Source organism: Idiomarina solivarensis, from assembly GCF_033052755.1.
Lineage (GTDB): Bacteria > Pseudomonadota > Gammaproteobacteria > Enterobacterales > Alteromonadaceae > Idiomarina.
In genome coordinates this window covers 115,344-173,014 of the sequence record NZ_JAVFHZ010000003.1, presented here as the reverse complement: position 1 = coordinate 173,014, position 57,671 = coordinate 115,344, and the positions used below count along the sequence as shown (strand labels likewise).

52 protein-coding genes (2 of these 52 cut by a window edge) are annotated in these 57,671 nt (G+C 49.4%); 24 read left to right on the top strand and 28 right to left on the bottom strand.

The annotated features are described in order from the left end of the window. The 5 genes from RBK99_RS06705 to arcA all read left to right on the top strand — a co-directional run. On the top strand, nucleotides 1–231 hold the 3' portion of the coding sequence (locus RBK99_RS06705; protein ID WP_317503861.1) for an Hpt domain-containing protein. It extends 126 nt beyond the left edge of the window; 231 of the gene's 357 nt are visible here — the last part of the coding sequence; its start codon lies off the left edge, out of view; it ends in the stop codon at nucleotides 229–231. A gap of 77 nt (nucleotides 232–308) precedes the next feature. Further along, the gene (locus RBK99_RS06700) at nucleotides 309–2,015 is read left to right on the top strand and encodes a flagellar assembly protein A (protein ID WP_317503860.1); all 1,707 of its coding nucleotides are present in this window, start codon (nucleotides 309–311) and stop codon (nucleotides 2,013–2,015) included. Nucleotides 2,016–2,031: 16 nt separating this feature from the next. After that, the gene (locus tag RBK99_RS06695) at nucleotides 2,032–3,036 is read left to right on the top strand and encodes a class I SAM-dependent methyltransferase (RefSeq protein ID WP_317503859.1); all 1,005 of its coding nucleotides are present in this window, start codon (nucleotides 2,032–2,034) and stop codon (nucleotides 3,034–3,036) included. A 94-nt stretch (nucleotides 3,037–3,130) separates the two neighbouring features. Then, nucleotides 3,131–4,750 carry an ATP-binding protein gene (locus RBK99_RS06690; RefSeq protein WP_317503858.1) on the top strand — a complete coding sequence of 540 codons (1,620 nt, stop codon included), beginning with the start codon at nucleotides 3,131–3,133 and terminating at the stop codon, nucleotides 4,748–4,750. A 100-nt stretch (nucleotides 4,751–4,850) separates the two neighbouring features. Next, nucleotides 4,851–5,573: a two-component system response regulator ArcA gene (arcA, locus tag RBK99_RS06685; protein ID WP_054491171.1), complete on the top strand. Its 723-nt coding sequence runs from the start codon at nucleotides 4,851–4,853 to the stop codon at nucleotides 5,571–5,573. On the opposite strand, the gene RBK99_RS06680 is transcribed toward arcA, so the two are convergent. Further along, nucleotides 5,567–5,917 (bottom strand): Hpt domain-containing protein, encoded by a 351-nt coding sequence (locus RBK99_RS06680; protein ID WP_317503857.1) that lies wholly within the window; start codon nucleotides 5,915–5,917, stop codon nucleotides 5,567–5,569. The two genes, arcA and RBK99_RS06680, sit on opposite strands and share 7 nt — an antisense overlap. 198 nt (nucleotides 5,918–6,115) lie before the next feature. Here RBK99_RS06680 and folE2 point away from each other — a divergent pair, with 198 nt between their 5' ends. The 7 genes from folE2 (at nucleotide 6,116) to RBK99_RS06645 (ending at nucleotide 13,439) form a co-directional block, all read left to right on the top strand. Beyond that, on the top strand, nucleotides 6,116–7,042 hold the full coding sequence (folE2, locus tag RBK99_RS06675; protein WP_317503856.1) for a GTP cyclohydrolase FolE2: 927 nt from the start codon (nucleotides 6,116–6,118) through the stop codon (nucleotides 7,040–7,042). Between the two features lie 91 nt (nucleotides 7,043–7,133). Beyond that, nucleotides 7,134–7,685, top strand: a complete 552-nt coding sequence (locus RBK99_RS06670) for a DUF2726 domain-containing protein (RefSeq protein WP_317503855.1) — start codon at nucleotides 7,134–7,136, stop codon at nucleotides 7,683–7,685. A 46-nt stretch (nucleotides 7,686–7,731) separates the two neighbouring features. Continuing rightward, nucleotides 7,732–8,688 (top strand): cobalamin biosynthesis protein CobD/CbiB, encoded by a 957-nt coding sequence (locus RBK99_RS06665; RefSeq protein WP_317503854.1) that lies wholly within the window; start codon nucleotides 7,732–7,734, stop codon nucleotides 8,686–8,688. Between the two features lie 50 nt (nucleotides 8,689–8,738). Then, nucleotides 8,739–9,749, top strand: a complete 1,011-nt coding sequence (locus RBK99_RS06660; RefSeq protein WP_317503853.1) for an adenosine kinase — start codon at nucleotides 8,739–8,741, stop codon at nucleotides 9,747–9,749. A 48-nt stretch (nucleotides 9,750–9,797) separates the two neighbouring features. Continuing rightward, on the top strand, nucleotides 9,798–11,177 hold the full coding sequence (gene ahcY, locus RBK99_RS06655; RefSeq protein ID WP_317503852.1) for an adenosylhomocysteinase: 1,380 nt from the start codon (nucleotides 9,798–9,800) through the stop codon (nucleotides 11,175–11,177). Beyond that, complete coding sequence (locus tag RBK99_RS06650) at nucleotides 11,177–11,746, top strand: GNAT family N-acetyltransferase (RefSeq protein WP_317503851.1); 570 nt, start codon at nucleotides 11,177–11,179, stop codon at nucleotides 11,744–11,746. Before ahcY ends, RBK99_RS06650 begins: the two co-directional genes overlap by 1 nt. A gap of 373 nt (nucleotides 11,747–12,119) precedes the next feature. Continuing rightward, the gene (locus RBK99_RS06645; protein WP_317503850.1) at nucleotides 12,120–13,439 is read left to right on the top strand and encodes an NAD(P)/FAD-dependent oxidoreductase; all 1,320 of its coding nucleotides are present in this window, start codon (nucleotides 12,120–12,122) and stop codon (nucleotides 13,437–13,439) included. Nucleotides 13,440–13,804: 365 nt separating this feature from the next. Here RBK99_RS06645 and RBK99_RS06640 read toward each other — a convergent pair whose 3' ends face one another. The 8 genes from RBK99_RS06640 to rplU form a co-directional block, all read right to left on the bottom strand. Continuing rightward, nucleotides 13,805–14,950 (bottom strand): ABC transporter permease, encoded by a 1,146-nt coding sequence (locus RBK99_RS06640; protein WP_317503849.1) that lies wholly within the window; start codon nucleotides 14,948–14,950, stop codon nucleotides 13,805–13,807. Beyond that, nucleotides 14,950–15,684, bottom strand: a complete 735-nt coding sequence (locus RBK99_RS06635) for an ATP-binding cassette domain-containing protein (RefSeq protein WP_317503848.1) — start codon at nucleotides 15,682–15,684, stop codon at nucleotides 14,950–14,952. The genes RBK99_RS06640 and RBK99_RS06635 overlap by 1 nt, the downstream gene beginning before the upstream one ends. A 3-nt stretch (nucleotides 15,685–15,687) precedes the next feature. Further along, on the bottom strand, nucleotides 15,688–17,139 hold the full coding sequence (locus tag RBK99_RS06630) for an alpha/beta hydrolase (RefSeq protein WP_317503847.1): 1,452 nt from the start codon (nucleotides 17,137–17,139) through the stop codon (nucleotides 15,688–15,690). 147 nt (nucleotides 17,140–17,286) lie between these two features. Next, nucleotides 17,287–17,661: a DUF3718 domain-containing protein gene (locus RBK99_RS06625; protein WP_317503846.1), complete on the bottom strand. Its 375-nt coding sequence runs from the start codon at nucleotides 17,659–17,661 to the stop codon at nucleotides 17,287–17,289. Between the two features lie 110 nt (nucleotides 17,662–17,771). Then, complete coding sequence (gene folA, locus RBK99_RS06620) at nucleotides 17,772–18,272, bottom strand: type 3 dihydrofolate reductase (RefSeq protein ID WP_317503845.1); 501 nt, start codon at nucleotides 18,270–18,272, stop codon at nucleotides 17,772–17,774. Between the two features lie 71 nt (nucleotides 18,273–18,343). Then, on the bottom strand, nucleotides 18,344–19,504 hold the full coding sequence (gene cgtA, locus RBK99_RS06615) for an Obg family GTPase CgtA (protein ID WP_317503844.1): 1,161 nt from the start codon (nucleotides 19,502–19,504) through the stop codon (nucleotides 18,344–18,346). A gap of 116 nt (nucleotides 19,505–19,620) precedes the next feature. Further along, complete coding sequence (gene rpmA, locus RBK99_RS06610; RefSeq protein WP_011233737.1) at nucleotides 19,621–19,878, bottom strand: 50S ribosomal protein L27; 258 nt, start codon at nucleotides 19,876–19,878, stop codon at nucleotides 19,621–19,623. Between the two features lie 15 nt (nucleotides 19,879–19,893). Beyond that, nucleotides 19,894–20,205, bottom strand: a complete 312-nt coding sequence (gene rplU, locus RBK99_RS06605) for a 50S ribosomal protein L21 (RefSeq protein ID WP_253617821.1) — start codon at nucleotides 20,203–20,205, stop codon at nucleotides 19,894–19,896. Nucleotides 20,206–20,397: 192 nt separating this feature from the next. Here rplU and ispB point away from each other — a divergent pair, with 192 nt between their 5' ends. Next, nucleotides 20,398–21,369, top strand: coding sequence for an octaprenyl diphosphate synthase (gene ispB, locus RBK99_RS06600; RefSeq protein WP_317503989.1), 972 nt, complete (start codon nucleotides 20,398–20,400; stop codon nucleotides 21,367–21,369). A gap of 514 nt (nucleotides 21,370–21,883) precedes the next feature. On the opposite strand, the gene mdh is transcribed toward ispB, so the two are convergent. Beyond that, the gene (mdh, locus tag RBK99_RS06595; RefSeq protein WP_317503843.1) at nucleotides 21,884–22,816 is read right to left on the bottom strand and encodes a malate dehydrogenase; all 933 of its coding nucleotides are present in this window, start codon (nucleotides 22,814–22,816) and stop codon (nucleotides 21,884–21,886) included. Between the two features lie 187 nt (nucleotides 22,817–23,003). On the opposite strand from mdh, the gene argR reads away from it, so the two are divergent. After that, nucleotides 23,004–23,477 (top strand): transcriptional regulator ArgR, encoded by a 474-nt coding sequence (argR, locus tag RBK99_RS06590; RefSeq protein ID WP_317503842.1) that lies wholly within the window; start codon nucleotides 23,004–23,006, stop codon nucleotides 23,475–23,477. Here the strand turns inward: argR and RBK99_RS06585 are convergent. Beyond that, a complete protein-coding gene (locus RBK99_RS06585; protein WP_317503841.1) occupies nucleotides 23,453–24,406 on the bottom strand; it encodes a Dyp-type peroxidase in 954 nt (317 codons plus the stop codon). The two genes, argR and RBK99_RS06585, sit on opposite strands and share 25 nt — an antisense overlap. Nucleotides 24,407–24,522: 116 nt before the next feature. On the opposite strand from RBK99_RS06585, the gene RBK99_RS06580 reads away from it, so the two are divergent. Beyond that, the gene (locus tag RBK99_RS06580) at nucleotides 24,523–26,271 is read left to right on the top strand and encodes a DUF885 domain-containing protein (RefSeq protein ID WP_317503840.1); all 1,749 of its coding nucleotides are present in this window, start codon (nucleotides 24,523–24,525) and stop codon (nucleotides 26,269–26,271) included. Between the two features lie 213 nt (nucleotides 26,272–26,484). Here RBK99_RS06580 and RBK99_RS06575 read toward each other — a convergent pair whose 3' ends face one another. The 5 genes from RBK99_RS06575 to RBK99_RS06555 all read right to left on the bottom strand — a co-directional run bounded on the left by RBK99_RS06575 (nucleotide 26,485) and on the right by RBK99_RS06555 (nucleotide 34,165). Next, nucleotides 26,485–26,817, bottom strand: coding sequence for a hypothetical protein (locus RBK99_RS06575; protein ID WP_317503839.1), 333 nt, complete (start codon nucleotides 26,815–26,817; stop codon nucleotides 26,485–26,487). Nucleotides 26,818–26,826: 9 nt separating this feature from the next. After that, nucleotides 26,827–27,087: a type II toxin-antitoxin system Phd/YefM family antitoxin gene (locus RBK99_RS06570; protein WP_317503838.1), complete on the bottom strand. Its 261-nt coding sequence runs from the start codon at nucleotides 27,085–27,087 to the stop codon at nucleotides 26,827–26,829. A 233-nt stretch (nucleotides 27,088–27,320) separates the two neighbouring features. Then, a complete protein-coding gene (gene acnB / locus RBK99_RS06565) occupies nucleotides 27,321–29,909 on the bottom strand; it encodes a bifunctional aconitate hydratase 2/2-methylisocitrate dehydratase (RefSeq protein WP_317503837.1) in 2,589 nt (862 codons plus the stop codon). 141 nt (nucleotides 29,910–30,050) lie between these two features. Then, nucleotides 30,051–33,098, bottom strand: a complete 3,048-nt coding sequence (locus RBK99_RS06560; protein WP_317503988.1) for an efflux RND transporter permease subunit — start codon at nucleotides 33,096–33,098, stop codon at nucleotides 30,051–30,053. Continuing rightward, nucleotides 33,098–34,165 carry an efflux RND transporter periplasmic adaptor subunit gene (locus RBK99_RS06555; protein ID WP_317503836.1) on the bottom strand — a complete coding sequence of 356 codons (1,068 nt, stop codon included), beginning with the start codon at nucleotides 34,163–34,165 and terminating at the stop codon, nucleotides 33,098–33,100. Before RBK99_RS06555 ends, RBK99_RS06560 begins: the two co-directional genes overlap by 1 nt. Before the next feature lie 106 nt (nucleotides 34,166–34,271). Between RBK99_RS06555 and RBK99_RS06550 the strand changes: the two genes are divergently transcribed. Further along, nucleotides 34,272–35,150, top strand: coding sequence for a LysR family transcriptional regulator (locus tag RBK99_RS06550; protein ID WP_317503835.1), 879 nt, complete (start codon nucleotides 34,272–34,274; stop codon nucleotides 35,148–35,150). Nucleotides 35,151–35,173: 23 nt separating this feature from the next. Here the strand turns inward: RBK99_RS06550 and RBK99_RS06545 are convergent, their stop codons facing one another. From RBK99_RS06545 to ampD, 10 genes are all read right to left on the bottom strand, one after another. Continuing rightward, complete coding sequence (locus RBK99_RS06545) at nucleotides 35,174–38,275, bottom strand: efflux RND transporter permease subunit (protein WP_317503834.1); 3,102 nt, start codon at nucleotides 38,273–38,275, stop codon at nucleotides 35,174–35,176. A gap of 8 nt (nucleotides 38,276–38,283) precedes the next feature. Then, the gene (locus RBK99_RS06540) at nucleotides 38,284–39,516 is read right to left on the bottom strand and encodes an efflux RND transporter periplasmic adaptor subunit (protein ID WP_317503833.1); all 1,233 of its coding nucleotides are present in this window, start codon (nucleotides 39,514–39,516) and stop codon (nucleotides 38,284–38,286) included. 45 nt (nucleotides 39,517–39,561) lie between these two features. Continuing rightward, nucleotides 39,562–39,825, bottom strand: coding sequence for a hypothetical protein (locus RBK99_RS06535; protein ID WP_317503832.1), 264 nt, complete (start codon nucleotides 39,823–39,825; stop codon nucleotides 39,562–39,564). An 87-nt stretch (nucleotides 39,826–39,912) separates the two neighbouring features. Continuing rightward, entirely contained in the window at nucleotides 39,913–41,982 is a 2,070-nt protein-coding gene (locus RBK99_RS06530) for a M13 family metallopeptidase (protein ID WP_317503831.1), read from the bottom strand. Between the two features lie 134 nt (nucleotides 41,983–42,116). Then, a complete protein-coding gene (gene lpdA / locus RBK99_RS06525) occupies nucleotides 42,117–43,544 on the bottom strand; it encodes a dihydrolipoyl dehydrogenase (RefSeq protein WP_317503830.1) in 1,428 nt (475 codons plus the stop codon). A 111-nt stretch (nucleotides 43,545–43,655) separates the two neighbouring features. After that, nucleotides 43,656–45,434 carry a dihydrolipoyllysine-residue acetyltransferase gene (aceF, locus tag RBK99_RS06520; RefSeq protein ID WP_317503829.1) on the bottom strand — a complete coding sequence of 593 codons (1,779 nt, stop codon included), beginning with the start codon at nucleotides 45,432–45,434 and terminating at the stop codon, nucleotides 43,656–43,658. A 12-nt stretch (nucleotides 45,435–45,446) separates the two neighbouring features. Continuing rightward, complete coding sequence (gene aceE, locus RBK99_RS06515; RefSeq protein WP_317503828.1) at nucleotides 45,447–48,119, bottom strand: pyruvate dehydrogenase (acetyl-transferring), homodimeric type; 2,673 nt, start codon at nucleotides 48,117–48,119, stop codon at nucleotides 45,447–45,449. Nucleotides 48,120–48,144: 25 nt separating this feature from the next. After that, nucleotides 48,145–48,891, bottom strand: coding sequence for a pyruvate dehydrogenase complex transcriptional repressor PdhR (gene pdhR, locus RBK99_RS06510; RefSeq protein WP_317503827.1), 747 nt, complete (start codon nucleotides 48,889–48,891; stop codon nucleotides 48,145–48,147). A gap of 85 nt (nucleotides 48,892–48,976) precedes the next feature. Continuing rightward, nucleotides 48,977–49,783: a beta-lactamase regulator AmpE gene (gene ampE / locus RBK99_RS06505; RefSeq protein ID WP_317503826.1), complete on the bottom strand. Its 807-nt coding sequence runs from the start codon at nucleotides 49,781–49,783 to the stop codon at nucleotides 48,977–48,979. Nucleotides 49,784–49,793: 10 nt separating this feature from the next. Further along, nucleotides 49,794–50,342 carry a 1,6-anhydro-N-acetylmuramyl-L-alanine amidase AmpD gene (ampD, locus tag RBK99_RS06500; protein WP_317503825.1) on the bottom strand — a complete coding sequence of 183 codons (549 nt, stop codon included), beginning with the start codon at nucleotides 50,340–50,342 and terminating at the stop codon, nucleotides 49,794–49,796. A 67-nt stretch (nucleotides 50,343–50,409) separates the two neighbouring features. Between ampD and nadC the strand changes: the two genes are divergently transcribed. From nadC to yacG, 8 genes are all read left to right on the top strand, one after another. Further along, on the top strand, nucleotides 50,410–51,282 hold the full coding sequence (gene nadC, locus RBK99_RS06495) for a carboxylating nicotinate-nucleotide diphosphorylase (RefSeq protein WP_317503824.1): 873 nt from the start codon (nucleotides 50,410–50,412) through the stop codon (nucleotides 51,280–51,282). A gap of 75 nt (nucleotides 51,283–51,357) precedes the next feature. Beyond that, nucleotides 51,358–51,825, top strand: a complete 468-nt coding sequence (locus RBK99_RS06490; RefSeq protein ID WP_317503823.1) for a pilin — start codon at nucleotides 51,358–51,360, stop codon at nucleotides 51,823–51,825. After that, on the top strand, nucleotides 51,825–53,126 hold the full coding sequence (locus RBK99_RS06485) for a GspE/PulE family protein (protein WP_317503822.1): 1,302 nt from the start codon (nucleotides 51,825–51,827) through the stop codon (nucleotides 53,124–53,126). Before RBK99_RS06490 ends, RBK99_RS06485 begins: the two co-directional genes overlap by 1 nt. Then, on the top strand, nucleotides 53,113–54,291 hold the full coding sequence (locus tag RBK99_RS06480; RefSeq protein WP_317503821.1) for a type II secretion system F family protein: 1,179 nt from the start codon (nucleotides 53,113–53,115) through the stop codon (nucleotides 54,289–54,291). Before RBK99_RS06485 ends, RBK99_RS06480 begins: the two co-directional genes overlap by 14 nt. Before the next feature lie 15 nt (nucleotides 54,292–54,306). Continuing rightward, nucleotides 54,307–55,167 (top strand): prepilin peptidase, encoded by an 861-nt coding sequence (locus RBK99_RS06475; protein WP_317503820.1) that lies wholly within the window; start codon nucleotides 54,307–54,309, stop codon nucleotides 55,165–55,167. Between the two features lie 2 nt (nucleotides 55,168–55,169). Next, a complete protein-coding gene (coaE, locus tag RBK99_RS06470) occupies nucleotides 55,170–55,778 on the top strand; it encodes a dephospho-CoA kinase (RefSeq protein ID WP_317503819.1) in 609 nt (202 codons plus the stop codon). 40 nt (nucleotides 55,779–55,818) lie between these two features. After that, on the top strand, nucleotides 55,819–56,583 hold the full coding sequence (gene zapD, locus RBK99_RS06465; protein ID WP_317503818.1) for a cell division protein ZapD: 765 nt from the start codon (nucleotides 55,819–55,821) through the stop codon (nucleotides 56,581–56,583). Beyond that, nucleotides 56,580–56,774 carry a DNA gyrase inhibitor YacG gene (gene yacG, locus RBK99_RS06460; protein WP_317503817.1) on the top strand — a complete coding sequence of 65 codons (195 nt, stop codon included), beginning with the start codon at nucleotides 56,580–56,582 and terminating at the stop codon, nucleotides 56,772–56,774. The genes zapD and yacG overlap by 4 nt, the downstream gene beginning before the upstream one ends. Here the strand turns inward: yacG and mutT are convergent, their stop codons facing one another. After that, nucleotides 56,775–57,191 carry an 8-oxo-dGTP diphosphatase MutT gene (gene mutT, locus RBK99_RS06455; protein WP_317503816.1) on the bottom strand — a complete coding sequence of 139 codons (417 nt, stop codon included), beginning with the start codon at nucleotides 57,189–57,191 and terminating at the stop codon, nucleotides 56,775–56,777. Nucleotides 57,192–57,197: 6 nt separating this feature from the next. Then, nucleotides 57,198–57,671, bottom strand: the 3' portion of a protein-coding gene (gene secA, locus RBK99_RS06450) for a preprotein translocase subunit SecA (RefSeq protein ID WP_317503815.1). 2,244 nt of this gene lie beyond the right edge of the window; 474 of the gene's 2,718 nt are visible here — the last part of the coding sequence; its start codon lies beyond the right edge, outside the window; the stop codon is at nucleotides 57,198–57,200.

Sequence of the window (57,671 nt, the reverse complement as noted above, 5' to 3'; positions counted from 1 at the left end):
ACCTTACTGGACAATTACGATTCAGCCCGACTGGAATTGCATACATTAAAAAGTTTAAGCGCGACTGTTGGTGCTGCAGGCTTGAGCGATTTAGCTGCACAACTGTTTAAAGACTGGCAACAAAAAGACCCACAACAGCGCAGTGAGGCGATTAGACAAGTTAACTCGCACTTGACCATTATCAATAACAAAATAGAGGCGTATTGCAAACAATCCGCTTTGGGCGATTAAAATTAGTACAAAAAATAGTTAATATTCGTTAAAATCGCCCGATAAAAATTATAACAACAGTTAAAAACAGGCGCCCTATGTCCAGTCCGGTCAGTTTTCGGGTTTCTGAAAGAGACGTTTATATTAGCATCGACGCAGGGACGTCTCCCTCAGAGGTCAAAGCAGAGCAGTTGCAGAAAGCATGGCAAGCTTCTGAGTTTTCGGCTGCGAAATTGTTAGACCCTCAAATGTTAGCGCAGACGGCCACCAAGTACGCCCAACACCACAGCAAGGACTCCAACAGCAGCATCCCTTTTCAGGTCATTATTGCTGAAATTTTTGATGCTGACCTCGCATTACAAGTCAGTGACGATGATATGCGGGCAACCGCCAGTGCGATTGTTGGCTATGGCGGCAAAGCGTTAACTCAAGAAGCCATTATTGCCAAGCTAAAAGAGAAAAAAGTAACCTCGGGTATTCAGCGAAAAGCCATTGACGCTTTGGTTGAACACACCAGCGAGGCACCACCGGGCGCTGAGCTTTCGGTTACCGTCGCTAAAGGTAAATACCCCATTAACGGCAGTAACGCCAAATTTAAACCTCTGACCGATGATGCCCGCAAACGTGTTTTGCGACCCCAGTCACGCGAAGACGGAACCGTTGATATGCGTGATTTAGGGGCCGAAGTGACCGTCGACCCCGAGCAACCCTTACTGCAAAAAATTCCGCCCAGCAAAGGACGTCCCGGTTTTACCGTATTTGGTCAGGAACTGCCGGCAAATGATGGTGAAGATCGCGACTTTAAACCCGGCGAAGGCACCCGCATTAGCGATACTGACGCAAATATGATTATTGCTGAGCGCACCGGCATGCCCAGTTTTAATGATAACAGCGTGCAGGTTGATGACGTGATGCAGTTAAACAACGTGGATGTGTCCACCGGGCACGTTAAGTTTAAAGGCAGCGTTATTGTCAGCGGCAATGTAAGCGAAGGCATGAAAGTGACCTGCTCTGGTGACATTACCGTCGGCGGGTATGTCGATTCAGCCGAACTTCACGCCGAGGGCAACATTACGGTACGCAAGGGCTGCATTGGTCGCTTACTGAATTCCGGCGAAACAGCCGAGCACGACGAAGATGCGGATGACTGGATACCGGATGTCTCTACCAAGTTGGTTGCCGGTGGCTCTATCTGGTGTGCCTACGCCCAGTATTCCTGCTTTGATGCACAAAACGGTGTGCATACCGACAAACAGTTAACTCACTGTCATGTGATAACCCGGGGGCCATTAGCCATTGGCGGCGAAGGCCGCGCGGCCCGCGGTAAACTCATTGGTGGCACCATTGAAACCTGTGATCATATTTACTGTGGTCAGTTGGGAGCGCCCGCCGGAACCAAAACGAGAATTTACTGGTCACTGCCGCCGGTGGATCCGCAGTCTCTCGAACACTTAAAGAATATGCGCGGAGTTCTGGCCAAAACTCTGGCTCGGGTAAAGGTCGTGCAACAAGGGCTTGACCGCTGCGATAAGCTGGAAGACGGAGCTAAAAAGCGGGAGTACGAAACTAAGCTGAAAAACGAACTGCGCAAGTTAAAAGCGCGTATTGTCACGACCCGGACCAGCATCGACTCCGTACTGGAAGCCTTTGAAAACCACCCGGTACTGCGCACTATGGCCAGTAAAGAAGTATTCCCGGGCATTTTGTTTTTATTCAAAGAGAAAAGTCTGCGCATTAAAGAGCATCGAAATGGTACAATGTTCTTACTTCAGGACAAACAACTACGAGTAGACAGCTTAACCTAAGCCGTTAACCATCACTATGTCATCAGCAATTTTATCTCTGTTGGGCAGGCAGTCTGCCCAGCCCTGGAATAATGGTTCATTATTGATTATTCATCCTGGCGGCGCAGAGCTGGCAGCCTTGAGTAACGCCTCAGCCTGGTGTTTTCATGCGGGGCATGCAGCCCAATGGGAACTGGCCGGGCGCGACGTATTTTGCCAGGCGCAGGCGCCTGACCTGGAAAAGTACGACGGCATTTTACTGTTAGTAGCGAAAGAAAAAGAGCTGAACCACTATTTGTTGGAGCAGTTGGCCGCGCTGCCGTCGAGTACACCAATCTGGTTTGCTGGTGAAAAACGCTCTGGCATTAAGCCGCTCATGAATAAGCTGCCTGACTGGCTGCGCCCTGCACAAAAACTGGCATCGGCTAACCATTGCCTGTTGTTTTCCAGTGCACGCAATGAGCAGCCACACCAGCCTCAGCCCTTAGTCAACTATGCGCGCACACTGTCTTATGAGCTTAATAGCAAAACGCTGTCGTTTGTGACCTTGCCCGGCGTGTTCAGCCGCGACCATATTGATCCGGCGACTCAGCTACTGTTGCAGTACACCAGTAATTTACCGGCAGGCCGCGGGCTTGATTTTGCTTGCGGCGCAGGCGTTATTGCAAAACATATACACGCATCAGCAACGGAACTTATGGCCTGCGATGTGAGTCCTATTGCCATTGCCGCAAGCCAGATGACGCTAGCAGCAGAGCAGGAAAATGTGCAATTGTGTTTAGCTGACGGCATTCCCGAAGAGGCAGGAAAATTTGATTTTATACTGAGTAACCCCCCATTTCATACCGGACAAAAAATTGACTATGAAATAGCCAGGGCATTTATTCAAAGTGCAAAGCAACACCTTAATAAGAAAGGGATTTTGAGAATAGTGGCGAACCGTTTTCTGCCCTGGCCTGAGGTCATTGAAACGTTTTTTGGCCACTGCGATACACTTGCTGACGATGGTCGCTATCGCGTTTACCATGCCACTTATCGATAAATAACTAATTTTTTTGTTTAAGCGATGCCTTTTTTGTTAACGCTTTGCTAACATATATAAACAAACTTTTTTCAGAGACTGAGCTGTAGACTGAATGCATACCATTTCATTGAAGCGCATACTGATTTATATCGTGTTGTTGGTTACCAGCTTCGCGCTTCTTGTCGGCTTTACCATTAACATTGTCAGTCAGGTTGCCCAATACGAAGAGTCGTTGCGGGATCAAGCGCTGTCTTACACTCGCATTGTGGCCGGTAACGCCGCCAGCAGTCTGGTTTTTGATGATAACGCCACCGAAAAACAACGCTTAAACTCTTTAGAAAATACCGACTTTATACAGCACGTTCACGTGTATAAAATGGATGAAACCAGTAACGAGCTCACGTTCTTTTCCAGTTACAATAAACAGGGCCTGGCGCCTATTCCGGCCCGATTCTCAAAACTGGATAAACTGATTACGCCCCAAGTTAACGACGGTTACATTGAAGTATCGCAGCCGGTGGTACTGGATGACGAAGTGATTGGTTTTGTTTATTTGCGCGCCTCGCTGGAACAGTCTCGCCTATTTATGTGGCGTTCTATAGCCGTTGCCAGTGTGGTTTTCGTACTGACCATTCTGACCTGTTGGCTGGCAACTCTGCGATTACGAAGAACGATTGTAACGCCGCTGGACTCGGTGGTTGATGTGATTTCTCAAGTGGCGCGGGACAAGAACTACTCTTTGCGGTTGGCCCCTTCGCAGCTGGTTGAGTTTGACATGATGGCGCATGCCTTTAACACCATGCTTGACCGTGTACAGCAGCACATTAGCCGTCAACGCCGGGCCGAGGAAGAAGCCAGCCAGCTCAACACGGAACTGGAACGCCAGGTCACTCAGCGCACGCAGGCGTTAAAAGAATCCAACAGTGAGCTGTTAAAAACGCTGGAGCAGCTGCATCAGTATCAGGGGCAACTGGTTGAGTCAGAAAAAATGGCCTCGCTGGGCGACATGGTTGCCGGCATTGCCCACGAAGTGAATACACCTATTGGCTTGTCGGTTACCGCATCGACGCTGCTGCAGGATAAGCTGACGGTTATGCAAGAGAAGTTCGACGAAAAACGCATTTCAACGTCCGAATTTGAGCGTTTTTTAAGTGATTGTGACGAGAACTTACAAATTATCTACCGTAACTTAGGCCGTGCAGCCGATTTGGTCACCAGCTTTAAGCAGGTGGCGGTAGACCAGTCCTCGGAAATTGATCGTGACATTCACCTTCCGTCCTTTTTAAACGACGTACTGATTTCTGTAAAACCGCGGCGCCTGGACCTTGAAAAGTTTCCGATTCATATTGCCTGCCCCTCTAATTTAACAGTGCGGGCGAAAGCGGGGCCGCTTAACCAGGTGCTGATGAATTTAATTGTTAATTCGATGATCCACGCCTTCGACGGATACGATAGCGGGCAGATTAATATCAGCTTTAACATGCTGAGCGACAACGAACTTGAAATGGTGTATAGCGACAACGGCAAAGGGGTTCCAGGCGATATCAGCCGTAAGATATTTGATCCCTTTGTCACGACCAAGCGCGGCTCGGGAGGAAGCGGACTCGGCCTTCATTTGGTATACAACCTGGTAACCCAGGTATTAGGAGGAAGTATCCACTTCTTCAGCGAGGAAAAGAATGGGGTAGAGTTTATTGTTCGTTTCCCTGTTACTTTGGTCAGCAATGCTTGAAAAATCTCAAACAAAAGTCATAATGTAACGTCATAACTTTTATAAATATAAGTTCAACACCGTACGCTCAGCGACGAACTTTCCGGGAAAATCAACGCTTATGAATGCCAGAATACTGATTGTTGAAGACGAAGTTGTTACTCGCCAGACCCTGACCCGTCTGTTCCAGCAAGAAGGCTACGAAGTTTTTGATGCTGCTGATGGCCTGCAAATGGAAAACATCATGCGTCAGGAACGTGTTGATGTTGTTATTATGGACGTCAACTTGCCAGGCAAAAACGGTCTGGAATTAGCGGAATCACTTCGCGAAAGCGACAATATCGGATTAATTTTCCTGACCGGCCGCGACAGCGAAGATGATCGTTTGCTGGCACTTGAACTGGGGGCTGATGATTACCTTATTAAGCCTTACAATCCAAAAGAGCTGACCATTCGGGTACGTAACCTGTGCCGCCGTATTGAAGCCTCGCGCTCAAGCAACCCGGTAGAAAACAACAGTGTTGAATTTCAGTTCCACGGATGGCGCTTAAACAGTGACAGCCGCTGCCTGTATTCACCAGAAAACCAGATGTTCCGTCTGCCGAAAAGTGAGTACCGCGCGTTAGAACTGTTCTTATCAAATCCGGGACGTATTCTTGACCGTGAGACATTGGTGAAACGTATGTTAGACCGCGAACTGCGCCCGAATGATCGTACGGTCGATGTGGCTATTCGTCGCATTCGCCGGCATTTCGAATCGCATCCGGAAACGCCAAACCTCATTACCACCATCCATGGTGAAGGTTATCGGTTTATTGGTGAGGTTGACCAGCAGGCTCAGTGATGCGTCGCTAGCCAGGCTTCAAGTTGCTGCCGGTGTGGTATGACCGCATCGGCCCATTCAATCAGCTGCCGTTCCACTGTAGGCCATTCCCAGTCGTCTTTTTCCACTTTTTCCATCATTTTAGACAAACCGGTTAAGCCAACCGAACTGCAGGCCCCTTTGACTTTATGCGCCTGGTTGCGCAGTTCCTCTTCATTACGGTTTTTAGCCGCCTGGTGCAGTAACTTGGCGTAGCTTTGAATAATACCGTCAAAGGTTGTCAGAGTTGCCCTTACGCCCTCAATACCCAGTGAATCGATATACTGCTGCAACAACTCTGTATCAATGTCCGGTTTTTCTGCCATTTTATCTGCTCCATCAATCCAAAACCCTATCCTCGGCGTATTCCTGTTTTTAGTCAACCACTGTGCAGAGAGAATCGATTAGGGCAATCGGTGTCACCTGGTTAAATTCTGCGATATAATGCCCACCTTTAGACTGAGTCAACTTGATCAAGATCAAACTGACCGGACAATATTCACGAGACTTGGAGTTCACAACGAATGCCAACAGTTATGCCCGACGTAGCCAACCAAACGCAGGCCCAGACAGAGGGAGCCTTGGATTGGGTTGGCATGAGCAACATTGAAGTTCCATTAATGGTCGCTGCGGCCGGTGCGTCTGAACGCCCTGTAGCAGCCAAAGTGGAAGCTTTCGTCAACTTAAAGGACCCTAAAACCAAGGGTATCCACATGTCTCGCCTGTATTTATTGCTGGACAAACTATCAACCGAAGGTGAGCTCAGTCATGATTCGATGAAGCAATTACTGAATGACTTTATTGAAAGCCATAAAGACATTAGTAACCGGGCCTTCATCAAATTCGAATTTGACTACCATTTGCGTCGCAAGTCGCTGATTAGCAAAAAGCAGGGCTGGAAAGCATACCCGGTGAGCTTAACCGGTCGCTATGACACAGGCCAGCTCAAGCTGGAGTTGTCCGTTGATGTACCTTACTCATCAACCTGCCCATGCTCTGCTGCTTTAGCGCGTCAATTAATCCAGGATGCGTTCAGCGAAAAGTTTGCCGGTCAGGAGCAAGTGGATGCAGATACTTTGCATGAATGGTTAGGCTCTACCGAAGGTATTGTCGCAACACCACACAGTCAACGTTCCGTTGCTGAAGTAAAAGTGGCCTTGAGTGAAACCGTGAACGACTTCCCTATCGTGGAACTTATTGACGCCATTGAAGATGCCCTTAAAACACCGGTTCAAGCTGCCGTTAAACGCGAAGACGAGCAGGAATTCGCCCGCTTAAATGGTCAAAATCTGATGTTCTGCGAGGACGCTTCACGTCGCTTACAGCACCAACTGAACCAAATGTCGCACTTCCGCGACTTCTGGTTACGAGTTAACCATTACGAGTCTCTGCACGCGCACGATGCTGTTAGTGTCACGACCAAGGGCATTCCCGGCGGTTACTCAACCTAACCCAATTGAGATAATTTCCATTAATGCCCATTAGTGGCATAGCTTTTGCTTCATACCTCACAGAGCGTCAATTTTCTGATGAGGTGTGAAAATGGAAATTATCCTGTTGTTATTTGTTGTGGTGTTAATTGCGGTGGCTATTATTGCCAGCCGAATGTCTGAAAACTATGTGCCCTACCCTTACAAGCTGAAAGATGCCGCACTGTGCACCGCTCAGGAAGACCAGTTTCTGACGTTGTTGGAAAAATCAGTTGGCGATGACTTTCGAATTTTCACTAAAGTCCGCTTAAGTGATATTGTTTCTGTTCGTTCCGGGTTATCCTCCACTGCTCGCAAAGACGCACACAATAAAGCCAGCCAACGTATTCTTGACTATGTATTGTGCGACATTAACACCATGGAAGTTAAGGCAGCCATAGAGCTCGAGCCCAGCCAGTCTTCCATGAACCAGCAGAAACGCAACTTGTTTTTGAAAAACACTCTGGCCGCTGCCGGACTCCCGTTTTTGCGGTTTAAAGCAAAACCGGGCTATCGTTTGGCTGAACTGCACGACTACATTCACGGAAAAATTCGTCAGGCGGAACACGTCCGCGCTGCCGTACCGACAAATAAGAACAAAGACAACCAGCCGATTGCCGCTTGATTGCCACGTGATTGCCGAGTGATGCGCTCCGTGGCAGTATAGTGCCATGAACACCGAGTTATTAACCCAACTGCTGTTATCCCCTGTAGCGCTGGCTCTGCTGGCGCTATTGGCTGAGCGCTGGTTTCCCTGGCCGGAACAGTGGCACCCACTTGCCGTTTTCCGGCTAATGGCGTCCTACCTGAGCTCCAAGGTGAATAAACCCGGACGCTCAGTTCGTCAGCAACGACTGGCAGGCTTCCTGGCCTGGCTCACAATGTCGTTGCTGGTGCTGTTGCCGGCCGCCATTGTTTTTGCCGGAGCGGAAGTGTCGCTGGCCGTTGGTTGGTTGATTTTACTGGTTAGCTTGCGCCAGCAGCCGGTAAACCAGGCTGTTAAACTGGCCGACAGCCACTTACAGCGAGGCAGGAAAAACGCCGCCCGAGCCTGGCTAAGTCGCATTACCTGGCGTGACTGTGATTTATTAAGTGAACACGGCATAGCTAAAACCAGCCTGGAACTGCGCGCATCCAGTATTCTGGAGCACCGTTTCACCCCCTTATTATTTTGGTTCGCCGGTGGCCCGCTCGCTGCACTTGGCATACGTACGTTAGTGGAATTAACCCAGGTATGGCCGGTTGCGCAGCCGCGCTATCGATACTTTGGCGCGACCACACACTGGCTTTACACCATCACACACTTTTTACCGTCCTTTTTGCTCTCTCTGGCGGCGCGTTTTATGGCTCTGTTTCAGCGAGATAAGCCCAAACTAAAATCATTAAACCGTAACGCCCTGTTTCCAACGGTACTGCTCAGTTGGTTGCAGAGTTTCAGCTATTGTCACCGGGTGGGCCTGGGTGGCCCTATACAAGTTCAGGGGGTTCGGGTTGCACGGCAACGTTTTGACGGACGTCCGCCCGAGTTGTTATTACCCAGAGCGCTGCGCTGGCAAAGGCAGTGGCAGCTGTTTTTTGTCACTTGTCTGGTTATTACACTTTTAGTCTTGTTCATTTATCGACCCTGACGGACTCATCGGGTATACTACGCGCCCTAATAAGGCAACCATTTAATACTATGAAAACCATTGATGTAATCGGCATTGGCAATGCGCTGGTGGATCAGGAGTTTGAGGTCACTGAGGACTTCCTGCAGAAGCACAATTTAAAAAAAGGCATGATGGAGCTGATTGATGAAGACGCTCAAAATACCCTCATTGCCGAACTGAGTGAGTTGGGTGAATTAAAGAAGCAGTGTGGTGGTGGCTCGGCCGCTAACTCATTGGTTGCTTTTGCTCAATTTGGCGGTAAAGCCTACTATTGTTGTAAAGTGGCGGATGACGAAGCGGGTATGTTCTACCGGCAGGACTTAGAGCAAGTCGGCATAGAAACCAGCCTGAAGCAGCAACAGAATCCGGGTATTACCGGTCGTTGCCTGGTGATGGTGACCCCGGACGCAGAACGCACAATGCGAACCCATCTGGGTATTACTGCCGACTTATCCACAGTTGAAATTGACGACGATGCGATTGCAGCGGCTAATTACCTTTATATTGAAGGGTATTTAATTACCTCTGAGATAGCCCGTGGCGCCATTCAGCACGCAAAGAAAGTGGCTCGCGAGAACAAGACGAAACTGGTCATGACCTGTTCCGACCCGGCTATGGTCAAATTTTTCCGTGACGGTATTGATGAAATACTGGAAGGGGGTGTCGATTTAATGTTCTGTAATCGGGAAGAAGCAGAATTATTAACTGGCAAGGACGATCCTCAGGCCGCTTTGTCCGTATTACTTAAGCAGGCAGACACGGTTGCTATTACTCTAGGTAAAGATGGTGCCTTAATTGCCAACCGCGAACGCCAGGTTCATATTCCGGGCGTACCGGTTAAAGCTATTGATACCAATGGTGCCGGCGATATGTTTGCAGGTGCTATGCTGTATGGTTTAACGCGTGATATGTCGTTAGAAGACGCAGGCCGTTTAGCCAGCCACGCGGCGGCTGAACTGGTGACCGAGTTTGGTGCGCGACTGGACAAAGACCGTCAGCAGCAGTTAATTGAACGCGTTATGCAGAATCAAACCGCCTGAATTTGATAATTCAGTTTACTGAAAAATTCATTGAAAAAGAGAGTCGCTATGAGTGCAGAAGATTGGCAAGACTACAAAGTTGCAGATATTAGCTTAGCTGAATGGGGTCGCAAGGAAATTGCGATTGCAGAATCTGAAATGCCGGCGTTGATGACTATCCGCCGTAAATACGCTGACAGTAAGCCGCTGTCGGGCGCTCGCATCATTGGTTGTATCCACATGACCATCCAGACAGCAGTGTTAATTGAAACTCTGCTTGAGCTGGGCGCAGAAGTGCGCTGGTCGTCGTGCAACATTTTCTCCACTCAGGACCACGCTGCAGCAGCCATGGCAGCTGCAGGCGTTCCGGTATTTGCCTGGAAAGGCGAAACCGAAGAAGAATATGACTGGTGTCTGAAGCAAACGTGCCACAAAGATGGCGAGCTTTGGGACGCCAATATGATTTTGGATGACGGCGGTGATTTAACTCTGATGATCCACGACGAGTTCCCGCAAATGCTGGACAACGTACACGGCATTACCGAAGAAACCACTACGGGTGTTCACCGTTTGCTGGACATGCTGGAAAAAGGCACGTTAAAAGTTCCGGCTATTAACGTTAACGATGCCGTGACTAAGTCGAAAAACGACAATAAGTACGGCTGTCGCCACTCGCTAAACGACGCCATTAAGCGCTCTACTGACCACCTGTTGTCAGGCAAGAAAGCTCTGGTTGTGGGTTATGGCGATGTGGGTAAAGGCTCTGCCGCCAGCCTTCGTCAGGAAGGCATGATTGTTAAGATCAGCGAAATTGATCCGATTTGCGCGATGCAAGCGTGCATGGACGGCTTTGAAGTGGTGTCTCCTTACCTTGAAGGCAAAAACACCGGTAACGGCGAAAACATCAATAAAGACTTGCTCGGCAACACCGACCTGATTGTGACCACCACCGGTAATATGGACGTGTGCGACCGTTACATGCTGGCCGCACTGAAACCGACGGCTCTGGTTTGCAACATTGGCCATTTTGATAACGAAATTGATACGGCCTTTATGCGTAAAAACTGGCGCTGGGAAGAAATTAAGCCACAGGTGCACAAGATTTACCGCTCAGACGACGATAACGATTACCTACTCCTGTTGGCCGAAGGGCGCCTGGTGAACCTGGGTAACGCCACCGGGCACCCAAGCCGTATTATGGATGGTTCCTTCGCTAACCAGGTGCTGGCTCAAATTCACTTGTTTGAACAGAAGTTTTCGGACATGGACGCGAAGCAGCAGGAAGAGTACTTGCGCGTAGAAGTTCTGCCGAAGCAGCTGGACGAAGAAGTTGCGCGTTACATGGTGCAGGGTTTTGGTGGTGTCATCACCAAGCTAACGGGTGAGCAGGCAGCTTATATCCACGTAAATGAAGAAGGTCCGTTTAAGACTGACCTTTACCGTTACTAATGAGCGATATTATTTATCGTCAAATAACGGCTGCCGATTCGGCGGCCGTTATTGATCTGGCCAATGAAGTTCATGGTGACAACTACCTGAACGAAGACAGTTTTCAACAGTATCTGGATGCCGGTACCGTAGGTGACGTACAACTCAACTGGATTGCCCTGCGCGGTGATACGCCCTTAGGTATACGAATTACCCTGGCGCCCGGCCAATGGCCTATTGATGACTTTTGCACACCCGACGCCTGGCCGATTAGCGCTGACAAACTGTGCTACTTTAAGTGTGCCGCAGTATCAGAAAAAGCGCGCGGGTTAGGTATAGGCAAAGGCCTGCTGCATCGCAGTATTGAAGCTGCCAAGCAGCTGGGTTGCCGGGGTGGACTTGCACACATTTGGATGCAAAGCCCTAAAAACAGCGCGTATGAATACTTTACCCGCTGCGGTGGCGAAATGATTAAGCAACACGAAAAACGCTGGTACAAAGCCTCAGTTGAAGACGGCTATTACTGCCCGGTATGCGACGGCACCTGCTACTGCAACGCCGGCGAAATGCTACTGCGGTTTGATACGTAAGGAGCCAGATAGCGAGCGCTGAGGTTACATGGGCTACTATGGAGGACGCCCGTGAATACATCCCTGTAGGGCTTGGGCAGCGCCATCCATGGCGCTGCACACCTCCATAGTAGCCCACTGCAACCGTCGGGCGCGCTCACTACCTGACACCTTACGTACCCGCCGCAATTTACCGTATATTCTAGCAGGGCAGGTTGCTCACTTGGGAGCGTTACGAGTGTTGAAGGCCTTGATGGCGGAGTGTCGAAGGCCATGGATGGCCTTCGTCAAGCCCTCATGGATGAGCTCGTAGCGTCTCCGCCATCAAGGCCTTCAATGCTCAAGCGAAACAAGTGAGCAACCTGCCCTTCTCCGCTTTACTAGGTAGGTGATTATGTATGATCCTTTGGTTGATGGGCCTCCGGGGCCGCGTGATGCGCCTGAGGCGAGTTACTGGCAGCAGCATACGCGGGCTGACTTTCCGGAGTGTGTGGATGCGCCGGAGGAAGTGGAATTTGCGATTATTGGTGCGGGTTATACGGGCTTAAATGCGGCACGGGTTTTGGCTGAGAACGGGCGCTCCGTTGCGGTTTTTGAAGCTAACCAGTTAGCCTGGGGTTGCTCCTCGCGTAATGCCGGGTTTGTGATGAAAAGTACCGGTCGTTTGGGACTATCTGCCTGGGCGCAGCGTTTCGGTGAAGAGACGGCACGTGGCATTGCAGGCGAACACCAAACCGCGCTTCAATTAGTTGAGGAAACCCTGCGTGAGTGCCCGCAACACGGTCAGCGCCAACACGGGGGGTATCTTAAAATTGCTCACCGCCCCAGTGCTATTGCGCCATTAAAGCAACAATATGAGCAACTGAAACGGTTTAACCAACCCGTTGAGTGGCTCACCCGGGAGGAACTTTCGGCCATTATTGCCAGTCCCCAGGCCCACTCGGCCTTGCGCTTCACAGACTGCTTTGCGCTTAACCCTATGTTACTCGCTGCGGCTACGGCCCGACGGGCGTCCTCTGCAGGTGCGCAGTTAGTTGAACATTGTCCGGTAACCGCCGCTGTGTCGCTTGGCGGCAAAGGCGTGTATTTGCAAACCGCTAAAGGCGCTGTACGCGCCCGTAAGCTGTTAGTTTGTTCTAACGGCTATACCTCAGGGCAATTACTGCCTGAGCTTGCCAGTCGCTCGCTACCGGTACTGTCGAGCATTATTACTACGCCACCGCTGACTGAAACTCAAGTTGAGAGTATTCGACTGTCTCCGCAATACGCCATGATGGATACTCGCATTCTGAAATATTACTTTCGCTTACTGCCCGATAACCGTCTGCTGTTTGGCGGCCGGGGGGCCATTCAGGGAAAAAGTGCCGGCAATCCACTTTACGCAAAGCGCCTGCTGGCAGCATTACACCAGACTTTCCCGCAGCTGCGGGAAGTGAACGAGTGGGAGCATTTCTGGAGCGGCTGGGTCAGTGTGTCGTTGGATGACTACCCACGGATAGGCAATGTGAAAGACAATATCTACGCCAGCATGGGCTACTGCGGTGCAGGCGTGAGCTTTACCGCCTTAGCCGGCCAACGGCTGGCAGAAGCGGCCATGGGACACCCCCTGCCCGAACTGCCCTACTACCAGTCACAATTAAAACCCTTCCCACTACCGCGCTTCCGCCGCTTAGGCCAATGGCTCTACTACCACTACGGTCGCCTAAGAGATTAACCCCTGGGGCAGGTGGAAGGTGGCGAGCGCTGAGGTTACAAGGGCTTTTATGGAGGACGCCCGTGAATACATCCCTGTAGGGCTTGGGCAGCGCCATCCATGGCGCTGCACACCTCCACAATAGCCCTTGTAACCGTCTAACGCGCTCACTATTATCTACCACCTCACCCCGTAATTTCTTTATGCGATCAGTATAGGCTCGGAAAGACAGGTTATTCGCTTGTGAGCGTTATGAGTGTTGAGTACTTCTGTGGCGGAGTGTCGAAGGCCATGGATGGCCTTCGTCAAGCCCTCATGGATGAGCTCGTAGCGGCTCCGCCACAGAAGTATTCAATGCTCAAGCGAAACAAGTGAATAACCTGTCCCTATAGGCCAAAGACGATTTTTTCGCTTTTGAGCATTCGGGCTATGTATTTCATTAGCAGCAGTGCGGCGGCCAGGGTGGCTATTGCGCTGACTACGGTGCCCATAACGTTGACGCTTTCACCGCGTATGAGCGACAAGAAGGCCTGATGCTGACCGGTTAGCGGTAGATAGTAGAGTATGGGATTTTTGAGCCGTGCGAATTCTACGCCAAACGATGCGGCCATGGGAATAATCAGCAAAAAGCTGATGTAGGTTTGCGCTTCTTTGAAGTTCTTTGCCCGGAAAGAAACAAACAGCTGCAAAGCGGTGGCCAGCAAAGCCAGTGGCACCAACAGAACAAACATAAGTACCATCATGCCAACGCTGAAGTTCACGTTCATGCCTATTTCATGCAAAGGAACATAAGCAAAGATAATGGGAATAAGCACCAGCGACAGTATCGCGCCAAACAGCGAGAAGGTGGTTGCGGTCAGGGCTTTGCCAGTGACGATATCCCAGGTACTCAGCGGCTGGCTCAATAAAAACTCTAACGAGTTGCGCTCGCGTTCACCAGCACTGATGTCGATTGCGACGTTCATACCCGACCAGAACACCGACAGGATGATAAACACCAGCACGCTGCCCATAATAATCGCGGCTTTTGAGCCTCGGGTGGCCAAATCTTGTTTTTGCAACTGCACAGGCTGCACTACGCGTGGATCAATACCACGCAGTGTCAGACGGTAAGCGGCTATTTGGCTGGCATAAGCTTGCACGGCTTGCTCCACCCGCTTTATGTCGGTCTGCTGTTTTTGTGCTGACCAATCAGCTTTCAGTATCACTTCCACAGGTTCAGCTTTACGAATGCCTTCTTCCCAGTTCTCCGGCAAGGTCAAGACGATGGGTGTTTCGGTCTTTGCCCATTCATCTTGCTTAGCTACCACACCATTTGCACTCAGAAATTCAACCAATTGGGGAGCGTTCTCCTGACCCTTAATAGTAATTTCGACATCGGCTTCGGCCGTTAGCTGCGTTATCAGAAAAAAGAACGCAACAGCCATGAGTAACGGACCGAAAAACGCATACGACATAGCTGCTAAAACGGAGCGCTTATCACGAATTGCGTCTCGAAACTCTTTTTTCCATACGGAGGTTAATGCACTCATCAGGCCGCAATCCCCTCGTCTGTACCAATAATTTTCACGAAGGCGTCTTCCAGTTGTTCTTCGCCTGTCATGTCGCACAACTCTTGTGGCGTACCTTCTGCTGCAACTTTACCGTTGGCCATAACCACCACCCGGTCGCAAAGTGCGGCGACTTCCTGCATCACGTGGCTGGAAAACAAAATGCAGGTACCCTGCGCACGTTGTTCACGCAGTACGTCCCTTAAAATTCGGGTACTCATAACATCCAGTCCGCGGCTGGGCTCATCCAGAATTAAATGTTTAGGGCTGTGTACCAGTGCCTGTGCGAGCGCAACTTTCATTCTCTGGCCTTGAGAAAAACCAGCAGTACGACGGTCTCCCAGTTCGACAATATCCAGTTTATTTATTACCTGCTCGACCGCCTGTTTCTGCTGTTCGCCTTTAAGCCCGTGCAAACCGGCAAAGTACGCTACTTGCTCCCGCACCGTTAAGCGTTCATATAACCCGAACTTATCAGGAAATATGCCTAAATTGCGGCGCGCATCAATAGGGTTCTGATTGGCATCAACACCTTCAATTTCGGCTTTGCCGGTATCCGCTTGCAATAGCCCGTAAATAATACGCAAACAGGTTGTCTTACCCGCACCATTAGGGCCCAGCAATCCGGTTATTTCTCCGTCTTTTGCCTGAAAACTGAGAGAATCCAGTGCCTGCACGTTCTTAAATGATTTTGTCAGTGCCTCTACATTTATCATGCGTTATAGCCCCGCTGCATTTTGGTTCAGCACAAAAGGTTTCAGTCTTTGCTTCTGTAGACAGCTACCGTCAATGTTTTCAACTGAGCCTTGCTCTATAAATTTCGCAATGATTTTATTGGCGCAGGTATGGCTGGCAATGGTGTGACTGGCATTCGGTGCAACCAAATGTTTACTGTTAGGTAATGTACGTCGCGCTAAATCTCCCCACTCTGGTGGCGTTACCGGATCCAGTTCACCCGATAGTAACAATACGGGTTTATCGCTCACAATTGGATCAGACCAATAGCCCGGTGCTGTTGATGACTCCCAACCGGCGCACATATCAATAAAGGCATCTCCGGTACGGCTGCCAATAAACGTATTATTTCCGTCTTCTTTTAGGAGTTCCGGGGTTGCTCTGGGTAAGTCTTCAGCGCAAACCACTGACAACATCAGTCCTAAATAAATACTGTTTTGCGACATGGTGCCGCCCATTAACCCCAGAATGCCATGGTAGTTCCCCACCGCAGCGGAATGAATAGCATAAGGTAATAGCTGTCGGGTGCTTGGGTGATACAAGGCCACTCGAACAATGGAGCTGAACCGGCCTGGTGTTAGCTTTATCTGCAGCGGCTCAAAAGACAGAGGGTCTCTTGTGTCCAAAAGAACGTCCTGTTCTTGTAACTTATCCATCACCTGATAATAATCTTGTTCCAGGTTCGGGAGCTTCTCGTTACAAGCCGTTTGTTCTGCGCAGTCTTCTATCATTTCCTGAAAGGCATCGGACCCGTGTTGTCCGAACGGGCCTATCACTACCTGAGGCGGCGCTACAGCATCCAGAGTTGCCGTGCGGACAGAACCAGGCGCTTCCCGTAAGTAGGTCAGCCCAACGCGTGTGCCGTAGGAGCCACCGTACAAATTCAGTTGCTCGATACCGAGATGTTCACGCACCCGCTCAAAATCTTTAACCGCATTAACGGTGTGATACTGGGTTGTGTCGGTATCCGGATATTGCTTTTGGCACTCGCGGCTTAAGGCTTCAAGATCTTGCTCATCGTCCGCCCGGATTAACTCGTCGGGGCGCTGAATATCGCATTTCAGTGGATGGCTTTTACCCGTACCGCGTTGATCTATCAGTAAAATGTCGCGCTTTTGACGAACACTTTCAAACATCCGAGTAATCATGGGTGCAAGTTCTGTTGCTGCCTGACCCGGCCCGCCGGCCAAAACCAACATAGGATCGGGCTTTGCCCCTTCCTGCACAGCGGGAAGAATGGCGTAATAAATACCAATACTTTTACCGTCGGGCTCTGCGTAGTTTTCCGGGACTGATACGGTTCCACAAAGTAACTGTTCTTTTACCCCGGGCAAATAGCAACTTGTTGACTCAGTCGTTTTAGTTTGCGCCAAGCTGCTTAGTGGTAATAGTCCCAGCAACAGTAATGGCAAAGATAAGACCATCCATCGTTTCATAATAATTCCGTTTGTCTGCTTAACGGATCTATTGTCGTAGAGAACAGGGGAGGATTACAAGGTAAGTCACTGACTGATTTGTTAGAAGATGTAAAAAACCCGCAAACTGAGTTGCGGGTTTCAATAAAATAAAAAGCGGATCAGCTATTAAAGACCGGCGCGCTCTTTAATAGCCTGGGCAATTGCACTACCGCCGTGACCGTTAGCCTGAGCCCACTCATAGTCGCCAGAGCTTTTCAGTTCTTCAACAGATAGACGACCAACAATGAACTCGCCGATATCTTGTGAACCGTTTGACATTGCAAATTGCAGTAAGCTTTGACCATTACACTGAATACCAGTGTAGATATCACGTACACGGACACGAGAGTCGCGCAATTTCTTACGCATACGCATGGTGTCATCGCCCTGTACGTATGTGCATAAGCTCAAAGCCAGTTGGTTCGCCTCTGCGCTTTTCGAAAAAGTTGCGCCAGTTACTGCTACAGCAGCCATCATGGTGCCTAATACAATCGCTTTCATCTAAAACCCCATCACAAGATTGTTCAAAAATTCATCAAGATGATACTACGAACTCAAGCCCTCTGCAATGGGCTCAAATTGTCGTAAGTCACTGAATTTATAACTTCTTATTAACGTTTTCGATCGAAAATAAGAGTAGTAAAATTATGCGAGTTACGCTCATCTGCGGCAAAGTCTTGCCGCTCAACCTCTTGCCAGTCACCGACTTGGTGATAATCAGGAAAGAAGGTATCGCCCGCAACATTTAGTTCTATTTTCGTAACATATAGTCGGTCAGCCAACGGCAAAAAATTTTCATAAATTTTTCCACCACCAATAACCATAACCTCATCGACGGGCCCGGCAGCGGCTATAGCTTGTTGTACCCCAGAGACCCAAACTACCTGACTGTCCTGATTTTCCGAACGATCCGTTCGACGACTTAGAACGATATTTTTGCGTCCTGGTAGGGGGCGGCCAATTGATTCGAAAGTTCGGCGCCCCATAACAATTGGCTTACCCAAGGTAATTTTTTTGAAATACTGCAACTCATCGGGAAGGTGCCATGGCATTTTATTGTCTTTTCCGATAACCCGATTTTCCGCCATTGCGACCACAAGCGATATTTTCATTCGGTGATGCCCTTAATGCGTAGCCTGACATTTACGTCAGGGCAAATATCTCACCTGACATAAATGTCAGGCTACTTCTGATAAATAACTTCAACGTCGTGATCATCATCATCATCGTCGTCATCTTCATCGTCGTCCAGCGTCTCTTCCAGAACCTCTTCGTGGTAGCTGTCCCACATAAATTCGACCGGGTCAGCTTCTTCCTGCTTCTCGGTATCCGGTGCAGGCAGGGTTTCCAGATAAGACATCACTTCCCGACAAAGCGCATCACTGCCACGCCCTTCCAGCGCGGCAATCTGGAACACAGGGCCGTCCCAGTCCAGGGCTTTAACCAGTTCATCCACTTTTTCCTGGATCTCTTCGTCCAGTAGTAAGTCAACTTTATTAATAACCAGCCAACGCGGCTTTTCCGCCAGCTTAGGACTGTATTTTTCCAGTTCGTTGATGATAATACGCGCCTGCTCGGCAGGATCGGTGTCATCAAAAGGCGCTAAGTCGACCAGGTGCAACAATAAGCCGCAACGCTCCAGGTGCTTCAGGAATTGTATACCAAGCCCGGCCCCTTCCGCGGCACCTTCAATAAGACCAGGAATATCAGCAATAACAAAACTATTGTGCGGTGCCGGACGGACCACACCTAAATTAGGTATCAGGGTAGTAAACGGATAATCCGCTACTTTTGGCCGCGCAGCCGATACGGAGCGAATAAAGGTGGACTTGCCTGCGTTCGGCATGCCTAACAAGCCAACATCAGCCAACAACATCAGTTCCAGCTTCAGCGGGCGTACTTCGCCTGGCGTACCGTCAGTTTTCTGGCGGGGCGCACGGTTAACACTGCTTTTAAAGCGTGTATTGCCCAGGCCATGGAAGCCACCTTTGGCTACCATTAAACGCTGACCATGTTTTGTCAGATCGCCAAGAACTTCGCCAGTGTCAATGTCGGTAGCACGTGTGCCTGGAGGAACAGGCAACACGATATCGTTACCGCGCCTGCCGGTGCAGTTTTTGCCCATACCGTTTTTTCCGCGTTCAGCTTTGTGAAAACGCTCAAAACGATAGTCAATCAGGGTATTCAGGTTCTCATCTGCTTCCAGGTAGACGTCACCACCGTCGCCCCCATCGCCGCCATCAGGGCCGCCTTTGGGAATGTACTTCTCGCGACGGAAACTGATACAACCATTACCACCGTCACCCGCGTCTACGCGGATTTCTACTTCATCAACGAATTTCATCGCAATCTGCTACTTATCACTTATAGAATACTGTGCAAAATTCTAGCACATATGAAAAAGCCCCGCCGTAAGGCAGGGCTTTCAGAACCGAAACTTTTCAGTTTATGTTCACGTTATTAGTCAGTAATAACGCTCACAAATTTACGGTTTTTGCTGCCCTTCACGTCAAAAGACACTTTGCCTTCTGAGGTTGCAAACAATGTGTGGTCTTTACCGATGCCAACGTTAGCTCCTGCATGGAACTTAGTACCACGTTGACGAACCAGGATGTTGCCTGCTAATACAGACTCACCACCGAAGCGCTTAACACCGAGACGTTTACTCTCTGAGTCGCGACCGTTTTTAGTAGAACCACCAGCCTTTTTATGTGCCATGAAGTTACTCCTTAATTAGCTGTTGATACCAGTGATTTTCACTTCCGTGAACCACTGACGATGGCCTTGTTGACGACGAGAATGCTTACGACGACGGAACTTAACGATTTTAATTTTATCGCCACGACCGTGATCAATCACTTCCGCTTTCACTTTACCACCGGACACGAACGGAGCACCGATGTTTACATCGCTGCCGTCAGAAACCATCAAAACCTGGTCGAATTCAACTACATCACCGGTAGCTGCTTCCAGTTTTTCCAGGCGGACGATTTGGCCTTCAGACACACGGTGCTGCTTACCGCCACTTTGGAATACTGCGTACATATTATTCTCCACAACCCTATTGGGCATCCAAATTCAAATCAGGGCGCGAATTGTACGTAATCCCGCCAATGATCGCAACCCTTAATTTGAACTTAAGGGCTACGCTGCTGACCGCGGTTTGAGTTTCCGCGCCGCTATAAATAGTGTACCATCTCCTTTCCGTTAAATTTTGTAAATAAACAGATATCTATGATGGATATGCAGTCCATTAACGCATTAACCAAAGACGATATGCTTGGTGTTAATGCCTTAATAGGTGAACAACTTCAATCGGACGTTGCCTTAATTAACCAGTTAGGCCTTTATATTGTCAACAGTGGCGGTAAACGCTTACGCCCACTGCTTGCTATACTCGCCTGCCGCGCTTTGGGTTATGACGGTAACGATCATCGCAAACTTGCTACAATTATCGAGTTTATCCATACCGCGACTCTGCTCCACGACGATGTTGTGGACGAATCAGAGCTGCGCCGCGGACGGAAAACCGCCAATGCCGTATTCGGCAACGAAGCCAGTGTTTTAGTTGGTGACTTCCTTTATACCCGCGCTTTTCAGTTAATGGTCGATTTAGATTCACTGCGAATATTGCGTATTTTAGCAGACGCCACGAACATTATTTCTGAAGGTGAAGTGCTGCAGTTAATGAACTGCAATGACCCCGATACTTCAGAAGCCAGCTACTTTAATGTGATATACGGCAAAACCGCTAAGTTATTTGAGGCGGCCACCGAATTAGCGGGCGTGCTCACCGCGCAAAACGAGAAAGTAACCCAGCAACTGGCCGATTACGGTCGTTACCTTGGCACCGCGTTTCAGTTAGTCGATGACTTGATGGATTACACCGCGGACAGCGAATCTATGGGTAAGAATGCCGGAGATGACTTAGCAGAAGGTAAACCAACACTACCGTTGCTTTACGCCATGTGGCACGGCAACGAAACAGAACAAAAGCTGATTCGTGAAGCCATTGAACAAGGCGACGGACGTGAGCACTTACAAACCGTACTCACTGCTATGGAGCGCACAGGCGCACTACAGTACACCCGTAACCAAGCGCTAGAATCCGCCGAACAAGCACGCCAATGCTTAAGCGAACTGCCGGACTCTGACTACAAACAAGCCTTACTCGCCCTAACCCACCTGGCAGTCGACCGAGTGGCTTAGGCAGGCTTGGAGGAAAGAAATGCCTTGGGGGATCGGGTTCTGTTTCGGAGGACGCCCGCAAGTACTTCCCTGTAGGGCTTGGGTAGCGCCATCCATGGCGCTACACACCTCCGAAACAGAACCCTTCCCGCTTTATGCATTTCCAATCAACTCTGTAGCCTTCGCCGACACTCCGCCACGGAAGCCCTCAACACTCTTAACGCTTACAAGCCAACACCCTGCCCCATCAACCATTTCCGTAGCCTGATAACTCACAACCAACACTCTGTTTCAGTTGAGATATTTAAACATTGAGCCTGAGAAGCACTCTTCAGTAAGTAGCGTGGAAATGTTGGGGTGGATCAGTATTGGCGAAAAGTCATTGCAGGTTTATCTGGAGAAAGTGTGCAGCGCCAAGGATGGCGCTGCCCAAGCCTTACAGGGACGTACTTGCAGGCGTCTTTCGGAAGATAACCTGCAATGGCCAGCCAATGCTGGCCCGCCCCAATATTTTCAAGAGCGGATTGCTGAAAGCTTAGCTGGCGAAGTCGATACCAGTTTGGATGTCGCCTTTCAGGCCGTCCAGCATGTCGTCCATGCATTTTTGTTCGAAAGCACTTAGCTTGCCGTAAGACAGAATTTCTTCGGCGCCGTTTTTGCCTAAGCGTACAGGTTGTGCGAAGAACTTGGCGTTGTCGCCCGGGCCTTCAACGTAGGTGCACTCAATAGTGTCCTGGCCTTGTAAGCCTTTCAGCAATGACAGTGCAAAACGTGCTGCTGCCTGCCCCATAGAAAGGGTAGCTGATCCGCCGCCGGCTTTGGCTTCAACCACTTCCGTACCTGCGTTCTGAATGCGGTGAGTTAAGTCTTTGATTTCTTGCTCAGTAAACTCAACACCTTCAACTTGTGACAGCAATGGCAGAATGGTTGTGCCGCTGTGACCGCCGATAACCGGTACGTTAACGTTTGCTGGGTTTAAGCCGCGCAATTCGCCAACAAAGGCTTCTGAACGGATAACGTCCAGAGTGGTCACGCCGAACAATTTACGCTTGTCGTAGCAGCCTGCTTTTTTCAGGACTTCAGCAGCGATTGGAACCGTTGTGTTGACCGGGTTGGTAATGATACCAACACAAGCGTCTGGACAGTTGTCAGCAACGCCTTGTACTAAATTCTTAACGATGCCTGCGTTCATGTTGAACAGGTCAGAACGATCCATGCCCGGCTTACGCGGTACGCCGGCAGGAATTAATACGATGTCGCTACCAACCAACGCCGATGCCAGGTCATCTTTACCGAAGCCTGTTACTTTCACGTCGGTAGGGATATGACTTAAGTCAACCGCTACACCTGGAACTACTGGCGCAACGTCATACAGCGATAATTCTGAACCGGCTGGTAATTGGGTTTTCAGAAGTAATGACAATGCCTGGCCGATACCACCGGCCGCACCTAATACGGCTACTTTCATCTCAGACTCCGTTTTTGTTAGTCAATTTAAACTGCGTAAAAATGCAGAATTTGGGGCAAAACTGTACTCCTATATCGCTAAAAATACAACTTTGCGGGCGACACATTAAGGACTCGAACAGCGCCTGTTAATGCAGTACACTGGTGCTCATTATAGCATGTAATCGGCATAGGAATTGAACACTCTCATGGTGCAAGACACGTTACTTGACGCTTTTAAAACTCTGCTTCGTGAAGAGCGTTACGGCTCTCAGGGAGAAATTGTTAACGCCTTGAAAGCTGAGGGCTTCGATAACATTAGCCAGTCCAAAGTGTCGCGTATGTTGAGCAAACAAGGAGCCGTGCGCACTCGCAATGCTAAGCAGGAAATGGTGTATTGCTTACCGCCTGATTTAGCGGTTCCGTCCACCCGCGCACCATTAAGCCAGCTTGTACTGGATATTCAGCATAATGATGTGATGGTCATTATTCGCACCAGCCCGGGCGCGGCTCAACTCATTGCGCGCTTGCTTGATTCTGTCGGTAAAAAAGAAGGTGTACTGGGAACCATTGCCGGTGACGACACTATCTTTATTGCACCGCTCAAGGTAGCCGATATCGATTTTACTCTGCAAAAAGTCAGAGAATTATTTGCTAATCAGGCCGTACTGCCTTCTTCATAATCAGGTACTTCTTTGTTCTCTTGCATAAAACGCGCGGATGGCACGAAAAATCCGGAGCAGGACACGGCCTGAGAATAATCAAGCAATGGGTCATAAGCCCCTTGTTCGTCGGCGTAATAACGATTCTTAAGCCACTGAACCACTAATTTCGGCGTGTGACTAAAATACATAGCGAGCAAGCCCTGCTCGCGTAAGTCACCCCAGGGCATGTTTTGTCGCAATAACGGAATGGGCTGCTCGTTGTTGTCAATTAAACGACTTTTGGCCGCATGGGTAACGCCTTCTATTTTCGCTTCTGATAAACGTTCGCCGGACACCTTTTCCCGGCCCATCAGTTGCTCTTGCTTCTCCGGGCCAAGCTGGTCCCAGCGCCGTAAGTCGTGGCGGAACTTCTGTACGAACAAATAACTGCCATCGACAAAGTCCGCATCGTCTTTTTCTTCAATAAGGGACGCCTTTCGTTTTCTCATTCCCCTGGGGTTATCGGGGGCATCAATAAAGCCGGTTAAATCACGGCCGTCCAGATAACGGAAAGAACGGATTTGCTCAACCACTTCAATGTCATAACCAAACCATTCTATTAATGTACGTCCGGCCAGGTAGTTGGCGTCGAAGCGGTCGCAACGAATTTGAATAATGAGATCAAACGGGTGTCGGGGGGCTTCACGATCACCATCGCTCAACTCTGGAAACGCCTGCAAATGAAGCGGTTGCTTGTGCGGATAAAGAACATCCCAATAATCGGCGCCGATGCCGACAAACCCCGTTAACATGCCCTCGGAGAAACGAGCGTCAAGATCACGTAAAATCGCTGGAAAGCGGGCGAGTTTACGACGTAAACTTTCAACGTCGTCGCTCATGACATGACAAAACAACGTCAGACCATGCAGATTGGGTTCCGCGTAGACTCCTGACTGAGCTTTATCCACCCTATTCTCCCGTTTAACTGTTATTTTTGTGGGTTCGTTCTATTCGCTTTTACATTAAATAGCGCAAGAGGCATTATAGAATGCCTGTATTCGTTATGACACCGCAAGGAAAAATCATGCGTAATCTGATACTTATTTTTGGTTTGCTTGGGCTTACGGCCTGCACAACCACCGCTAACAACCAACCACAGCGTGACAGCGTTGAGCAACAGACGCCAGCGGCTCAATTTCACCAGTTGGCTGACACGATCTGGGAAGGGCTGAATACGTCCAGCGAAACTGAATTAACCGATATGTCCCCGGAAGCATTAGAGAAACGCTATCAGCAACAAGCAAAGTGGCTAGAGCAACTGAATGCAATTCAACTTACGTCACTAAGCCAGGAAGATCAGATCAACCACGCGATGATTCACTATACGCTAAAGAACAGCGTGGATGAATACCGCTTTAAAGCACACTACATGCCCTTGACGGCAGAGGGCGGCTTCCACAGTTCGTTAGCGTTTATGCCTGCGCGTACGTCTTTCGAAGACGCTGAAGATTATCAGAATTATATAGCAAAATTGCGCTCCATCCCGCGCTATATGGCACAGCAGACTCATTGGTTACGTAAAGCAATTGAAGAAGGCTACACCCAGCCAGCGGCAGCGATGGCCGGTTTTGAAGAAAGTATATTGGCTTATATTGTGCAGGATGCGGAAAAAAGCGTTTATTTTGCGCCTTTCATGCAGCAGCCGGATTTCATTGCAGACGAGCAGTGGCTGCAGCTAAAAGAAGATGCGCTGACCGCGATTGATGACCAGGTCATGCCGGCCTACGACGACTACTTTACCTTCATGGTGACGGAGTATTTGCCCAATGCACGCGAAACGATTGGCGCCAGCGCGCTACCTAACGGGGAAGCGTTTTATCAAAACCGCATTAAGCACTACACCACCTTAGATTTAACTGCCGATGAAATTCATCAAATTGGCTTGCGTGAGGTGGCTCGTATTCGCGGTGAAATGCTTGAAGCAATTGAGGCCAGTGGCTTTGACGGTAGCTTCGATGAGTTTGTCGAATTTCTACGTACCGATGACCAGTTTTATCCGGAAACCGCGGAAGAATTACTGCACTACGCAGCCTGGATAGCAAAGAAGATGGACGGGCAGTTACCGAAACTGTTCAAAACCTTACCGCGTAAGCCTTATGGCATAGCCCCCGTACCGGAAGAAATTGCTCCGAAATACACCACAGGTCGTTACTCAGGTACCAACCGTGATGACCGTGCTGGTTTTTATTGGGTGAATACTTACGCGCTGGACCGCCGTCCGCTGTACCAAATGGAAGCACTGACATTGCATGAAGCCGTGCCGGGTCACCATTTACAAAATGCCATTGCCGGCGAGTTAGAAGACTTACCGGAATACCGTCAGCAAACCTATATTTCCGCGTTTGGTGAGGGTTGGGGTTTGTACTCAGAGTACCTGGGGCTGGAAGCCGGCTTCTATCAGGACCCTTACAGCAACTTTGGTCGCCTAAGCTACGAAATGTGGCGTGCGGCACGCTTAGTGGTGGATACAGGTATGCATGCCAAAGGCTGGAGCCGTGAGCGTGCGATGGAATTCATGGCCAGTAACACAGCGTTGTCACTGCATAACGTGAAAACTGAAATTGACCGCTACATTACCTGGCCGGCACAGGCGTTATCTTACAAGTTGGGTGAACTAACCATTAAGCGTTTACGCGCTGAAGCCGAGCAACAGTTAGGTGATAAATTCGACATTCGTGAATTCCACGATGCCATACTGGAAAACGGCAGCGTGCCACTGAAAGTACTCGAACAACACATCAACAACTGGATTGCTGAACAGAAGAAATCATGAGCGCTTAGGTTACAGGGCCTCGTGTGGAGGACGCCCACAAGTACTTCCCTGTAGGGCTTGAGCAGCGCCATCCATGGCGCTGCACACCTCCAAACGAGGCCCTGTAACCATTTGTCGCACTCACTATTCGCTGTTCTCCCGCCAAGTTTTGTAGCCTAACGTTCTACGTCAGGTGAGGTGTTCAACCATCTCACCTGATGCAAGAGCATCAGGCTACCAAATTGTTATTTGGTAAAGCAGATCTTGGGTATTCTGTTTCTGTCGTAGAAAGGCCATGACGTAGCTCACCCGGGCCTTCTCATCTAAACGAAATAAGATTTTATAGTTATCCACTAGCACCACTCGATAGTCAGTGATACCTAACGCCTCAAGCTCATGAGAAACAGGAAATTGCAAAGGGTTATCGCCAAGTTTATTGGTGGCGAAATCAAGAAGTTGATGACCTAATCTAATCGCCTCTTCTTCACCAAGAAAATCTTCCATATAGCGGCTTAAAATAGCCAGAGTTTTATAGCTGAGCTGGGTAAAATCAACATCATAGTTCATAACTGAGAACTAAAGCTCAAACTTCTTTGTACTGAGTTCACGCGCTAACCTTTCTTTAGCTTCGCTAAGGGATAGCAAGTTTTGATTGCGAACATCTCGTTCAGCCAGATTCATCAGCTTAAGTGTGGCAATAGCTTCGTCCCGCTGACGAGCACTGGCTTCCGATTCGATACGGTAGACCGGCTTGCCACCCTGAGTTACAACGATAGGCTCTTCAACATCCAGTGATGCCGCATTTTGCTTAATGTAACTAATGGTTTTTATTTGCATGATTCAACCTCTTTAAAGTCGAACTAAATATAGACCATTAATAGACCACAGGCAAGCTAGGCACAAAAAAACCGCCGAAGCGGTTTTGGAGACATTAATGTGGATAATGAGTGCGCTCAACGGTTGCGAGGACTCTTAACGAGGTGTGCAGCGCCATGGATGGCGCTGCCCAAGCCCTACATGGACGTACTCGCGGGCGTCCTCGTAAAGAGTCCTTGCAACCTAAGCGCTCATTAAGCCACGTTAATGGTTGGGATGATGTTTTCCTTGGCCGCTTTTTCTGCGTCGCGGAAGGCATCCATTTGGTCGAAGTTCAGGTATTTGTAGACTTCGCCTGCCATTGAGTTAATGTCTTGTGCGTACTCTAAGTACTCTTCCGGTGTCGGCAAGCGACCCACGATAGCACCAACCGCTGCCAGCTCGGCAGATGTCAGGTATACGTTTGCGCCATCACCTAAACGGTTCGGGAAGTTACGGGTTGAGGTAGAGAGTACCGTTGCGCCCGGCTCTACCCGCGCCTGGTTACCCATACACAATGAACAACCCGGCATTTCAGTGCGAACACCATTACGCTCATAAATGTCGTAATACCCTTCAACTTCCAGCTGGGCTTTGTCCATTTTCGTTGGCGGAGCAATCCACAAACGCGTATTCAATGGGTCAGAGTTTTTCTCTAACAGTTTACCCGCTGCGCGGAAGTGACCAATGTTCGTCATGCACGAGCCAATGAACACTTCGTCGACGTTATTACCGGAAACTTCGCTCAGGAACTTCGCGTCGTCCGGGTCATTCGGACAACATACGATTGGCTCTTTGATGTCATTCAGGTCAATTTCGATAACCGTTGAGTAGTCGGCGTCTTTATCGGCACGCGTCAGTTGCGGGTTCTCTAGCCATTCTTCCATCTTACGGGCACGACGCTCCAGCGTACGCGCATCGCCATAGCCTTCGTTGATCATCCAACGCAGCATGGTGATGTTAGAACGCAGGTACTCGGCGACAGATTCTTCTGACAGGTCGATAGTACAACCGGCAGCAGAACGCTCGGCAGACGCGTCAGACAATTCAAAGGCCTGCTCTACCGTTAAGTGATCAAGACCTTCAATTTCTAAGATACGACCTGAGAAAATGTTCTTCTTGCCGCGCTTATCCACGGTCAGGTGACCTTCTTTGATAGCGAACGCAGGAATGGCATGAACCAAGTCACGCAGGGTGATACCCGGTTGCATTTCACCTTTAAAGCGAACCAGTACTGACTCAGGCATATCCAGCGGCATAACACCGGTTGCTGCAGCGAACGCTACCAGACCAGAGCCTGCCGGGAATGAAATACCCAGCGGGAAACGCGTGTGTGAGTCACCACCGGTACCAACGGTATCTGGCAACAACATACGGTTCAACCAGCTGTGGATGATACCGTCACCCGGACGCAAGCTGACACCGCCACGGTTCATGATGAAGTCAGGCAAGGTGTGCTGAGTTTCAACGTCTACAGGCTTAGGATACGCGGCTGTGTGACAGAATGACTGCATAACCAGGTCAGAGTTAAAGCCAAGGCAGGCCAGGTCTTTTAACTCGTCACGAGTCATAGGACCGGTAGTGTCCTGAGAACCAACTGTGGTCATCTTAGGCTCGCAATATGCGCCCGGACGAACACCGTCCATACCACAAGCTTTACCCACTAGCTTCTGCGCCAGCGAGAAACCTTTACCGCTGTCGGCTGGTTGCTCTGGTTTACGGAATAAGTCTGAAGGGCCCATGCCCAGCGATTCGCGCGCTTTTTCAGTCAGGCCACGACCAATGATCAGGTTGATCCGGCCGCCGGCACGCACTTCATCCAGAATGACACGAGATGCGTAATCGTACTCGGCAACCACTTCGCCCGCTTCGTTTTCAATTTTTCCTTCATATGGGTAGATAGTAAGCACATCACCCATGTTCATTTTTTCAACGTCAGCTTCAAATACCAACGCGCCTGCGTCTTTCATGGTGTTGAAGAAAATTGGCGCAACTTTAGAACCAATACAGATACCGCCGGCACGTTTGTTTGGAGTGCCCGGCATGTCTTCACCGATATTCCATAATACTGAGTTGGTTGCAGATTTACGTGAAGAACCGGTACCCACTACGTCACCAACAAAGGCAACTGGATGACCTTTTTCTTTCAATTCTTCAATCTGTTTGCCTGCATCGGTAATGCCTTCACGTGGCATTTTAAACATGGCTTTAGCATGCAGAGGAATATCCGGACGAGACCAGGCGTCGGGTGCCGGAGACAAGTCGTCGGTATTAATTTCGCCAGTCACTTTAAAGACGGTCGCTTTAATGGACTTAGCCAGCTCGTCGCTGTTGGTAAACCACTCGGCCTTAGCCCAGGACTCGACAACCTCTTTCGCCAGTGCGTTACCGGCTTTCATTTTCTCTTCCACGTCGTGGAAGGCGTCAAACATTAAGATGGTTTCTTTCAGTTCTTTCGCTGCTAATTCAGCCAGCTGAGAGTCGTCCAGCAACTCCACCAAAGTAACGATGTTGTAACCACCATGCATGTTACCCAGCAGTTTTACCGCGTATTCTTTGCTCACAACCGGGCTTTCAATGTCACCCTTAACAACGGCGCTTAAAAAACCAGCTTTAACATACGCCGCTTCATCCACACCCGGCGGTACGCGTTCAGCCAATAATTCGACTAAAAAGTCTTCTTCACCGGCTGGGGGATTTTTCAGTAATTCCACTAAATCGGCTACTTGCTCGGCGTTTAGTGGCTTCGGAGGGATGCCTTCTGCGGCGCGCTCTTCTACGTGCTGACGGTATTCTTTAAGCACTGATATTACCTCTCATTTGCTTGCATGAATTCAAGACGGTTCACTAGTGGCGCGCATTATACGGATTTTACCGTTAGATTCCCATGACACTGGGCTATAAATAAGATAATTCAGGGTATAAACAGGATGAATGCGCCCGGGTTACGGGCGCGGTACTCTTTGGACTATGGCGTACATTACAGGCACGACAAATAAGGTCAGCACGGTGGCAAAACCCAATCCGAACATGATGACCGTTGCCATGCTGGCGAAGAAAGCGTCAAATAACAAAGGTATCATGCCCAAAATAGTAGTAGCAGCGGCCATTCCGACCGGTCGAACACGACTGACAGAGGCGTCACTTAAGGCTTGTGGTGCATCCTTACCGGAATCCAGCTCAGCATTGACCTGCTCCAGCAACACCACCCCATTTTTAATCAGCATACCCGACAGACTCAGAAAGCCTAGCAAGGCCATGAAACCAAAGGGCTTATTCAACAGCAACAGCCCCACAGTAACACCAATAATGGACAGTGGCACTGTGGTCCACAGCACGGCGGCCTGGCGAATACTATTGAACAGTAACACCGTAATAATAAACATGACCAGGAAGCCCATCGGCAAGGCGCTAAACAAGGCTTTTTGGGCTTTATTTGAGGCTTCGTGCTGGCCTCCCCAGGTCAATTCGTAGCCCAGAGGGAGCTCTATATTCTCTATTTTCGGCCGGACACGCTCAAACACCTGCGCGGCGGTTTCGTCGGTGAGTAAGTCGTGGTCTGCCATCACCGTTAGCGTTCGCTTGCGGTCTCGACGCAGAATCAACGGATCTTCCCAACTCACGTCGACTGAGCGGACAACTTGCGCCAGCGGCACAAAGCGGTCAAACACCGGGCTGTAAATTTGCAGCTCCTGCCAATTATCGAGGTCGACACGCTCTGCCTTTGGTGCGCGCTGAACAATGGGCAGCAAATCGGTCCCGTCGCGGTAAACCCCAATTTGGCGGCCGACAAAGTTGGCCCGCAGCACATTGTTGACGTCTTCTTTGGTAATGCCAGCCCTTCGTCCGGCAGCTTCGTCGTATTCTGGTCGTAATAGTTTGGTACGTTGACGCCAGTTGGAGCGAATATTAACCGCCCCTTTGTCTTGCGCTAAAATAGCCTGCGCTTTTTCATTCAGCTGACGTAACACCTCAATATCGGGACCGGAAAAACGAGCTTCAATTTTTGCCGGCGTTGCCGGGCCGATTTCCACGCGGATCAATTTATCTTCAATGTCCGGGTGCTCTTCACGAATGCGCTGTCGAATGTCTTTCATTAAGGCACTCATTGCTTCGTTGTCTTCGACCCGAACCAACAGTTGCGCATAACTTTCGTAGCTTTTTTCAACCAGGTAAGTGAGGGTAAAGCGCGGCGCACCGCGGCCAATGGTTGTTGAAACCGAGGTCACTTCGCTTTTACCCAGCAAATAGTCTTCCAGACGTTTCGAGTCCTGTGCCGTATGACGAATGTCCGTGCCTTGTGGGTACCACAAATCCACATAAAATAACGGGGTCGTAGACGGTGGGAAAAACGACTGTTTCACTTGCCCAAAACCAATTACCGAGGCAACCAACATGGCTAACATAACCAACATGCTGATAAGCCGATGGCGTAGGCAGACCGACAATAACTTTCTGTAGCCCCGATACACTGGGTGGTTAAAGACATCTCCCTGCTCATTTCCGATATCTTTAGCGGAATAAAGCCTATCGGATAAAAACGGAATAAGTGTTAACGCTGTTACCCAGCTTAACAAAAGAGAAATCAGCAGTACCCAGAATAAGCTGCCTGCAAACTCACCGGTTGCATCGGATGACAACCCAATAGGAGCAAACGCGATAATGCCGATAACGGTTGCGCCCAGCAGCGGCCACTGGTTCTGTCTAACCACGCTCACCGCTGCATCAACTTTACTCATGCCACGGCGCATGCCCACCATAATGCCGTCAGCTATCACAATGGCATTATCGACCAGCATACCCAGAGCAATAATTAATGCGCCCAGGGATACCCGCTGTAAGTTGATGTCGCCCAACCGCATGAAAATGAAGGTGCCCAGTACCGTCAGCAACAATACGGTGCCAATTAGTAAACCACTGCGGAACCCCATGGTAAGCAACAGCGCAATCACAACAATTGCAACGGCTTCCACTAAGTTCAGAAGAAAGTCATTAACCGACTTTTCGACCTGATGCGGTTGATCGTAAATGCGCTCGACCGACATTCCGACCGGTTTTGCATAGCTCAGTTCATCCAGCCTTTTTTGGATGCGCTCACCCACTTCGACCACATTAACGTTGTCAGCAAAGGACAGCGCCAGCCACAACGACTGTTTGCCGTTATAGCGCACAATATGTTCAGGGATGTCGCTGGTTTCCCGGTAAATAGTGGCTACATCACGTAAGTAAATACGCTCTCGGGCACCCGGCTTGCTGATCACCAGTTTCCCCATTTCTTCGACATTGGCAAACTCACCACCGGTCGCAATACGTAACGCTTCCTGATCAACCGTTACGCGACCGGCGTTAGCCACTGCGTTTTGAGTCTGCAGTAAACCGGCAATGCGGCTTGGCGAAATCCCGACATTCGCCATACGCGAACGCGACACCTCGACAATGACTTGCTCTTGTTGCTCGCCGGAGAGCGTCACTTTGCCGACACCGTCCACTAACACCAGTTCACGCCGCAAAAAATCGGCGTAACGTTCCAAATCTTTGTAGGAGTAGTCCTCGCCGGTAATCGCCATTAACACGCCATACACGTCAGCAAAGTCATCGCGAACAATAGGTTCACCGGTACCGGGAGGAAGTTGGGTTTTCACGTCGTTAATTTTACGCCGCAACTCGTCCCATATCTGGTGCAGATCGTCCGCCCGGTAAATACTCTTCATTTCAATTGTTATCTGCGACAAACCGGGTTTGGATATGGACGTGACGTGGTCGACATAACCCAGTTCCTGAATTGCATTTTCCAGCCGGTAAGTCACTTCTTCTTCGACCTGCAATGCTGAAGCGCCGGGGTATGGCGTAATCACCATGGCCTGTTTAATGGTAAATTTGGGATCTTCCAGACGCCCAAGCTGGGTCAGCGCAACAATGCCCCCTATCAACAGGATGAGAAACAACAACCAGCTGGTGGTTTTACGCTCCATGCTGTATTGAGCAATATTCATTACAGCCCCCGTTCGCGTTGCCATTCGCGAATTTGCTGGTTGGCCTTCAATTGATGAACGCCGGCCGTGACGATGGTTTCACCGGGCTCCAGCCCTTCCACAATAGTAAGACCGTCGTTGGTCATTGAGCCAACCGTCACTTTACGTTTTTGCACTCTCATATCGTTGTTCACCACCCACACATACGACGCGTCATCAATATCGGTAAACACCGCTTTGGCGGGTACAACAATGCCTGGCTGTGAAGAACGAATAACCTGATTAATATCAACAATAACGGTTGCCGTCATACCGGGCAGAACATTCAGCTCAGGTGGCTTGGGCAGGGTAAAAACCACTTCGTAAGAATTGGTGGCAGCATCGGACTGTGAATCCCACTCTTTAAGGTGAGCCGGAAACGTAAAATCGGGCGCGGCATCAAAGCGCACTTCCGGTTGGTAATCGGTGCGCTTTTTAACCTTAGCAAACAGCTTTTCCGGTACCTGAATACTGACATCAATGGCGTTACTAATTTGCAGAGTGGCAATAGGCTGCTTAGCCTGAACATTTTCGTAGGCCTCTACGGCAAGGTTGGCAATAACGCCGTCAAAAGGGGCGGTTAACTTGGTATAACCCAAATTCGCCTGTGCAGTTTCATAATTGGATTTAGCGACTGCCAGTTCTGATTCTATTTGATCAAACTGACCTTCCGACATCACGCCCTGCTCAACTAGTTTTTTATTCCGGTCGTATTGCGACGACGCCAACTCGTACTGTGCTTTCGCCTGATTCACCGCCAGTTGGTAATCGGTTGGATCTAACCGGGCAATCACTTGCCCTTGCTTCACTTGAGTACCCGGGCGCACCGGCAGTTCAATAATTTCGCCGGCAACGCGGAACGTCAACTGAGCCACTTTAGCCGCTTCAACAACAGCAGGAAATTCACGTAAGCGGGGACCATTGGCTGCGTTTACCTGCATTAGCTGAGCCGGTCTTGGCTGCTTGAGCTCTTGTTGTTCAACTTGCTCAGAGCAGGCCGCCATAGCGAGCAGAGCGACTGCGAGAGAAACTATTTTTAACCTGCGCATAACCTGAGTTCCGATATTTTCCGGGAAATTTAATGGGGCAAAGTTTACCCCAAGTACAGTTACAGTTATATTGAATTAAAATTAAAAAGAGCATCAGTAAAACTTAATGAATTTATCGCATCTTCAAATGATGATCACCGTTGCCAGAGTGGGCAGTCTGCAAAAAACTGCAGAACAGCTCAACCGCACACAATCAGCGGTCAGCATGGCCTTAAAAAAGCTGGAAGAAAACGCAGGTTTTGCACTTTTTAACCGTGACGGTTATCGCTTAGAGCTTACTGAACAAGGTTGGCATTTCTTACGTCAGGCAGAAGAAGTCGTGCGTCAACAACAACGGCTAAAGTCATTGGCAGAGCAGCTGAAACATGGGGCCGAACCGCTACTCACACTGTGCTACGACCATACCTGCGACAGTAAACTTTGGGTACCCAGCATTCAGTACGTGCAGCAGCAATACCCGGCCACCGAGCTTCATGTGGATGGTGAATCTCAAATGCGGGCATTGAAGCGCATCGACAACGGCAGTGCTGATTTAGCGCTGTGCCCGTGGTTGCCGCTGTTTCGTCAGTACGGCGATTTTGAAACCTTGCCGGTTGCCCCGTTTGAGCTCACTGTGGTGATATCAGCAGCATTAATAAGAGAGTTTGGTCGCACACCGCAAAGCCGTCAGGATTTGCTCGAATTACCCATGTTGGTACCACAAAACCTGGAAATTGGCATTAACCTGGACTCGGTACTGCGCCTGCCCAGCCAGCAACGTATACGCGTCAATGAGGTTAACACCCAGTTTGAATTACTGATGGCCGGTTTTGGCTGGGGCATTATCCCCAAGCACATTGCGGATAGCGCGTTGGAGCAAGGCAAGCTGGTTGAAATTACCATTCCTGGATTCGTCCAGCAGGTTCGTCTGGAAATTCATTTAGTGCGCTCCGCCAACAGAACACTCGGCCCGGCAGCCAACGCCATTTGGGAAAGTTTTGCCTGACATAAATGTCAGGCTACGTCGCTTTATTTCCGAGCCAGGTAAAACACGGCGGGGATCACCAGCATTGAAATGAGTGGTGCCAGCACCATACCACCAACCATTGGCGCGGCGATGCGCTGCATCACTTCGTTACCAACGCCACCGCCAAGCATAATGGGCAGCAAACCCACAATAATGGTCAGCACCGTCATGGCTTTGGGTCTGACTCGCAATAACGCGCCTTCCTCTACCGCTGCTTTTAACCGGTTTTTATCGTATGCCGCGCCTTTCCAGGCATTGTTCAGATACAACAACATAACCACGCCGAACTCAGCCGCGACCCCGGCCAACGCTATCATTCCGACAATAACGGCCAGTGACAGATTGTAATCCAGCAGGTAAATCAGCCACAGACTGCCGGTCAGTGCCAGTGGTAAGGTGGCAATAACCAGTAAGGCTTGCTGGAGCGAACGGAACGTCATGTAAAGCAATAATAAAATAACCAATAACGTCAGCGGAATGACTTCTTTTAAATCACTTTCCACCTGTTGCATGGCTTTGTATTGACCCGTCCAGCTCCAGTTGTAACCCACCGGTATGTCCAGCGTTGCCATCGCACTATTCACTTCAGCAATGTAGTCGCTGACGGTTACCCCTTTAGCGGGTTCAATAAACACCCAGCTGCTTAAACGAGCGTCTTCGCTTTTGAGCATGGAGGGACCTTCCGTCACCTTAATGTCAGCGACGTCGGCCAGCACAAGCCATTGTCCTGTAGCCGATTTAATGGGAAGGCTTCTTAACTTTTCAACATGGTCACGTTCCTGTCGCGGATAGCGTAAATTGATAGGAAAGCGCTCATTACCCTGAACTGAGGTTGCGATATTCGCTCCACCAATGGCGTACTGGATATGGTCCTGGATATCGGCCTGAGTCAAGCCATAGCGAGCGGCCTTGCGAAGTTCGGGTTGTATTTCAATATACCGCCCGGCGCCGGAGCGCTCTGCAATGACTGAGCCAGTCACTTCTTTATCCGCCAGAAGGTTTTCTATACGCGTCGCCAACTGCTCTATCTTGCGAAAGTCACTGCCGCTGACTTTAACGGCTAACGGGGTTTTTACACCGGTCGCCAGCATTTCGATGCGTGTCCGAATTGGCTGTACCCAGGCGTTGGTCACACCGGGAATCTGTACTCGCTGATCTAGCTCGGCAATAATGTCATCCACCGTTATTCCCTCTCGCCATTCGCTTTCCGGCTTAAGGGTAATGCTGGTTTCAATCATGGTCATGGGTGCCGGATCGGTTGCTGTCTCCGCCCGCCCAACTTTGCCGAACACGCGTTTTACCTCAGGTTGCGCGGCAATCAGTTTATCGGTTTGCTGCAATAACTCACCCGCGGTCTGGACACTAATGCCCGGCAGCGTTGTCGGCATGTACATTAAGTCACCTTCGTGCAACGGTGGCATGAGCTCATAATTAAGCTGTTTATACGGATGCCAGGCGGAGGCGGTTATCAATAAGGCCAGCACCAGAATGGTTTTAGGGAATTTAAGCGTAAACGCCAGCAGAGGCCGGTAAAGCGCTATTAATCCGCGCGACAACCAGTTCTTTTCTTCAGACGGTATTTTGCCGCGTACCCATAATGCAATCAGCACCGGTATTAAAGTTACGGCAATAATGGCCGCAGCGCCCATTGCCAGTGTTTTGGTATACGCCAGCGGTTCGAACAAACGCCCTTGCTGCCCTTGCAAAACAAACACCGGGACGAAACTGACGGTAATTACCAGCAGCGAGAAGAACAATGAAGGGCCAACTTCACAGCAGGCGTCATTGACAATTTTCAACCGCGCAGCACCTTTAGCCACTATTTGATGGCGCTCCTGATAGTTCTGCAGATGCTTGTGTGTGTTTTCAATCATCACAATGGCCGCATCGACCAAAGCGCCAATGGCGATGGCAATTCCGCCCAGACTCATAATGTTGGCACTGATGCCCAGCATGTTCATTATCCAGACTGCAAACAACACCGATAACGGCAAACTGATAATAGCGACCAATGCGGAACGTGCATGCCAAAGAAACAAAATACACACCACGGCCACGAAAAACATTTCTTCGATTAGCTTGGTGATGAGGTTATCTGTTGATGCCTGAATCAGGTCTGAGCGATCGTAGGTGGGCACCACCTTGACCCCTTCAGGCAAACCTGGCTTCAATTCTTCCAGCTTACTCTTAACCGCCGCTATGGTTTGCAACGCGTTCTCGCCATGACGCATTACCACGATGCCACCGACAACTTCCCCGTTACCGTTCAGTTCGGAAATACCACGGCGAACCTGAGGCCCGATACGGATGTCAGCAACCTCTCCCAGCAGCACGGTGCCTTGCTGCTCAGACAACAATGGCAACGGAATTTTACGGAGGTCCTCAATACTCTTTAAGTACCCCAGACCTCTCACCATGTATTCGGCTTCACCCATTTCAACAACCGAACCACCCACTTCATTATTCGCTTGTTGAATGCTTTGTTTAATCTGGTTAAGTGTCAGGTTATAACGGTGCAAAGCGGCAGGCTTTACAACCACTTGATAGGTTTCCACCATGCCGCCCACGGTGGCAATTTCAGCGACCCCTTCGACACTTTGCAGTTCCTGTTTCAGAAACCAGTTTTGCAAACGGGTCAACTCGCCCAGATTCAGCTGATTTGTTTCATCAACCAAGGCGTATTGGTAGACCCAGCCAATACCCGAGGCATCGGGTCCCAGCGCGGGGCGTACTTGTTCCGGTAGCTGACTTTGCGCTTGATCCAGGTACTCGTTTACCCGGCTGCGCGCCCAATAAGGGTCGGTACCGTCTTCAAAAAGAATGTACACATAAGAGTCGCCAAAGAACGAAAAACCGCGCACGGATGTTGCTTTAGGCACCGATAACATCACGCTGGACAGTGGGTAGGTTACCTGCTCCTCGACCACCGCCGGTGCTTGCCCTGGATAACTGGTTTTGACAATAACCTGTACCTCAGATAAATCCGGTATCGCGTCCAGTTTGGTTTGTTGTAATGACTGCATTGCCCAAAAAGCCAACCCCAAAAACAGCAACAAAACCACCCAGGCATGACGTATAGAGGCTTCAATGATTCGAGCTAACATAATGCCTCCTAGTGATTGTGCTGCGACATGGGAGCGTCGCTATTGTCGCCATCAAGACCCAAACCCTGCAAGCTGGCCTCAGAGTCCAAAAGGAACTGACCCGAAGTAACCACTAACTCACCGGCTTTCAGTCCTTCGGTAATGGCAATTTGGTTGCCCACTCGAAGTCCGGTGGTGACTTCACGAACCTCAAAGTCCCGGGCACTCAGTTTCACCACCACCCGGTTATTTTTCGCCGTGACAATTAAACTCGACACCGGCACAACAACCACGTCTTTTAAAGGGGCCAGTTCGATATGCGCATTGGCCCAAAGCCCTTCTCGTAAGCGATCAATTGAATCGTCTACCGGAATTCTGACTTTGATGGTTTGCGTGGTTTCATCCACTTGCGGATAGATGTAGTCAATGGCATTCATCCAGTGGCTTTCCGGGAAGTGTTCTGATGAAATATGCGCCATTTGACCAACTTTCAGCTGGTTACTGTAACGCGCTGGTACATCGGCAAAGAACCACAGTTGATTGTCCTGCGTCAGCGTTAATAATTTAACGCCCGGTGAAACGTACATACCTTCCTGAATATCCAGGCTGGTGATGTAACCCGATTCGGGGGCGTAGTAGTCCACCACGTACTGGGTTTCACCGCCTTGCTCCAGTGCTCGAATTTGCGCTTCGCTCATACCCAGCAGGCGCAGGCGTTGTTGACCCTTGCGCTTAAAGCTTTGCTGGTTGTCTCCATTAGGCATTTGGGCTAGGGAATCGAGCAGTTGCAGATAGTCGTTCTGGGCCACCACTAAGTCTGGCGCATAAAGGCTGTAAAGCTTATCGCCCTTTTCAACCCACTGCCCTTCAACATCAGCATGCAGCTGCTCTACCCAGCCTTCCGCACGACTGTGGATATGCCGCTGCGCGGACTCCTTCCAGCGGACCTCGGCCTGTGCCATTAATTTAGGTTGAAGATCTTTACGTTCAGCTGCGGTCGTAGTGACGCGGATAGCCCGCTGACTGGACCGCGGTACGGTAAAAGTTTGCTTAGCCTCAGAGCTTTCTACTGTTGGCTTTCTCTCTACCAGCTCCATACCACAAATTGGGCAGGTTCCGGGCTGGTCCCGAACAACCTGACTGTGCATTGGACACACGTACTCTGTGCTTTGCTGAAACGGACTTTCTTGTTCAGAATGATTGTGTTCCTGAGCCATAGACAGAAATGGGATCAGGACAAAAATGATTATCCAGTGACGCATAATACTTCCTCGAAAAACGGTTTAAGACGTAAGAAAAAACGGAGCTTAAACTGTATATTTCGGCGGACGGATCAGCGTTTCAGTAATGACAGGGAGGTTTGAATATATTGGCTCGGCCGCGTGAGTGTATGCGGCTGGAGAAAGCTGTGTGAATGGATTCATCAGCCCCAGCTGACCTGCACAGTGTTGCTCGCACTGTTGGCAGACGCTGTCTTCTTTATCACTGCAGGGGGTTTGTTGTTCTTCCGTGCAGCAGTCATGTTCGCTACTCATCTGTTCTGAGTGTGTATCAGACATTTGAGCAGGCATCGCATGCACCATTGGCGAGGTCATAGACCCCGCCAAGAGTGTGATAGTAATTGCGATAACTGCCCAAAGTTTTTTCATAAACCGAGTTTACCAAATAATGACACGGTTTTCAGGTTTAACGTACAAATCATGGCGAGGCTGCACGTCAAAGGCGTCGTAAAACGCAGGAACGTTGACGACAGTACCATTAACCCGGTATTCAGCTGGAGAATGCGGGTCGCTCATTACTTGTTCGCGAATCGCATCTTCACGGTATTTACCGCGCCAGACTTGAGCCCAGCCAATGAATACACGCTGATCGCCGGTAAAGCCATCCATAACAGGCGCTTCTTTCCCATCCAAAGACATTTTATAGGCTTCGTACGCGATAGTCAGACCGGCCAGGTCACCAATGTTCTCACCCAGAGTCAGATCACCGTTGATATGAAGGCCCTCGATAGGTTCATACTGACTGTACTGATCAGATAAGTCCTGAGCGCGCGCTTCAAAAGCTTCGCGGTCGGCGTCAGTCCACCAGCTTTGCAAGTTACCGTCACCGTCATATTTTGACCCTTGGTCGTCAAAACCATGGCCCATTTCGTGGCCGATAACAGCGCCGATACCGCCGTAGTTAACCGCCATTTCAGCGTCCATATCAAAGAACGGAGGCTGCAAAATACCAGCCGGGAAGACGATTTCGTTGCGTACCGGACTGTAATAAGCATTCACCGTTTGTGGTGTCATACCCCAGTCTTCTTCATCCACCGGACCACCAATTTTCGCAATTTCTTCTTGATAGTTAAACTCGGCGTAAGCTTTGTAGTTTCCTACCAAATCGGTTGGTGAAATGTCCAGCTCGCTGTAATCGCGCCACTTGCTCGGATAGCCAACTTTAGGGTCGAACTTCGCCAGTTTTTCTAACGCTTTCTCTTTGGTCTCATCGGTCATCCATTCCAGATTGCGAATAGATTCTGCATAGGACTTACGCAAGTTTTCGATCAAAACTTCCATTTTATGCTTAGCTTCTGGTGGGAAGTACTCTTTCACGTACACTTGGCCTAACACTTCACCTAACACACCGTTTGTGGCGTCAACGGCACGTTTCCAGCGAGGTTCTTGCTCAGGCGTTCCGCGCAGGGTTGTTCCGTAGAAGGCAAAACGACGCTGGCTAATTTCTTCACTTAATTCCGACGCGTACTCATTTGCAACTCGGAAACTCAAATAATCTTTCCAGGTTTGTAAATCAACGTCCGTAAACAATTCACCGAACTCTTTAAAGTAAGACGGTTGACGGATAACCATTTCTTCGACGTGAGACAAATCTGACGTTTCGATAAAACGTTGGAAGTCGAAGTTAGACATCAACTCGGCAACTTCTTCGGTAGTTTTCTTGTTGTACGTTTTATCAGCGTTACGACTCTCTACCCGGCTCCACTGAATTTCAGCCAGCTTGGTTTCAAGGTCAAGAATGTTTTTTGCTGCTTGTTCGGTGTTGTCCACACCCACCATACCAAGAATATCTTCGGCATACTGCTGATAAGCATCACGAAACTCTTCAAACTTCTTCTCATCTTTCAGGTAGTAATCTCGGTCTGGAAGACCCAATCCTGCCTGAGAAACATACATCGCATTGGTGTTCGGATCTTTTGCGTCTGGGTACACATAAAAACCAAACGGGACAGAAACACCACTGCGGAACATGCGCGCCATATGTTCGGCGACATCTTCGTGGCTGTTTAACGCTTGTATGCCTTCTAAATCGCTGGCAATGGGTTTAGCACCCAATTCATTCAGTGTCTCAACATCCATATAAGCGTTGAAAAAATCACCAATTTTGCGTTCGCTGGTACCCGCTTCAGGGTTAGACGCTGCAGCAGATTCAATAATGTCGCGCAGACGTTTTTGGTTTTGTTCACGTAAGTCGTAAAATGCGCCAATGGATGAACGGTCGGCAGGAATTTCTGTTTTATCAATCCAGGTACCGTTCACATACTGATATAAGTCGTTCTGAGGCTTCACGCTGTGATCAAAGTTTTCAAGCACCACACCAGAGGTCAGTTGTTGTTTTGTTTCTTCGGCCTGTGGAGTCTGTTGCTGAGACTCTTGCTTCTGCGGTGAACATGCACCCAGAGTTAATGCCATAGATACGCCAAGCGCTACAGCGGTTAATTTTTTCATTGATTATTACCCTTTCTTTAGTGTTCGTTATTTTAACCCCTCTAAACTAGCGCATTGTTAAATTCAGCGCAAAAAAAATGACCGCATTCTCGATGAATGCGGCCATTTTACCGATGGTTTATCGTAACAAAGTGTTACTTCTTCTTTTTCGCCTTAGGGTTCGGCATATCGGTAATAGCACCTTCCTGAATCTCAGCCGCTAAGCCAACCGATTCATGTAAAGTTGGGTGCGCATGAACGGTCAGAGCGATGTCTTCGGCATCACAGCCCATTTCAATGGCAAGACAAACTTCACCAAGCAACTCACCCGCGTTAGTACCACACATAGCACCACCGATAATGCGGTTACTCTTATCAAAGATCAGTTTGGTCATACCTTGTTGCGCATTTGACGCGATGGCACGGCCTGAAGCTGACCAGGGAAAGGTCACTGCATCGTATTCAATACCCTGCTCTTTCGCTTCTTTCTCGGTAACACCGGCCCATGCAACTTCCGGGTTGGTGTACATGATAGAAGGAATGACTTTAGGTTCGAAGAAGTGCTTCTTACCCGAAATAACTTCGGCTGCGACATGTGACTCATGTACCGCTTTGTGCGCCAGCATTGGCTGGCCAACAACATCGCCGATAGCGAAGATGTGGTCTACGTTAGTACGCATCTGGCTATCCACTTTGATAAACCCACGATCATCTACATTAACGCCCGCTTTGTCTGCGTCAATTTTGTTACCGTTCGGCGCACGGCCTACAGCGACCAGAACAGCGTCGTATTTGACCGGATCTTTCGGCGCTTTGTCACCTTCAAAGGTCACATAAACACCATCTTTTTTTGCTTCAACATTGGTCGCCTTCGTATTGAGCATAATGTTCTCAAAGCGGCCTTTTATTTGCTTGTTGAAGTTCTTAATGATGTCAGCATCCGCTGGCGGTACCAGTTGATCGGTCATTTCTACCACATCAACTTTAGAGCCCAATGACGCATAAACCTGACCCATTTCCAAAGCGATAATACCACCACCTAACAGCAGCATTTTCTTCGGAATTTCTTTCAGTTCTAATGCGTCGGTTGAGTCCCATACACGCTCATCGTCATGCGGGATAAACGGTAACTTAATGGCTTGCGAGCCTGCCGCTATAATCGCGTTATCGAATTTGACTTCGGTTTCGCCGTCGTCACCTTCAACTTTAATGGTATTACTGCCGGTAAACTTGCCGTAACCGTTGACAACTTTTACCTTGCGCATCTTAGACATTTGGCCAAGACCGCCGGTCAACTGACCAACCACTTTTTCTTTGTGCTTGCGCAGCTTGTCCAGGTCAATCTTAGGCTCGCCAAACTCAATACCTTCTGCCGCCAGGTGTTGAGCCTCTTCAATGTGCTTAGTCATATGCAGTAGTGCTTTTGACGGGATACAGCCAACATTAAGGCAAACACCACCTAAGGTGCTGTAACGCTCAATCAAAACAACATCAAGACCCAAATCAGCTGCACGAAAAGCGGCTGAATATCCACCCGGGCCCGAACCTAACACTACTACCTGTGTTGTAATCTTGTCGCTCATGTTAACCCCTTTTTTGTCACAGCTGGTTGAGCCACCGGCTGCGCTCAGTCAACGCTAAATGTGGCGCTATTGTAGCGCGAATTTTTTCGTATTTCCTGCCCAAATTGGTGCTTAAAGCACCAATTTGCGGATATCTCCTAAAACACCACTTAAGTAAGCAGTAAAACGTGCGGCCTCTGCGCCATCAATCACCCGATGGTCGTAAGACAACGACAATGGCAGAGTCAGACGTGGTTCAAACTCTTTGCCGTTCCATTTGGGCTTCATCTCATTACGAGAAACGCCCAATATGGCGACGTCCGGTGCGTTCACAATTGGCGTAAACGCCGTACCACCAATACCACCAAGGCTTGAAATTGAGAAGCACCCACCTTGCATATCGGTTGCTTTCAACTTGCCGTCACGTGCCTTAGAACTAATTTCAACCAGCTCTTCTGACAATTCGTAAATACCTTTTTGGTCAACATCCCGAATGACCGGAACAACCAGCCCGTTTGGCGTATCAACCGCAATACCGATATTCACGTACTTTTTCATGTACAAGGACTCGCCCGATTCTGACAACGAGGAGTTGAACGTCGGGAACTCACGCAGTGCTTTGGCACACGCCTTCAGAATGAACACTAACGGTGTAATTTTGAAGCCCAGATCTTTCTTCTTAGCCACTTCATTTTCTGACTTACGGAAATTCTCCAGTTCGGTAATATCCGCTTCATCAAATTGTGTGACATGAGGAATAGTCACCCAGTTACGATGCAGATTAGGTCCCGATTTACGCTGAATGCGCGACAACTGAACCTCTTCTACTTCGCCAAATTTGCTGAAGTCGACCTTCGGTGGATCAATCACCTGCAGTCCACCGCCACCCTGGCCTGTTGAACCCGCAACAGCTTTAGGACGGGACAGCTCATACTTAACGAAGTCCTGCACGTCTTCTTTTAGTATACGATCCTTCGGACCTGTCCCTTTGACTTGCGACAAGTCCACACCAAACTCTCGCGCAACGCGGCGGACCGCTGGTGAGGCATGCAGCACGCCTTCTTTACGATCGCTGCGCTGGCTGGGGTGATCAGGTACTGGCGGCTGACGCTCACTACTCGGTTTAACGCTGCTGCCACTGTCTTTTTCTTTCTTCTCATCGGTGTCGTCTGATTTCTCAGAGGACTCTTTATCCGATTCAGATTGCTCTTCTTTTGCTGATTCTTTCTCTTCGCTTTCAGCGTCATCGCCACCGCCAGAGACTTTCAACTTAGCAATCACAGAGCCCTGCGACACCTTATCACCCACACTAACCAGCATTTCTTCAATTTCGCCGTCTTGCGGGCAAGGCACGTCCATGGTGGCTTTATCTGTTTCCAGTGTAATTAAGCCGTCTTCAGCAGAGACTGAATCACCTTTGGAAACTAAGATTTCGATGATTTCGACATCTTCTTCATCACCAATGTCCGGTACTTCAACATCAACGACTTTACTGCCACCACCAGAAGATTTTTTCTCAGACTCAGAGTCGTCCTCTTTCTCCTGATCTTTCTCTTCGTCTTTCTCTTCGTCCTTTTGTTCTTCCTGCTTATCTTCTGATTCATCCGCCTTTTCGTCATCAGCTTTGTCCTCAGCGTCATCGCTGTCTGACTCATCTGACTCGTCGGATCCACCGGAAGCTTCCATTAGCGCAAGCACATCGCCTTCGCTTATTGTGTCTCCCACTTTTACCTTCAGCTCGGTAATTTTACCGCCGGAAGACGCAGGAATGTCCATTGAAGCTTTGTCACTCTCGACCGTCACAATACCGTCTTCTTGCTCAACGGTATCGCCTTCACTGACCAGAATTTCAATAACTTCAACTTCTTCACCGCCCACGTCGGGGACTTTGAGTTCGATTTGATCGGCCATCTCAGTACCTCCTTACGCCAAACGTGGGTTGAGTTTTTCAGTGTCGATATCGTAGTCTTTGATAGCTTTTGCTACCACTTTCTTATCGATATCCCCTTGGTCTGCAAGCTCTTTCAATGCCGCAACCACAATGTATTGCGGATTAATCTCAAAATGCTTACGCAAGTTAGCGCGGCTGTCAGAGCGACCAAAACCATCAGTACCTAAAACACGGTAAGAAGTTGGCACCCAGGCACGAACCTGATCAGCGTATAGCTTAATGTAATCCGTAGCCGCTACAGCAGGACCTTTGGCTTTTTTCATCGTTTGCGTGATGTACGCTTCTTTTTCTTTCTTTTCAGGGTTCAGCATATTCCAACGGTCGGTATCCAGACCGTCACGCGCCAGCTCGTTAAACGAAGTGACACTGTAAACCGTCGAGTTGATGTCGTAGTCTTCCGACAGGATTTTCGCGGCTTCGCGCACTTGCTGCAAAATAGTACCACTACCCAACAGCTGAACATCGCCTTTGGCTTTTTTCTTAGCCTTCACTTTGTCCAGTTCGTAAATCCCTTTAACGATACCCTCTTCGACACCTTCCGGCATTTCTGGCTGATGGTAGTTCTCGTTCATTACCGTGAGGTAATAGAACACATTTTCCTGATCGCCAAACATGCGTTTCAGGCCATCGTGCACGATAACCGCAATTTCATAACCGTAAGTAGGGTCATAACTGATGCAGTTAGGCACCGTGCCGAAGTGGACCATGCTGTGTCCATCCTGGTGCTGCAGACCTTCACCATTTAGTGTTGTTCGCCCGGCAGTACCACCGACCAGGAAGCCTCGGGTCTGGCTATCGCCTGCGGCCCAGACTAAGTCACCCACACGCTGGAAGCCGAACATGGAATAATAAATGTAGAACGGAATCATCGGTTCGTTGTTTAACGAATAACTGGTACCCGCGGCCACCCATGAGGACATCGCGCCCAACTCATTGATGCCTTCCTGAATCACCTGGCCTTTTTTATCTTCACGATAATAAGCCACCTGATCTTTATCCTGCGGTGTGTACTTCTGGCCATGGTGAGAGTAAATACCCACTTGGCGGAACAAGCCTTCCATGCCGAACGTACGCGCTTCATCTGGAATAATTGGCACAATACGCTTACCAATTTTCTTATCTTTTAATAACGCTGTTAAGACGCGGACAAAGGCCATAGTGGAGGAAATTTCACGATCTCCTGAACCTTTCAATACTGCATCAAAGGCTTTCAACGCCGGCAGTTCTAATTCCACGTCACTTTCCGCACGTCGTACCGGCATATAGCCACCGAGCTTCTCACGACGCTCGTTCAGGTACTTCATCTCGTCACTGTCGTCTTCAAACTTGTAGTACGGCAGGTCTTCCAGCTCTTCATCTTTGAACGGAATATTAAAACGGTCACGCATGTGCTTAACCGCATCTAAATCCATTTTCTTAACCTGGTGGGCAATGTTTTTCCCTTCGCCCGCAGCACCCATGCCGTAACCTTTGACGGTTTTCGCCAAAATAACCTGTGGACGCCCTTTGGTGTTCACCGCTTTGTGGTAAGCCGAGTATACTTTTACCGGATCGTGACCACCGCGGTTTAGGCGCCAGATGTCTTCGTCGGACAAGTTAGCAACCATTTCTTCGGTTTCAGGGTATTTACCGAAGAAGTTTTCACGGGTGAACTTACCGCCTTTGGCTTTAAAGTTCTGGTAATCACCGTCAACGGTTTCTTCCATTAACTGCTGTAATTTACCTTCCGTATCGCGGTACAACAGTGGATCCCAATAGCGGCCCCAGATAACTTTGATGACTTCCCAGCCAGCGCCGTGGAAGTTGCCTTCCAGTTCCTGGATGATTTTGCCGTTACCCCGCACCGGTCCGTCTAAACGCTGCAAGTTACAATTGATAACAAAGGTCAGGTTATCCAGTTCTTCGCGGGCAGCCAAACCAATAGCACCCAGGCTTTCTGGCTCATCGGTTTCACCGTCACCTAAGAAGCAGTAAACCCGCTGTTTGGAGCAGTCTTTAATACCACGATCAGTCAAATATTTGAGGAAGCGGGCTAAGTAAATTGCCTGAATAGGACCTAAGCCCATAGACACCGTTGGGAACTGCCAAAAGTCGGGCATTAAGTTCGGGTGCGGGTAAGACGGTAAGCCTTTACCATCAACTTCCTGACGGAAGTTATTCAGTTGCTCTTCGGTTAAACGCCCTTCAATGAAAGCGCGGCCGTAAATACCCGGTGACACATGGCCCTGAATAAACAGGAAATCTCCGCCATCACCGTCGCTTGGTGCACGGAAGAAGTGGTTGAAACCGACATCGTACAGCATCGCAGAAGAAGCAAAACTGGCCAGGTGTCCACCCAGCTCTTCGCCTTTTTTCGATGCTCTAAGCACCATCATGGCGGCATTCCAGCGAATAGCTGAGCGAATGCGCGATTCCAGAGTCTGGTTGCCCGGCATGGTGGGTTCCTGGCTTGCAGGAATGGTATTCAAATACGCGGTGGTTGGTTTATAAGGTAAATAAGCACCGTTACGGCGTGCTTTGTCAACCAACTGTTCTAACAAGTAATGCGCGCGCTCCGGGCCTTCCGCCTCAAGCACACCCTCAAGAGCGTCTAGCCACTCCTGAGTTTCCTGCTGGTCGACATCGTTCTTTAACTCTTCACTCATAGCTATTCCTTACCTTTTTATCAATTCAGGAACGTCGTAGCGAACGTTGAATGCGTGACTGTTCTTTGCCTAATTCTAACAATGTCTGTTCAATATAGGCCAAATGTTGATGACACGCATCCCGCGCTTGCTCCGGTTGGCCAGCAACAATGGCACTCACCAGTTGCTGACGGTGTTTATTCAGTTTTTTCAGCAGGCCTTCGCGGCCGGCCAGTATTTCCAGATTCTGACGAATATTCTCCGCCAGGAGTTCCTGCATGCCATGCACAACATGCAATAAAATAACGTTATGCGAGGCCTCTGCAATGCGATGATAAAATTCAACCAAGGCATCCACCTGCTCATCAATACTGCGCGTTTGGCTAACCACTATGCCTTTGATACTCTCCGATATTCGATCCAGATCGGCTTCAGTACCTCGTAAAGCGGCATAGAAGGATGAAATACCTTCCAGCGCATGACGAAACTCAAGCAGATCAAACTGGGATTCGGGGTGTTTGGCCAGCAAGTCAAATAAGGGGTCGGTTAGCTGTTCATTCATGCTATTGACGACATAAGTACCGCCGCCCTGACGACGCTCGACCACGCCCTTTGCTTCCAGCTTTTGAATGGCTTCACGCAGCGACGGTCGTGATACATTAAATTGCTGAGCCAGTTGCCGTTCTGCCGGCAGTTTTTCCCCGGCACCAAGCCGCCCGTCGACGATCATCTGCTCAAGGTGAGCGACGATAGTGTCGGATAACTTCGTTTGTTTTATGGGTAAACTCGACATAACGGTAAATTGGTCAGACCAAAAGATGCCGTTATTCTAAATCATTTATTTGCTGAGCCCAAATATTTCTCAGCTGGTACTACCTCTAACTCACTGCTCCCCACACCGTTAGAGCAGCAATAACAACTATCCAGAAAACTTGCTGACGACGCATTAAACGTAGCTGGCAAGCGATGTGCTCAGTTCTGTCATCCGGGTGCTGAGGACTGTCTTCTGCCTTACCGGCCACCTCAAAGAGCAGTTTATCGGGGTCTGTCTGTGGATTCAGACTCTGCTGTAACCACGTCGGAAACGCGCGTGAAAAGTGCCCCACTATCAATAAACCAAAAGCGGATAATCTCGCGGGAACCCAGTCTGCAAACCACAGGAGTTGTTGCCTGGGCTTAGTGTCTTTTTCGGCATAACGTAACGTGGCGTACACCAAAGCACCAAAGCTCCCGAACAGCACAAAATAAAACATCACCGCAATATATTGCCGATAATTGATCCAGATTAAAGAATCGCTGAGTTGCTCTGGCTGATGGCGCCCGGCAAATTCAGTTAATGCCTGTTGGTGCGCACTTACCTGCTGCTCATCACCCCGGTTGGCCGCTTTCAAATAGGCTTTGTATTCCTTACGGGCCGGTTCGCAGTTGATAGCCAGCAACAGTGCCAGAATGCTGACAATAAAGGTCACCATCAAGTTATCCAGCAGCACCACCAAAAGGCCAATCGCCACGGCTGGTACCAACATACGCACCAACTGCAGCGGCCCACTTTCCCATTTTTCATCCTTAAGCCGTTCTGCACTCCAGCCTTGCCAGCGTTCTAAATAAAACGACCAGTGCAAAAAGCCCGGGCTGTGATACAAACGCTCAACGCTTAATGCTATCAGCAACGCAATGAGGACCATTCATGACTCCTTATAAGGCATTTAAGTAGGTCTGCCAGTCAAATTCACTGCCGGGGTCTGTTTTACGACCCGGGGCGATATCCTGATGGCCGACAATACGTCGACGGTGCAATTTTGGGTATGTGGCAATGAGTGCCTCAGTGACCGCAATTAACTGCTCATACTGTTGTTCAGTATAGGCACTGTTGTCCGTTCCTTCGAGTTCTATACCAATGCTAAAATCATTACATCGCTTACGGCCACAGTAACGCGACCTACCCGCATGCCAGGCTCTTTTGTCAAAGGGTACGTATTGCTCTAACGTACCATCCCGGCGGATCACACAGTGTGCCGACACTCTGAGTCCTTTTAAAATAGCAAAGTCCCGGTTCGCTCCGGTGTCCAGCTCGCCCATAAACAACTGGCGAACATAGGGCGTACCGTATTCCCCTTCCGGCAGGCTAATACAATGAATGACCAATAAACTGATGTCATCGGTTTGCGGCCGCTCATCATAATGCGAAGACGGGTATTGCACAGCCGTGGTAATTTTATGATTTTTTATCGGGTCGCTTTTCACAGGCTCAACAAAACGGTAAAGTTTGCCCCCTAGTATCCGTATTGTCTGCTAAAAGGTAAAGTCATCTATGAGTCAGCCAGAGCTGCAACTTACCATTCAGGACGGCGTACGCGCTGCGCTGAAGGAAGATTTGTCCGGCGAAGACGCCAGTCGCGATATTACCGCGCAACTCATTCTCGAGCAAAGCCAGTCGCACGCCAGTATTATTACCCGTGAAGATTCTGTCATCTGCGGCTGCGGCTGGGTTGATGAAGTGTTCCGTCAGTTGGGCCAGCAAGTAGAGATTGAGTGGTTAGTCAAAGACGGCGACAAGGTAGAAGCCGACTCTGAACTGTGCCGACTGAAAGGCCCGAGCCGCACCTTGCTAACTGGCGAGCGTACCGCTTTAAACTTTTTACAGACGTTGTCAGCAACGGCGACGACGACCTACCAGTACAGTCAGTTACTGGAGGGTTATCAAACGCAATTACTCGATACTCGTAAAACCTTACCGGGTTTGCGTTTAGCACAGAAGTACGCGGTACGCTGTGGCGGCGGTGTAAACCACCGTATCGGTTTATTCGATGCCTATCTCATTAAAGAGAATCACATTTTTGCCTGCGGAGGTATTGCCGAGGCGGTTGCCGCAGCCAAACGTCTTAACCCGGGCAAGACCGTAGAAGTTGAAGTCGAAAACCTCGAAGAGTTCTCGCAGGCTTTAGAGGCTAAAGCAGACGTGATCATGCTGGATAACTTTGATATAGCGGATATAGAACACGCCGTAAAACAAAACCAGGACAACGATGCCCATACGGCCAAACTCGAAGTTTCAGGCAATATTACCGATGCCCGATTGCAAGAGCTTGCCGCCACCGGCGTCGATTTTATTTCCTCCGGCGCATTAACTAAAAACATTCAAGCCATTGATTTATCAATGAGAATTTCAGAAGATAGCGAATAACCTACAGAACAATAGAATTTACTAATTGTTCTGAGTGAACCACAGTTCTGCTGTTTTTAAACACGGAGCTGTCTCATGCAGGAAGCACATTTTCGCCGTTTCACCGGCACGGGTTTTAGTCTTATCGAAATGATGGTTGTAGTGGCCATCATTGCTATTCTCTCCGCTATTGCGGTGCCATCGTATACCTACTACACGCAACAAGCCAAAGTCAGTAAGGCGCTGGCACATGCTCAGCCGTTACAGCTGGGTATCGCTTTATGCTGGCAAATTGAAGGCCAGTTAAACCAGTGCAACCAAGCCGGTAATAACGGCATTCCCGGCCTACCGTCACCGCTGCCGGATGAACTTAGTGATTTGAGCCTGACTGAATCAGCCAGCGTCCGCTTAACTCTCAATTCAGTGACTATAAACAACCAACCACTACAGGTTGAACTGACGCCAAACGCCGCGAATACCCATTTATCCTGGAACATTGCCTGTTCTGACTACAGTGAGTCGCGCTCTGTTGTTCAAAACTGCGAAGAACAGGTCAGTTACTAATGGGTCCTATTGCCTGTTGTTCTCTTTCGCATCTCGCGGCAAAGCAGAGTGCACCCAATAGAGAAAGCGACCCTTTTCTTGCCCAGCATGGTTTACTTCCTTTCGCAGAAGGTGAGCACTGGATTCTGCTGATACAGGAACCGGGTTATTCGGCTGTCGATGCGGTGTTACTCAGTTTTTACAGCGATAAAAAGGTGATGATTATTCGGGGACAAGGAACACTTCCCGGCATTCGACTGACACATGAGTCAGCCATTAACTACGTTAATCAGCTGTTGTTATATTGCGCGGAACACGGCTTTTCCGATCTTCACTTGCAACCGCAGGAAGACGGGGTCGTCGTCAGAGGACGGGAAGCAGGTGAACTGCGCCGCCTGGATTTTATCTCGGCACCTTTCGCTCAGCAGGTGTACTCACGTATTAAAGTGCTGGCTAATCTCGACTTAACAGAACATCGACAGCCGCAGGATGGCCGCTTGTCGGTACTTACGGATACTCACCAACAGCACGAATTCCGTCTGAGTTGTTGTCCGGTGGTTGGTGGCGAGAAGCTGGTACTGCGATGCCTGCAGCCAACACAAAGTATCACGCCACTGCAACAGTGTGGGCTTCTGGATGAGCAATACCAGTGGTTTGCCAAAAGCCTGACCCAGCGCCAGGGGCTGATTTTAATCACAGGACCGACCGGCAGCGGGAAAACCTCAACACTTTACAGCGCAGTCAGTCAACTGAACACCGAGAGTAGTAATGTTTGCAGCGTTGAGGACCCGGTTGAAATTCCGCTGCCCGGATGCAGCCAGGTGATGGTGAATAACCGCCAGGGGCTAACGTTTGCCCAAATTCTCAGAGCCCTTCTCAGACAGGATCCCGATGTCATTCTTATTGGCGAAATTCGCGACGCTGAAACCGCAAGAATTGCGGTACAAGCCGCTCAGACAGGCCACTTGGTTCTTACGTCGCTGCACACTAACAGTTGTCTCGACAGTTTAAAGCGGCTGCAGTCACTTGGGATCAACCCATTGGATATTCGCAGCTCACTCAAACTCCTTGTGAGTCAGCGGCTGTTTGCCGGACCGGAATTGACAAGCAGCACGGAACAAAAGCGCCAGGCGGTCTTTGAGGTGGTGCCCTGGCTCGAACATGCTGACAAACTCATGGTCGAAAACACCACCGAGGATGATCTGCGCCGCTATCTGCGCGAGCTAAAGCTACCGGACTTTTCGCAAGCATTGCAACATTACTTTGATACCGGTCGCATTAACCACTCAGAAAAGGAGCGCATTGCTTATGAAGCTGGTTAGTTATCGCTGGTTATGGCAAGCCCATAACCAGTGTGGCTTGATACATGCTGACTCGGCCTTACAGGCCAGGCAATTACTGTCACAACATCATATCCATTGTGGGAAAATAGAGCGTCTCTCAAGCCGACGCCAAAGCCGCTATAAACCAGCGCTCTCGTTATGGTATTTGCTATTGCAACAGACCGCTAACCTACTGGCCAGCGGCTTACCGCTCTCTGCCGCTCTGCGGCACAGTATTGGCGAAACTCCATCGAAAGGTTTGCGCTGGATGGTTGAAGACTGTATTCGCAGCATTGAGCGCGGCATGTCGTTTAGTCACGCGCTACGGCAATACAAAAACTGGCTTCCCGAAGCTGATATTCACGCGATAAGCTGGGCGGAACAAAATGGGCAGCTGGCTGACGCGCTCACTCAGTTACAAAGGCTCGCAAGGCGTCAGCAGCAACTGAAAAAACAACTGGTTAAAGCTTTGCGCTACCCGTTGATAGTATTAGCCGTCGCCACCGGAGTCTGTCTGATGATGATGGGGTGGGTACTCCCCAGCTTTGCCGCATTATTTGGTGACGGAGAGTTACCGTGGTTAACCGCTACTTTACTAGAGGGTTCGTCGTTCTTACGAGATAATGGCGCTCTTATTATCGGTACCGTGCTAGTCGCCTTTTTGCTGGCATTCACTGTAAAAAATAAAGCGCCATTACGGTGGCAACGCTCGCTGGCCTATTTACCCTTTATAGGTCAGCTACTGCAGGACATTAAACTACAGCAGTTGTTTCATCGTTTAGCGGTATCGTTGCAAACCGGTACCGAAGCCCGCCAGGCACTAAAAACCACAGAATCATCACTGACCTGGTTACCACATAAGGCCGCTTTACGTCAGGTTCGGCAGCGGCTGGAATCCGGTTATGGCTGGGTCGACAGTTTTCGCACCAGTGCGTTGAATGAACCTCGTACCCTAAGCTTTCTTCTGGTTGCTGAACAAAATGGGAAAATTGATAATGCGTTTACCGCTCTTGCCGATTTTAACCAGCAGCGATTTGAACAAAACTGCGAGCGCCTGATTGGTTTGGCGGAGCCCTTGCTGATGGTTGTATTAGGCGGCATTATAGGCACTCTTTTGGTCGCAATGTATTTACCGCTGTTCTCTATGGGCCAGCAATTTCAATAACTAAGGAACTGACGTATGGACTATTTGCTCGCGGCTGAATCAGTGCCCACTTTAGTGCTCGCCCTGGTATTCGGTGCGGTTATCGGCAGCTTTTTAAATGTGGTCATCACTCGTCTGCCGATACAGTTACAACGCCAGTGGCAAAGGGAATGCGCCGAAATGAATGGGACACCGGTCACAGAGCAGGACCGTTTTTCGATTGCGGTACCCGGCTCGCATTGCCCTCAATGTAAAACGTCCATTGCCTGGTACGACAATATTCCTCTACTCAGCTACTTAGTGTTAAGAGCCCGCTGCCGTCATTGTAAAACCCGTATTTCGGTCGCTTACTGGCTGGTCGAACTTATCAGTTGCTTAGCGTTTGGACTCATCGCATGGCACTATGGTTTCAGCCTCACGGCTCTGGTTTTGGCAACGTCTCTTTCACTATTGATTTGTCTCTTCGTTATTGACTGGCGCCACCAGCTGCTTCCTGATCAGCTTACTTACCCGTTACTCTGGATTGCTTTACTCTGGTCAATGTCCAACAACAGCGCCATCACTCCGGACTCTGCGATTATAGGAGCTGTGGTGGGTTACCTGAGCTTATGGAGTGTTTATTGGGCCTATAAACTCATTACCGGCAAGGAAGGCATGGGTTACGGTGACTTTAAACTGCTGGCCGCCATCACCGCTTTTACCGGGGCAACCCTATTGCCGGTCACCATTCTTGCAAGTTCGGTTTGTGGAGCCATCATAGGACTCTTTATGCTGCGCCAAAAAAGTCGTTCTCAACCGATACCCTTTGGCCCGTTCTTAATCGGCGGGGGCTTACTTAGTTACTTCTACGGTACTGAACTGCTATTCGGCTACTGGCGTTGGTTAGGGGGCTTTTAAACATGACTTATGTTGTAGGGTTAACTGGCGGTATCGGTAGCGGAAAATCGGCGACAACCGCACAGTTTGAAACGCTGGGCATCACCGTCATTGACGCCGATATTGTCGCGCGGCAAGTCGTGATGCCAGGTACGCCCTGCCTGAAAGCCATTGCTGAACACTTTGGGCCACAAATACTGAGCCAGGAGGGGCAGCTTGACCGTAAAGCTTTGCGTCAAAAGGTGTTTTCTAACCCAGAAGAAAAGAACTGGCTCAATGAATTACTTCATCCGGCCATACGTCAGGAAATCTTAACTCAGCTGGAGCAGGCGCAGTCGCCTTATGCAATTTTGTCCGCCCCTTTATTACTGGAGAATGGTTTAGAACAATATTGCCAGCGCGTAATCGTGGTTGATGTGCCCGAAACGACCCAGATAGAAAGAACCGTTCAACGTGACGACAGTCCCAGAACAGAAGTTGAAGCCATAATGGCAGCTCAGCTAAGTCGAGAAAAACGACTAGAAAAAGCAGATGATGTGCTGCACAACGATGGCAGTCTGGAGATGCTGCAGAAACAAGTGAATGATTTGCACCAACGCTATCTGGCGGCAACCGTTGCACAGGAAAAGTAATACGCTATTATAGGAGCAGAGTTCACTAATTGGCAATCGCATGACTTCCACTGATAACGACAGCATTCTTTATGAATATCCGCTTCAGGAGCGCATGCGAACCTATTTGCGATTAGAGCATGGCTTTGAGCAACTGAAAGCCAGCCTAGAGTGTTTTAAAGACCAGGCAGAGCCCTTTTTTAATGCGTTATTTGACGTGACTGACTTGCTAGAGCGCTTTGATATTCGCACGGAGCTGAGCAAAGACCTAGATCTCGACAAGCAACGTTTGCAAAAGTGGGAAGAGCATCCCGACGTTGATAGAGATGCTTTAGGTAAAACCATCAATGAAATTGATTATTGCCTAAACAGACTTCAGGATATCCCGAAGTCTCTAAGGGAGTTAAAAGACGATTCACTATTAGCCAGTATTCGTCAACGCTTTAGTCAGCCCGGAATGAGTGGTCTGTTTGAATTACCACAACTGCACCTTTGGTTAAGTCAGCCTCCCCAGAAGCAAGAACAACAATGTGAAATTTGGTGTGAAACACTGGCTTTTGTAGAGCTGGCAATTACGTTAAAGCTCACCTTGCTTCGTGAGCAGTCCGTTTTTGTACCTATGCAGCTTCAAAATGGTTTCTTACAGGAAAGTTCAGAACAGCAACTGGCCATGTTACGCATTAAAGTCGTCCGTTCAGCTAACATTTATCCTGTCATTAGTGGGCATAGACAACGTTTTACGATACGATTCATGCCGTTACCGGGGGAGAGTTTAGAGACCTCTCCGCAAGATATTGAATTTGAACTCGCAAGGTGTAGTCCATGAGTATAAGTGTTAATTGTCCCACCTGTCAGGCAAACGTTGAGTGGTCGGAAAAGTCGCCCGCCAGACCGTTTTGTAGTGAGCGTTGTAAGTTGATTGATTTAGGTGAGTGGGCTAACGAAGAAAAAACCATCCCGGGCGAGCCAGTCGTTGTTGCCAATGATGACTACAATGGCGAGCACCGAGACGACTAATTAATACGCGTTTAATGACTGCATAATGCATTCAACTATGGGTTGATTGGCTTCCGGAAATTGGAATGCATCCAGTTGGTTCTTATCAACCCAGCACCAGTCCTGCCCCTCTAGCTGACGCGCTTCGCCTTCATATGAGATTATCCACCAGACATCGAGCAAAACTCGCTTGTCTTTATACTGGTGTTCTATCACTGTTAGCGGCGCCATGTCGGCCACATCGATGCCGCACTCTTCTTTCAACTCACGTTGCAACGCCTGTTGGACATTTTCGCCAGCTTCGACTTTACCGCCGGGAAACTCCCACTTTCCACCCTGATGCTGTTCAGGATGACGCTGGGCGATGAAAATTTCGCCCTGATCGTTTTCAATCACGCCTACTGCAACATGCACAGCAGGCGATTTTTCGGTTTTCATAGTAACCTACAGTTTACCGTGACAGTGTTTGTATTTTTTACCTGAGCCACAAGGACACGGCTCATTACGTCCTACCTTTACGCCTTTACGAACCGGTTGCCCTGACGCCTCAGCAGCGTTTTGCTTCGGCTCTTCCGCGGCCGGGCCACTCTGCTCATGCCGGAACTCGCGAGGAGCGCTGTCTGCCGCTTTACGCTGTTCATCAACTGCATCCACATCTTCCTGAGCGCGCACCTGCACCTTACTTAAAATAGTAACGACATCCAGTTTCAGAGCTTCCAGCATCTCAGTAAAGAGCTCAAAGGCTTCTTTTTTGTATTCCTGTTTGGGGTTTTTCTGCGCGTAACCACGCAAATGGATACCTTGGCGCAAGTGATCCATAGCCGCCAAATGCTCTTTCCAATGCTGATCAAGACTCTGCAACATGATGGATTTTTCGAAGCGACGTATCACTTCAGAGCCAACCATGTCTTCTTTTTC

Coding starts and splice junctions, on each gene's coding strand:
- RBK99_RS06700 (WP_317503860.1), top strand. CDS start 309: ATGTCCAGTCCGGTCAGTTTTCGGGTTTCTGAAAGAGACGTTTATATT.
- RBK99_RS06695 (WP_317503859.1), top strand. CDS start 2,032: ATGTCATCAGCAATTTTATCTCTGTTGGGCAGGCAGTCTGCCCAGCCC.
- RBK99_RS06690 (WP_317503858.1), top strand. CDS start 3,131: ATGCATACCATTTCATTGAAGCGCATACTGATTTATATCGTGTTGTTG.
- arcA (WP_054491171.1), top strand. CDS start 4,851: ATGAATGCCAGAATACTGATTGTTGAAGACGAAGTTGTTACTCGCCAG.
- RBK99_RS06680 (WP_317503857.1), bottom strand. CDS start 5,917: ATGGCAGAAAAACCGGACATTGATACAGAGTTGTTGCAGCAGTATATC.
- folE2 (WP_317503856.1), top strand. CDS start 6,116: ATGCCAACAGTTATGCCCGACGTAGCCAACCAAACGCAGGCCCAGACA.
- RBK99_RS06670 (WP_317503855.1), top strand. CDS start 7,134: ATGGAAATTATCCTGTTGTTATTTGTTGTGGTGTTAATTGCGGTGGCT.
- RBK99_RS06665 (WP_317503854.1), top strand. CDS start 7,732: ATGAACACCGAGTTATTAACCCAACTGCTGTTATCCCCTGTAGCGCTG.
- RBK99_RS06660 (WP_317503853.1), top strand. CDS start 8,739: ATGAAAACCATTGATGTAATCGGCATTGGCAATGCGCTGGTGGATCAG.
- ahcY (WP_317503852.1), top strand. CDS start 9,798: ATGAGTGCAGAAGATTGGCAAGACTACAAAGTTGCAGATATTAGCTTA.
- RBK99_RS06650 (WP_317503851.1), top strand. CDS start 11,177: ATGAGCGATATTATTTATCGTCAAATAACGGCTGCCGATTCGGCGGCC.
- RBK99_RS06645 (WP_317503850.1), top strand. CDS start 12,120: ATGTATGATCCTTTGGTTGATGGGCCTCCGGGGCCGCGTGATGCGCCT.
- RBK99_RS06640 (WP_317503849.1), bottom strand. CDS start 14,950: ATGAGTGCATTAACCTCCGTATGGAAAAAAGAGTTTCGAGACGCAATT.
- RBK99_RS06635 (WP_317503848.1), bottom strand. CDS start 15,684: ATGATAAATGTAGAGGCACTGACAAAATCATTTAAGAACGTGCAGGCA.
- RBK99_RS06630 (WP_317503847.1), bottom strand. CDS start 17,139: ATGAAACGATGGATGGTCTTATCTTTGCCATTACTGTTGCTGGGACTA.
- RBK99_RS06625 (WP_317503846.1), bottom strand. CDS start 17,661: ATGAAAGCGATTGTATTAGGCACCATGATGGCTGCTGTAGCAGTAACT.
- folA (WP_317503845.1), bottom strand. CDS start 18,272: ATGAAAATATCGCTTGTGGTCGCAATGGCGGAAAATCGGGTTATCGGA.
- cgtA (WP_317503844.1), bottom strand. CDS start 19,504: ATGAAATTCGTTGATGAAGTAGAAATCCGCGTAGACGCGGGTGACGGT.
- rpmA (WP_011233737.1), bottom strand. CDS start 19,878: ATGGCACATAAAAAGGCTGGTGGTTCTACTAAAAACGGTCGCGACTCA.
- rplU (WP_253617821.1), bottom strand. CDS start 20,205: ATGTACGCAGTATTCCAAAGTGGCGGTAAGCAGCACCGTGTGTCTGAA.
- ispB (WP_317503989.1), top strand. CDS start 20,398: ATGGATATGCAGTCCATTAACGCATTAACCAAAGACGATATGCTTGGT.
- mdh (WP_317503843.1), bottom strand. CDS start 22,816: ATGAAAGTAGCCGTATTAGGTGCGGCCGGTGGTATCGGCCAGGCATTG.
- argR (WP_317503842.1), top strand. CDS start 23,004: ATGGTGCAAGACACGTTACTTGACGCTTTTAAAACTCTGCTTCGTGAA.
- RBK99_RS06580 (WP_317503840.1), top strand. CDS start 24,523: ATGCGTAATCTGATACTTATTTTTGGTTTGCTTGGGCTTACGGCCTGC.
- RBK99_RS06575 (WP_317503839.1), bottom strand. CDS start 26,817: ATGAACTATGATGTTGATTTTACCCAGCTCAGCTATAAAACTCTGGCT.
- RBK99_RS06570 (WP_317503838.1), bottom strand. CDS start 27,087: ATGCAAATAAAAACCATTAGTTACATTAAGCAAAATGCGGCATCACTG.
- RBK99_RS06560 (WP_317503988.1), bottom strand. CDS start 33,098: ATGAATATTGCTCAATACAGCATGGAGCGTAAAACCACCAGCTGGTTG.
- RBK99_RS06555 (WP_317503836.1), bottom strand. CDS start 34,165: ATGCGCAGGTTAAAAATAGTTTCTCTCGCAGTCGCTCTGCTCGCTATG.
- RBK99_RS06550 (WP_317503835.1), top strand. CDS start 34,272: ATGAATTTATCGCATCTTCAAATGATGATCACCGTTGCCAGAGTGGGC.
- RBK99_RS06545 (WP_317503834.1), bottom strand. CDS start 38,275: ATGTTAGCTCGAATCATTGAAGCCTCTATACGTCATGCCTGGGTGGTT.
- RBK99_RS06540 (WP_317503833.1), bottom strand. CDS start 39,516: ATGCGTCACTGGATAATCATTTTTGTCCTGATCCCATTTCTGTCTATG.
- RBK99_RS06535 (WP_317503832.1), bottom strand. CDS start 39,825: ATGCCTGCTCAAATGTCTGATACACACTCAGAACAGATGAGTAGCGAA.
- RBK99_RS06530 (WP_317503831.1), bottom strand. CDS start 41,982: ATGAAAAAATTAACCGCTGTAGCGCTTGGCGTATCTATGGCATTAACT.
- lpdA (WP_317503830.1), bottom strand. CDS start 43,544: ATGAGCGACAAGATTACAACACAGGTAGTAGTGTTAGGTTCGGGCCCG.
- aceF (WP_317503829.1), bottom strand. CDS start 45,434: ATGGCCGATCAAATCGAACTCAAAGTCCCCGACGTGGGCGGTGAAGAA.
- aceE (WP_317503828.1), bottom strand. CDS start 48,119: ATGAGTGAAGAGTTAAAGAACGATGTCGACCAGCAGGAAACTCAGGAG.
- pdhR (WP_317503827.1), bottom strand. CDS start 48,891: ATGTCGAGTTTACCCATAAAACAAACGAAGTTATCCGACACTATCGTC.
- ampE (WP_317503826.1), bottom strand. CDS start 49,783: ATGGTCCTCATTGCGTTGCTGATAGCATTAAGCGTTGAGCGTTTGTAT.
- nadC (WP_317503824.1), top strand. CDS start 50,410: ATGAGTCAGCCAGAGCTGCAACTTACCATTCAGGACGGCGTACGCGCT.
- RBK99_RS06490 (WP_317503823.1), top strand. CDS start 51,358: ATGCAGGAAGCACATTTTCGCCGTTTCACCGGCACGGGTTTTAGTCTT.
- RBK99_RS06485 (WP_317503822.1), top strand. CDS start 51,825: ATGGGTCCTATTGCCTGTTGTTCTCTTTCGCATCTCGCGGCAAAGCAG.
- RBK99_RS06480 (WP_317503821.1), top strand. CDS start 53,113: ATGAAGCTGGTTAGTTATCGCTGGTTATGGCAAGCCCATAACCAGTGT.
- RBK99_RS06475 (WP_317503820.1), top strand. CDS start 54,307: ATGGACTATTTGCTCGCGGCTGAATCAGTGCCCACTTTAGTGCTCGCC.
- coaE (WP_317503819.1), top strand. CDS start 55,170: ATGACTTATGTTGTAGGGTTAACTGGCGGTATCGGTAGCGGAAAATCG.
- zapD (WP_317503818.1), top strand. CDS start 55,819: ATGACTTCCACTGATAACGACAGCATTCTTTATGAATATCCGCTTCAG.
- yacG (WP_317503817.1), top strand. CDS start 56,580: ATGAGTATAAGTGTTAATTGTCCCACCTGTCAGGCAAACGTTGAGTGG.
- mutT (WP_317503816.1), bottom strand. CDS start 57,191: ATGAAAACCGAAAAATCGCCTGCTGTGCATGTTGCAGTAGGCGTGATT.